This is a genomic window from Streptomyces sp. NPDC007084, from assembly GCF_040703595.1.
Taxonomy (GTDB): Bacteria; Actinomycetota; Actinomycetes; order Streptomycetales; family Streptomycetaceae; genus Streptomyces.
In genome coordinates this window covers 109,951-154,876 of the sequence record NZ_JBEYFY010000015.1, presented here as the reverse complement: position 1 = coordinate 154,876, position 44,926 = coordinate 109,951, and the positions used below count along the sequence as shown (strand labels likewise).

Here is a 44,926-nt window from a genome sequence, read left to right as displayed (position 1 = left end):
GTCGGCGGCCCGGGCCGCCGGTGCCGCGCCGAGCAGCAGCAGGGCCGTCAGACCCAGCACGCGGGCGGCGGGAAGTGCGTGGCGCATGCGGCGGCTCCAGGTCGTCGTGCGGGCGGGTCAGCGGCGTACCGCCTGATGCCTGCGGGTCAGCCACAGCACGCCGGCCGCGCCCGTGAGCAGGACGGTGCCGCCGAGCGTGCCGAGGGCGATCGCGGAGTCCGCGGGACCGGTCTGCGGAAGCCGCCCGCCGGAGTCCGAACCGCTCTGGCTGCCGCCCGAAGCGCCCGACGAACCCGAGCCCGAGCCGGAGGACGAACTCCCGCCCGCCGCCGTCACGTCGAGGGTCAGCGAGGGCTTCGGGCCGTTGGAAGGCGAGCACGTGGTCGTGGTGCCGAGGGCCTTGATGGTGAGCACGCCCGCGGTGAAGGTGACCTTGCCGGACTTCCTCGGCGTGTACGTGCCGCTCAAGTCGCTGATTTTGATGGGGGTGTTGGCCGGGATCGCCGCCGCGTTGGCCGGTCCGGTGACGGCGACGGTGCCGCTGTCGGCGCCGCCGACCGTGATGACGGCGCTCGGCGTCATGGCGCCCTTGCCGAGCTCGACCGGGCTGGAGGAGACGCCCTTCTGCCAGGACATGGTGAGCCGGTAGCCGCCGCCGCTCCGGACGCTCCTGATGTCGATGGGCGACACGGCGCTCTTGTCGCCGATCGGCGTCTTGCACTGGTAGTTGACGTTCACCACGTCGGCCCGCGCCGCCGGGGCGGCCAGCAGCACCGCCGAGCCGGCCAGGGCCGCGGCGCACGCGAGCGCGGCGGTTCGTTTCTGGTACGTCCGGTACGACACGGGCCTGCCCCTCAATCCTGACGTCGCCCCCGACGGGACGCGCGGCGCGATTTCCTGACGGAACATCAGATCGGCCGTCAAGGTACGCCCGGGGACTTGTGGAGGGAAGACAAAGTGCGCGCCGGATCCCTGGGGACCGGGCGCGCACAGTGACGTACGGGAAGAGGGCCGGGCGGAGTACGAGGGGGATGCCCGCGTCAGGCGGGCGCCCCCAGCTCCGCCCAGACGGTCTTGCCGGTGACTCCGGGGGCGCGGACGACCCCCCAGTCCAGACAGAGCCGCTGCACGATGAACATGCCGTGTCCGCCGGGGCGGCCGGCGCGGTGCGGGGTGCGCGGCGAGGGCTGGCCGGCGCCGCGGTCGGAGACCTCGACGCGCAGCACCTTGTTGTCGACGGAGATCCGCAGTTCGTCCGGGCCCTCGGCGTGCAGACAGGCGTTGGTGACCAGCTCGGAGACGACCAGCAGGACGTCCTCGGCGGCGGCCCGCCGGTCGGCGCCCCCGGCGGGCAGCCAGCCCCAGGCGTACAGCGCCTGGCGGGCGAAGTCGCGGGCGAGGGGCACGACACCGCTCTCACCCTCGAAGCTCAGTCTGCGGGCCTGGCGGCCCGGCGGGGCGAGGACCGCGCCGTCCGGAGAGGCGCCGTCGCCGGGCGGTCCGCCGTCCACGGGCGCCGTGTCGTCCACGGACGCCCCGGAAGCGCCGCCGTCGCCCGACTCGGGGCCGCGGTCGCCCGGCGAGTAAGGCCGGGTGGTGCTCATCAGCGCTTCACCTCACCGATTCACCGGTTCACAGTTCAAGACTCAGTACGCAGTACTCAGTACGGATGGATCAACGGCTTTCGCCGCTTGTGGATCGGACGACGTGTGCCGCACCGGAGCCGGCCCACCCGCTGCCGACACATCCAGGATGTCTCCTGCCCGACGGAACCGTCCGAACACCCACGTATTCGGCACGGAAACTGTGACGCGGGTAACGCGGCGCTCACGCCGGGGCGACGGGGACATGACGGCGGCATGCCGGCGCACCGCCCGGTCAGTCGGCGAGAGCCGCTTCGAGTGTGTCGTGCACGGTGAAGACGGCCTCCGCCCCGGTGATCTCGAAGACCCGGGCGACCACCGGCTGCATCGCCGCCAGATGGACACCGCCGCCCGCGGCCTCGGCCTTCAGCCGGGCACCGAGCAGCACGTTCAGTCCGGTGGAGTCACAGAACTCCAGGCGCGAACAGTCAACGACAAGCCGCGAGTACCCCTTTTCGAGGCACCCTTCGAGTGGCTCACGCAACAAATCGGCCGTGTGGTGATCCAACTCACCCGCGGGGGTCACGACGGCACTAGTGCCCTCTTCCCGCACCTCGACAAGAAGCCGGCCAGACTGTGCGCTGCCGACCGTCCCGCGGTCCATGCCGTCTCTCTCCCGAGCGTCGCGACTGCTGATGTACGCACTCGAACACTACGCCTTCTCTACGTCACCTGACACCCGAACAACCGCCCGCAAACGGACATTTCACCACAGAACGCACTTGCGACAAGTTCACAAAAGCGGGTAGGGCTAGTAGCGACACCTATCCGACCCGGCCGGCTTTGGAGGCGCCGCACACCGCAGTGCACGTATTGGCATCGGCGGCCATATGCCGAGAACGATGGAGGACACCATGTCACCCCGGCTCGACGGATCGCAGACCCAGACAGCGACGTCGACAACCAGTCCGGCCGGCCCGGAGCACCCAGGCGACCCCGCGAACGACGGAGTCGACGGGCTCGCGGGACTACCGGCGATCCCCCCGTACAGCGAGGTGGGGCCGGTGGACGCACGGGCCCTGTCCAAGACGCTCTTCGAGCGCCTCGAATCCCTCGAAGAGGGCACGTACGACTACGCGTACGTCCGCAACACCCTGGTCGAACTGAACCTCGCGCTGGTGAAGTTCGCCGCCTCCCGCTTCCGCTCCCGCAGCGAGCCGATGGAGGACATCATCCAGGTCGGCACGATCGGCCTGATCAAGGCGATCGACCGGTTCGAGCTGAGCCGTGGGGTCGAGTTCCCCACCTTCGCCATGCCAACCATCATCGGCGAGATCAAGCGGTTCTTCCGTGACACCTCCTGGTCGGTGCGGGTACCCCGCCGGCTCCAGGAGCTGCGCCTCGACCTGGCCAAGGCGGGCGACGAACTCGCGCAGAAGCTGGACCGCGCTCCGACAGTGGGAGAGCTGGCGGAACGTCTCGGCATCGGCACCGACGAGGTCGTCGAGGGCATGGCCGCGTCCAACGCGTACACGGCCAGCTCGCTGGACGCCCAGCCCGAGGAGGACGACTCCGAGGGCGCGCTCGCGGACCGCATCGGCTACGAGGACAACGGCCTCGAGGGCATCGAGTACGTGGAGTCGCTCAAGCCGCTGATCGCGGAACTCCCGCAGCGCGACCGGCAGATCCTCTCGCTGCGCTTCGTGGCGAACATGACCCAGTCCGAGATCGGCGACGAACTCGGCATCTCCCAGATGCATGTCTCCCGGCTCCTGTCGCGCACCCTCGTGCGACTCCGGAAGGGACTGACCGTCGAGGAGTAGCAGGGCTTCGCGGCCCGTGAGGCCGCGCGCGGAAAAGCGGTCCGGCGCCATCGGTGCCGGACCGCTCCCGTTTCCCGTGGCCCGGATCTCTCCCGGGGCCGCCTCAGACCACGCGGGTGCCGCGCCGCCACACGCCGGTGACCAGCGGGACGCCGGGGCGGTAGGCGAGGTGGACGTGGCTGGGTGCGTCCAGCAGGGTCAGGTCGGCGTATGCGCCGGGGGTGAGCCGGCCCACGTCGTCGCGGCGCAGGGCCCGCGCGCCGCCGGCCGTCGCCGACCACACCGCCTCGTCCGGCGTCATCCCCATGTCACGCACCGCGAGCGCGACGCAGAAGGGCACGGACGAGGTGAACGAGGAGCCCGGGTTGCAGTCGGTGGACAGCGCGACCGTGACGCCCGCGTCGATCAGCCGGCGGGCGTTCGGCCACTCGGCGCGGGTGGAGAACTCGGCGCCCGGCAGCAGCGTCGCCACGGTGTTGCCGCCGGCGAGGGCGTCGACGTCGGCGTCCGTCAGATGCGTGCAGTGGTCGGCGCTCGCCGCGTCCAGCTCGACGGCGAGCCGCACGCCGGGGCCGAAGGTGAGCTGGTTGGCGTGGACGCGCGGGTGCAGGCCCTTGGCGCGGCCCGCCGTGAGGATCGCGCGCGCCTGGTCGCCGTCGAAGGCGCCCTTCTCGCAGAAGACGTCGACCCAACGGGCGTACGGGGCGCAGGCGTCGAGCATCTCGCCGGTCACCAGGGCGACATAGGCCGCCGGGTCGTCGGCGTGGTCCGGGGAGACGATGTGCGCGCCGAGGTAGGTGACCTCGTCGGTGTGCGCGGCGGCGATCCGCAGCGCGCGGGCCTCGTCGTTCACGGTCAGGCCGTAGCCCGACTTGGTCTCCATGGTGGTGGTGCCCTGGCGGAGCGCCTCGTGGAGGTAGCGGGTGAGGTTGCGCTCCAGGTCCTCGTCGGAGGCGGCGCGGGTGGCGGCGACGGTGGTGCGGATGCCGCCCGCGCTGTAGGCCCGGCCGGACATGCGGGCGTTGAACTCCTGGGTGCGGTCGCCGGCGAAGACCAGGTGCGAGTGGGAGTCCACGAAGCCGGGGAGCACCGCCCGGCCACCCGCGTCGACCCGGTTGTCAGTGGCGGGTGCTTTGCTGGTCTCACCGGTCCACGCGATCCGGTCGCCGTCGATGACGACGGCCGCGTCCTGGATCAGACCGAGCGGAGAGCCGTCGCCTTGGGAGGGATCGTTGGTGACCAGACTGGCGATGTTGGTGATGACGGTCGTGCTGCTCATGGCGTCCTCGGGGGTGGCGGGACTGGGAATGGCCGGGCTGGGGGCGGCCGGGCCGAGGGTGGCCGGATTCCGGCCGGGGGGCCGGGAGTTGCGTCCGGCTGACGGGTCCGGGTCCGGGTCCGGGTCCGGGCGACCGTTGCGGGTCAGGCGCGCAGGGCCGCGACGGCGTCCGCGAGCGCTGCCGGCACGTCCGGTACGAGGGTGTGCGCCCCGTCGCGCACGATGTGCCGGCCCGCGACGACGGTGTGCCGCACATCGGCCGCCGTGGCCGCGAAGACGGCGGTCTCGGCGCCGAGCCGCGGCAGCGGGCCCGCCGTCCTGACCGAGTCGAGGGCGATCGTCGTGAAGTCGGCGAGCGCGCCCGTCTCGATGCTGCCCGCCTCGTCCCAGCCGAGCGCCGCGTGGCCGTCGGCGGAGGCGGCGCGCAGCAGGGCGGCGGCCGTCCAGTGGCCTCGGGTGCGGGTGCGCAGCCGCTCGTTCAGCTCCATCGCGCGGGCCTCTTCGAGGAGGTCGATGACCGCGTGGCTGTCGGAGCCGAGCGACAGGGGCGAGCCGGCGCGCTGGAGGGCGGTGGCGGGGCCGATGCCGTCCGCGAGGTCGCGTTCGGTGGTCGGGCACATGCAGGTGCCGGTGCCGGAGCCGCCGAGGAGGGCGATGTCCTCGTCGGTGAGGTGCGTGTTGTGGACGCCGGTGGTGCGCGGGCCGAGGACGCCGTGGTCCGCGAGGAGCCGGGCGGGCGTGCAGCCGTGGGTGGCGAGGCAGGCCTCGTTCTCGGCGGTCTGCTCGGACAGGTGCACGTGGAGCGGGGCGCGCCGCTCCTCGGCCCAGCGCGCGACCGTGGCGAGTTCTCCGGCGGGCACGGCCCGTACGGAGTGGATGGCCGCGCCGATCCGTGCGTGATCCCGGTCCTTGAGAAGTGAAGAGCGTTCCGCCCAGGCCTCGGCGGTGCCGTCGGAGAACCGCCGCTGGTGCTGGTTGGGCGGCTGTCCGAAGCCGGAGGAGAGGTAGGCCGTGTCGAGCAGGGTGACGCGGATGCCGGCGTCCGCCGCGGCGGCGATGAGGGCCTCGCCCATGGCGTTGGGGTCGGCGTAGGGGGTGCCGCCGTGGGCGTGGTGGACGTAGTGGAACTCGCCGACGGCGGTGACTCCGGCGAGCGCCATCTCCGCGTACACCGCGCGGGCCAGCGCGTGGTAGGTCTCCGGGGTCAGCCGGTCGGCGACGGAGTACATGATCTCGCGCCAGGTCCAGAAGGTGCCGGAGCCGACCTGGACGGTGGAGCGCAGGGCGCGGTGGAAGGCGTGCGAGTGGGCGTTGGCGAGGCCGGGGAGGGTGAGTCCGCGCAGGATCTCGGCGCCGGGCGGCGGGGTGTCGACGCCGGTGCGGACCTCGGTGAAGCGGCCGTCCCGGCCGGCCCCGGAGCCGTCGGCGGACACGGTCACGGCGACGCCCGGCTCGACGTGCGTGTCGAGCCAGGCGTGTTCCAGCCAGTACGTCTGCGTCACCTGCAGGCCAGCCCTTCGAGTACGTCGGCGAGTGCGGTCACCCCGGCCACGCAGTCGTCCTCGGCGGCGAACTCGGCCGGGGAGTGCGAGACGCCGGTGGGGTTGCGTACGAACAGCATGGCGGTCGGGACGGTGCCGGAGAGGATTCCCGCGTCGTGTCCGGCGCCGGTGCCGAGCACGGGCACGGCGAGGGCGTCGTCGCGCTCCTTGCCGAGGATGCGGGCGAGTTGGTCGCGCAGGGCGTGCTCGAACTCGACGACGGGGGTGAACGACTCGCGGACGACGTCGAGTTCGACGCCCTGTTCCTCGGCGTGGGCGCGGGCCGCCTGCTCGATGCCGGTGACGACGGTGTCGAGGGTGGCCTGGTCGGCGGCGCGGGAGTCGAGCCAGCCGCGCACCAGGGAGGGGATGGCGTTCACCCCGTTCGGCTCGACGGCGATCTTGCCGAAGGTGGCGACGGCGCCGGCGAGCCGGGCCTCCCGGCGCGCGCTGAGCACGGTCTCGGCGTACGACAGCATCGGGTCGCGGCGGTCCACGAGGCGGGTGGTGCCGGCGTGGTTGGCCTCGCCGCGGAAGTCGAAGCGCCAGCGGCCGTGCGGCCAGATGGCGCTGGCGATGCCGATCCGGTCGCCGCTGATGTCGAGGGCGCGGCCCTGCTCGACGTGGAGTTCCACGAAGGCGCCGATGCGGCCGAGGCGCTCGGGGTCGGGGCCGATGGCCTCGGGGTCGTGTCCGGCGCGCTCCATGGCCCGCGGGAGGGTGATGCCGTCGGCGTCGGTCAGGCGGTGGGCCTGCTCGACGGTGAGCTGTCCGGCGGTGAGCCGGGAGCCGACGCAGGCGAGGCCGAACCGGGCGCCCTCCTCGTCGCCGAAGTTGACGATGGCGAGCGGCTTGGTGAACCGGGCGCCGCGGGCGCGGAGTTCGTCCAGGGCGGCGAAGGAGGAGACGACGCCGAGGGGACCGTCGAAGGCGCCGCCGTCGGGGACGGAGTCGAGGTGCGAGCCGGTGACCACGGCGTCGCCCGCGGCGGGGTCGCCGAGCCAGGCCCACTGGTTGCCGTTGCGGTCGAGTTCGTAGGTGAGCCCCCGGGACTCGGCCTGCTGCCGGAACCAGGCGCGGCAGTCGGTGTCGGCGCCGGTCCAGGCGAACCGGCGGTAGCCGCCGGAGGCGGAGCCGCGGCCGATCGGCAGCAGCTCCGCCCACATGCTGTGGAAGGTCACGCGGCGCCGCCCTCGTCGCCCTCGCGCATCGGGATGCGCACCCCGCGCTCGTCGGCGACGGACTCCGCGATGTCGTAGCCGGCGTCGACGTGGCGGATGACGCCCATGCCGGGGTCGTTCGTCAGGACGCGGCGGATCTTCTCGCCGGCCAGCTTGGTGCCGTCGGCGACGGAGACCTGGCCCGCGTGGATGGAGCGGCCCATGCCGACACCGCCGCCGTGGTGGATGGAGACCCAGGAGGCGCCGGAGGCGACGTTGACCATCGCGTTCAGCAGCGGCCAGTCGGCGATCGCGTCGGAGCCGTCGAGCATGGCCTCCGTCTCGCGGTACGGGGAGGCGACGGAGCCGCAGTCGAGGTGGTCGCGGCCGATGGCCAGGGGGGCGGCCAGCTCGCCGGAGGCCACCATGTCGTTGAAGCGCTCGCCGGCCTTGTCGCGCTCGCCGTAGCCGAGCCAGCAGATGCGGGCGGGCAGGCCCTGGAAGTGGACGCGCTCGCCGGCCAGCTTGATCCAGCGGTGCAGCGATTCGTTCTCGGGGAAGAGGTCGAGGATCGCCTTGTCGGTCTTGTGGATGTCGGAGGCCTCGCCGGACAGCGCGGCCCAGCGGAAGGGGCCCTTGCCCTCGGAGAAGAGCGGGCGGATGTAGGCGGGGACGAAGCCGGGGAAGGCGAACGCCCGGTCGTATCCGGCGAGTTGGGCCTCGCCGCGGATGGAGTTGCCGTAGTCGAAGACCTCGGCGCCGGCGTCCATGAAGCCGACCATGGCCTCGACGTGGCGGGCCATGGACTCGCGGGCGCGAGTGGTGAAGCCGGCGGGGTCCTTGGCGGCGGCGTCGGCCATGTCGTCGAAGTCGATGCCGACGGGCAGGTAGGCGAGCGGGTCGTGGGCCGAGGTCTGGTCGGTCACGATGTCGATGGGGGCGCCTTCGGCGAGCATCCGCGGCAGCAGTTCCGCCGCGTTGCCGAGCAGGCCGATGGAGAGCGGCCTGCGCTGGTCGCGGGCCTCGACGGCGAGTTGGAGGGCGTGCTCCAGCGAGTCGGCCCGCACGTCGAGGTAGCGGTGTTCGATACGGCGCTCGATGGCGCGCGGGTCGACGTCGATACAGATCGCCACGCCGTCGTTCATCGTCACGGCCAGCGGCTGGGCGCCGCCCATGCCGCCGAGACCGGCGGTGAGGGTGATGGTCCCGGCGAGGGTGCCGCCGAACTTCTTGGCGGCGACGGCGGCGAAAGTCTCGTAGGTGCCCTGGAGGATGCCCTGGGTGCCGATGTAGATCCAGGAGCCGGCCGTCATCTGGCCGTACATGGTCAGGCCGAGGGCCTCCAGGCGGCGGAACTCCTCCCAGTTCGCCCAGTCGCCGACCAGGTTGGAGTTGGCGATCAGGACGCGCGGGGCCCACTCGTGGGTCTGCATGACGCCGACGGGACGGCCGGACTGGACGAGCATCGTCTCGTCCTGCTTGAGGGTCCGCAGGGTGCGCACCATGGCGTCGAAGGAGCGCCAGTCGCGGGCGGCCTTGCCGGTGCCGCCGTAGACGACGAGCTTGTCGGGGTGCTCGGCGACCTCGGGGTCGAGGTTGTTCTGCAGCATCCGCAGGGCGGCCTCCTGCTGCCATCCCAGGGCGCTCAGTTCCGTACCGCGCGGCGCTCGGACGGGGCGGGGTCCTGACATGGTCTGCCTCCTAGCGGACTGTTGCTGTGGATATTCACATCCTCACCCCATGAATAGGCCTAGTCAATAGCCCCATCGGCGGCTCCTGGCCGCGCCGGAGGTTTGGCCGGGACCCAGGGGCGCAGACATGCACGAGGCGGAAGATCCGCCGTTCGACCGTTCGGCGGGGCGAGTGGGGCTGCGATGACTTCGGCGGAAACATCCGGAACGCCTTCGGACGACGTGAGCGTGACGAGGGGCGGGGCCGTGGTGCCGGAGGACGCCGGGCGCGTGGAGCGGCGGGACCGGGCGGTGCGGGCGGCCGTGGGGCAGGGGCTGCTCACCGCGGAGCGGCCCGTCGTCGCCCTGCTCGACGTCCGGGGCATCCGGCTCTCGGCCGCCGCGCTGCACGCCGCGTTCACCGCGGTGACCGCGCCCGGCACCCGGGTGCTGCACGCCTTCGCCGTGAAGGCGGCGCCCCTGGTGCCCGTGCTGCGGCTGCTCGCCGAGGAGGGCGTGGGCGCCGAGGTGGCGAGCGCCGGCGAACTCGCGCTGGTCCGGGCGGCCGGCCTCGCCCCCGCCCGGACGGTCCTCGACTCCCCCGCCAAGACGCCCGCCGAACTGCGCGAGGCACTGGCCCTCGGCATCGCGGTGAACGCCGACAACCCGCAGGAACTGGACCGTATCGACGCCCTGGTCCGCTCGGCGCCCACCCGCTCACCTATCGGGGTGCGGGTCAATCCGCAGGTCGGCGGGGGTTCCATCGGGGCGCTGTCCACGGCGACGGCGACCTCCAAGTTCGGCGTGGCGCTCCGGGACGAGGGCGCCCGCGACTGGCTCCTGCGGGCGTACGCCGACCGCCCCTGGCTGACCCGGCTGCACGCGCACTCGGGGTCGCAGGGCATGCCGCTCTCGCTGATGGCGCAGGGCGTGGCGGAGACGTACGCGCTGGCGGAGGAGGTCAACCGGCACGTGGGGCGCCGGCAGGTCGACACGATCGACATCGGCGGCGGACTGCCGGTCAACTTCGGCTCCGACGCGACGGCCCCGACGTACGCGCAGTACGCCCGGCTGCTGGCCGAGGTGGTGCCGGGGCTGTTCGACGGGCGGTACGGGCTGGTCACCGAGTTCGGCCGGTCGCTGCTGGCCAAGCACGGGACCGTGCTGGCGCGGGTCGAGTACACCAAGCGGGCCGGGGGCCGCGCGATCGCGGTGACGCACGCCGGGGTGCAGGTGGCGGCCCGCACGGTGTACGCGCCGAGCGCCTGGCCGCTGCGGATCGCCGCGTACGACGCGAAGGGCCGGCCGAAGACGGGGCCGGACGTGGTCCAGGACATCGCGGGCCCCGCCTGTTTCGCGGGCGACCTGCTCGCCGAGGGCCGGGCGCTCCCGCTGCTCGAACAGGGCGACCACGCCGCCGCGCTGGACACCGGCGCCTACTATTTCGCCCACCACTACGCGTACAACTCCCTTGCCCGGCCCGGAATCTACGGCTTCGTGCCGGACGGCGACGGCGCGGGCGACGGCGACAGCGTGGGCGCCCGGGACGGCGCGGACGGCGGCGCCGGTGGGGTGCGGTTCGCGGTCGTACGGGAGCCGCAGACGCTGGAGGAGATCGTCGGGGAGTCCGGCGGCCCGCACGGGACGTCACTCACCTCGCTGTAGGACTCCGCGCGCCCCCGCCGGCCGCTCACTCCAGGACTCCGCGCGGTCGGCTCCGCCAACTCCCCGGCGCGCAAGGAGTCCCGCGCGCCGGGGCTCACTCGTGCGCGCCCCCGTCGCACGCCCCAAGGCCGCACAAACCGCCCACCTGCGGTTTCAAGGGGGACGGAAAATATGGTCAGTTGACCCACCTTAGTCATCCCGGGCATGTTCCACAGGAAAATGCCGGATCACTCACTCATCGCGCACACAGTGCGTAACTTCTGCGTCACTCGGCCGAACCCTTGGCGGGAGGGGAGACACGGTGCCCGGAATCGACGAGTGCCTGCTGGAAGCCATGACACTGCCCGGTGCCCGGGGTGCCTCGGTGGTCGACTGGACCAGTGGGCTGGCCCTGGGCACGGTCGGCGACGCGCCGGGCGGCGACCACGAGACGACGGCGGCGGAGGCGGCCGAACTGGCCCGGCTCGCCGCGGAGAACCGCTCGTTCGCCCCGAAGGACGGTTCCGACTGGTCCGAGTGGTCGGACCAGGAGACCCCCATCGAGGACCTGATCATCAGCAACCGCGACAGCTACCACGTCCTGCGGTTCGTACGGACCAGCTTCGACAGCAGCGTGTTCCTGCACCTGTGGCTGGGCCGCTCGGACGGCAACCTCGCGCTGGCCCGCATCCGGCTCGGCGAGATGGCCGGACGGCTGGTGCTCGTATGACCACGGTCAGAACCCCTCCCCCGCCCCGGCTCCCGGTGCGCGACAAGGCGCACAGCGCCACAGGTTCAACCGGGGCCACCGGCTCCCCCGGGACCACTGGTTCAACCGGGACCACCGGGGCCACTGGTTCAACCGGGACCACCGGGACCACCGACACCCCCGAACCGGGCGGCGTCTCGCCCATGCTCAGCCGGCTCGCCGCCGAGCGGGCCACCGGCGTCCTCATCCGCGAGCGCGGCACCCTCTACCTCGCCGACGGCGAGGTGGTGCACGCCGAGAGCCCCGCGACCCCCGGCATCGACGTGCTGTTCTCCGCCCGCGGGGTGCTGGAGCCCGAGGTGTGGCGCGAGGCCGTCGCGCTGGCCGGCGCCCGCCGCCGGGTGGGCCGGTATCTGATCGACAGCGGCCGTATCGCGGAGGGCGCGCTCCAGTTGTGCCACCTCGGCTCGCTGTACGACGCCGCCTACTTCGTGCTCGGCCCGAGCAGCACCCCCACCCGCTTCCGCTATGGCGCCGCGCACTGGCTCGGCCCGCTGCGGCCCGTACCCGTGGCCGCCCTGGAGCGCGAGACGGTGCGCCGCCGGGCGCTGCTGCACCGCATATGGCCCGACACGGCCACCGACACCGCGCCGCTGCGGCGCGCCCGGCTCGCGGCCGGACCCTCGGTGCCGCTGCGCCAGGAGGCCGTCCTCGACCGGGTGGACGGCGTCCGCACGGCGGCCGACGTGTCCGCGGCGCTCGGCCGGCCCGCCTTCCACACGCTGGTCGACCTGCGCCGCCTCGCCGCCGCCGGACTCGTGACGGCCGCGCCCGCACCGCAGCCGCCCGCCGTGCCGAGCCTGCTCACCCAGTCCTCCGCCGATCCCGACGTCGCCCTGCTGCGACGCCTCAGAGCCGCGCTGGAGGCCCTGTGAGCACCGACCCGCGGGAGGCCCTGTGATCCGCGCGCTACGACAGCGTGCCGAGAGGAGACTGCTGATGGCGGCGGAACCCGAAGTCCTCGACGAACTGCACCGGTTACGGGCCCGGGTGCCCCAGCTGACCGGAGCGCTCGCGGCCAGCGCCGACGGACTCGTCCTCGCCCACGACACCCCCGGCGTCGAGCCGGAAGGCCTGGCCGCGCTCACCGCGGCGGCCCTCGGGGTCGCCATCCGGATGGCGGACGCCACCGGCCAGGGCGACCTGCGCGAGCTGCTGGTCCGCGGGGTGAACGGCTATGTGGCGACCTACGCGGCGGGCGGCTCCGCGGTCCTGACCCTGCTGGCCCAGGACCGCGTCAACGTCGGCCGGCTGCACCTGGAGGGGCGGCGCTCCGGCACCCGGATCGGGGAACTGGTCGACGCCGCCACCGCGCGCGGCGAACCGGCCGCGGCTCCCGCCCGGCCGGCCGCGAAACCCTCGCCGGGCATGCCCCGCCGCGTTCCGCGCGGTACGGCGCCCGCCCGGCCCACGACCACTCCCGTCACCAACCACCCCAGTACATCCGAGAGTTGAGAAGGAGCACCACATCATGGCGAACACCGAGACAGCCCTCAAAGAGGCTCTGGCGTCCATCGAGGGCGCGACCGGAGCGGCACTCGTCGACTACACCAGCGGTATGGCGCTGGGCACCATCGGCGGCAGCAAGAGCTTCGACCTCACCGTCGCGGCGGCCGGCAACACCGACGTGGTCCGCGCCAAGCTGCGCACCATGGAGCACCTGGGTCTCAAGGGCGAGATCGAGGACATCCTGATCACGCTGACCGACCAGTACCACCTGATCCGGCTGATGCAGGGCCGCGGCGGGAACGGACTGTTCCTGTACCTCGTCCTCGACCAGAAGCGGGCCAACCTGGCGATGGCCCGCCACCAGCTCAAGCGCATCGAGGCCGACCTGGAGGTCTGAGCGGGACCGGCCACCGGGCGGCGGCCCGCCACCGGGTCAGCGGCACCGGGTCAGCGGCGCCGTGCCCCTCCGGGCGCGGCGTCGCCCGCCGCCGGGCCGGTGGACCGTACGGCCTTGACCGGCTTGCCCGCGGGAGCGCCGGCGCGCGGTCCGAGCCAGTCGACGCGCACCCAGATCAGCTCCTGGGCGGCGCGTTCGACCCGGCCGAGCCGGGCGGCCTTCAGCCACAGTCCGACGCCCGCCCCGGCGAGCAGCATGCCGCCGGCGGCGGGCACGGCGAAGGAGCTGCCGAGCGCCGCGGCGAAGGCGAGCAGCAGCCACCAGCGGTGTCCCCGGCGCCAGTTGCGGATCGTCACGGCACGGTCCTGGAGGACGTCGTGCTTGCCCGCGCGGGCGGCCGACCGGACCAGGGCGGCATACCGCTTCCGGCGCCAGGCGGCCACGACGGACGCCGCGAGCAGGAACAGCGCGGCCCCCGCGAGGACCCCGATCCGGCGTCCGGTCAGCCCGGGGACGAGGACCCCGACGCCGGCCGCGAACACCCCGCCCCACCACAGCGGTGCGGCTCCGGCCCGCACCACGACGGCCATCCTGGCCAGCCCCTGTCCTCCACGCGCCACGATCCGCCTCCGTCCCCGCTCTTCCGCGTAGCGGGACGCGCCACCGGCCGGGGGCGCGCCCGTTGTGTCTTCGGGTGTGTTTTCAGGTGTGTCTTCAGGTATGTCTTCGGGCGCGCAGGCTAGCGGCGGAACCTGAGACGAATCTGAGAAGGCCCGCTCGACCCCGGGCAGATCCGCTCGGCTCCGAGCGGGCCCCTCGACCCCGGGCAGATCCGCTCGGCTCCGAGCAGCCCTACTCCACGAACAGTCCGCGCGCGGCGGCCCGCGCGTCGAACTGTTCCAGCCGGGCCTGCGCGTCCGGCAGGTCGTCGCACATGGCCTCCAGCAGGACCCGGCCCAGCAGCATCGGCGCGCACGCCGTGTCGAAGGCGAGGCCGGTGCCGACGGCGGCGGGGATCAGCAGGTCGGACACCTTGGCCACGGGGGCGAACGCCGAGTCCGCGACGGTGACGACGGTCAGTCCGGCCGCCTTGGCGTGGCCGAGGGCGTCGACGACCTCGCGCGGATGCCGGGGCAGCGCGAAGCACAGCAGGGCGGTGGCCCCGGCCCGGACGGCCGCGTCGATACGGTCCTGGAGCATGGTGCCGCCCTCGTGCAGCAGCCGTACGTCGGGGTGGACCTTTGCGGCGAAGTAGGCGAAGCCGTAGGCCTGGGAGGCGGCGGCGCGCAGGCCGAGGACGGGCAGCGGGCGGGAGGCGGCGAGCAGCCGGCCGGCCCGGGCGACGGGACGCGGGTCGGCGAGCGCCTCGGCGAGATGGCGCAGGTTCTCGATCTCGGCCTCGACGGCCTGCTGGTACTCGTTGTAGGCGGTGGTGTCGGTGGCCGGTTCGACCGGCGCGACCTCGCGCAGGTGGCGGCGCAGCGCCGGGTAGCCGTCGAAGCCGAGGGCGACGGCGAAACGGGTGACGGAGGGCTGGCTGACGCCGGCGAGTTCGGCGAGTTCGACGCTGGAGAGGAAGGGCACGTCGGCCGCGCTGCGCACCATGCTGTGGGCGATGCGCCGCTGGGTGGGGGTGAGCCGGCGCCCCTCGAAGAGGCCGTGGAGCCGCCCGGCGGGACTGTCCCCGGCCCGCGCCCCGCTGTCCTCCCCGGCACCCGTGCCCGAGCGCTCGTCTTCGGCCCGTCCCCCGCCCGTCTCCGGACCGGCACTGTCGCGCACGCCCTGGCCCGCGCCCTCGCGCACGCCCTGGCCCGCGCCCTCGCGCACGCCCAGGCCCGCACCCTCGCGCACGCCCAGGCCCGCACCCTCGCGCACGCCCTCGCCCGCACCCTCGCGCACGCGCGCGCCCCTGTCCTCCGCCTCGCCGGCGTCGTTGTCGGCGTCCTTGCCGGCGTTCATGGCGTGCTCCCCCTCCAGATGTCCGTGAACCGGTCGAGCAGTGCGGCGGCGGCCGTCACGTCGTCCGTGAGCGGCCGATCGGCCTGCTCGGCGTCGAGCACCGATTCGGCCAGTTCCAGCGCCACGCCGGCCGGCAGCTCCGGCTCGGGCCGCAGCCCGCGCTGGCGCAACGCCCGTACCGCGGCGACCAGTTCACAGCCGACGACGAGACGGTACGCGGCGCAGGCCCGCAGCGTCTGGCGTGCGGCGAGCGAGGCGAAGCTGGCCTGTTCCTCGACGCCCCGGGAGAGGACGGCGTGGCCGAGCGAGGCGGGCGCGGAGAAGGCGCGCAGGTCACCGAGTGCGGCACCGGCGGCGTACTCCAGGATCATCACGCCGGAGGACGCCGCCTCCTGGTCGGCGAGGAAGGGGCGCAGCCGGGTGTAGGCGGGCTCGTTGAGCGTGGACAGGCGTGAGGTGGACAGCCGGGCGACCTGGGTGACGGAGAGCCGGAAGTGGTCGAGGGCGAGGGCCAGTTGGGCCTGGTAGAAGCCACCGTGGTGGTAGGCGGCCATGTCCTCGGGGGAGATGAGGGGGTTCTCGGCCGCGGCGTTGATCTCCACGGTGAGCACCGCCTCCAGCGCGTCCGCCGCGTCCTGCGCGGGGCCGTGTATCTGGGGCAGGCAGCGGAAGCCGTACGGGTCCTGGATGCGGCCGAGCGGCGGGGTGGGCCGGTCTGCCGAACCGATCAACTCCCGCATGCGGCGGGCCACTTCGACGGACCCCCGGTGCGGGCGGGCGGCGTGCACGGGAGCCGCGTAGGCCTCGTGGGAGCCGTCGACGGCGAGCAGTGAGAGGGCGGCGACGACCTGGGTGGCGCCGATCAGCCCGCGCAGTTCGCGCAGCGCGAGGGCGGCCTGCCCGAGGGTGAGCGCGTTGCTGCTGATGAGGGCGAGCGCGTCGTTGTTGTCGAGGGGCTGCGGGGCGGGGGCGAGGGCGCCGGGGGCCGAGCCGTCGGGGCCCCGCCAGGGGTGTTCGCCGGCGAGGGCGAGGCCGACCTGGGCGAGGGCGGCGATGTCCCCGGTGCCGACGGAGCCGAACTCGTTGACGGCCGGGTACGCGCCGGACTCCAGGGCCTCGCACAGCGCGGTGACGACGCTGGGGCGCAGTCCGGCGCCGCCGGCCAGGAGCTGGTTGGCGCGGACGGCGAGCATCGCGCGGACCTGGCGGGCGGGGAGTTCCGCGCCGATGGCGCCGGCGTGGCTGCGCAGCAGGCGCAGGCCGTGGTCGGCGGCGGCCTCGGTGGGCACGTCCTCGTTGCGGTTCGCGCCGACGCCGGTGGAGCGGCCGTAGACGCGGCCGGTGGCGGCGATCTGCCGGGCCGCGTCCCAGGACTCCTCGGCGCGCTTCATGCCGTCGGTGCCGGGCACGGGGCGCGCGGCGCCGTCGGCGAGCCGGACGATGTCGTCCACGCCGGTGCCGCGGCCGTCCAGGACGACGATCGGGACGCTCGCCGGGAGTGTCACCGCACTCGCCGCGTCCATGGTCCGAGACGACATCACGCGCACCCTCCTCGACCCGTCGAGCCGTCGGCCCCTTGCCCTATCGCCAACCTATTCAGATAGGGAGAACTCTGCATGACGGTATGCAGGCCGGGCAAGGGAATCCGGGAGTTCCCCCGCCCCGACAGGGGGGTTAGCCCCAGTGCCATGGCGCCCGCGGCTGCCTACCGTGATGGGTATGACCGGTATGGATGCCCGCCACGACGACGCGGAGCTGAAGAAGGAACTCGACGCCACCCTGCACGCGCGCAGGGACCTCGGCGAGGAGTACGACGCCGCGCTGGTCGACTCGTTCCTGGAGAAGGTCGAGCAGCGTCTCGACGGCGCGGTCGACCGGGGCGTGCGGCGCCGGCTCGCCGAGCAGCAGATGGTGGCGGCGCGCGGGGCGCGGTCGCCCCGGTCGGCGGACTCCTGGGGCGAGCGGTTCGGCTTCGGGATCGTCTCGCTGGTGCTGGCCATCCCGCTGTCCGCGATCGGCGGCGGGGTCGGGGGCCGGCCCGGACTGCTCATCGCCTGGATCGGCATCGTCGGGGTGAACGCGGTGCAGGCCTTCCGCCTGTCCCCGGACTTCTTCCGCCGCCGTAGGCCGGGGCGGGACTCGGACTGGGAGGACTGACCCCCGAACGCCCGGCAGGGGGAGGGCCGGACATGCGCGGGGGCCGGACATACGCGAGGGCCCGCATACGCGAGGGCCCGGTACCCGGATCGCTTCCGGGTACCGGGCCCTCGTGACGTGTTGCGCGGGGACCGCCGCACCCCCGTTGCCGGGGGGCGGGACGACGGCGGTCCCCGCGAGGGACGCGGGCCGGGTCAGGGCCGGGCTTGCGCGTCCTTGGCGTCCATGGAGGTCCGGGAGCCGCTCCGGAGGTCCTTGGCGCCGTTTTCGCGTCGGCCTGGGCGGGGAGCCGCTCCCGCCCTGCCGACACCCACCAATGTGCCGGACCCGTGTTAAGCGGGTGCTGCGCGGACGTGACGCGCTCGTACCACTTCCGCGAAGTTCGCCCCGCCGCCGCCCCGGAGCCCGCCGCGGCCGGACCTCGCGCCCCGGTCACTGCCGGGCGCCGCCCTCGGCCAGGCCCCGATCACTGCCGGGCGCCGCCCTCCGCCGGGCCCCCGGTTACTGCCGGGCGCCGCCCTTGGCCAGGAAGGACAGCAGGTCCTGGCGGCTGACGACGCCGGTGGGCTTGCCCTCGACCAGCACGATCGCGGCGTCGGCGGTGCCGAGCACGGACATCAGGTCGCCGACCGGCTCGCCGGAACCGACCTGCGGCAGCGGGGCCGACATGTGCTTCTCCAGCGGGTCGTCCAGGGAGGCCCGCTGGGTGAACAGCGCGTCCAGCAGCTCGCGCTCCACGACCGACCCGATGACCTCGGCGGCCATCACGTCCGGGTGACCGGCGCCCGGCTTGACGATCGGCATCTGCGAGACGCCGTACTCGCGCAGCACCTCGATGGCCTCGCCGACGCTCTCCTCCGGGTGCATGTGCACGAGGGAGGGGATGGAGCCGTGCGCCTTGTCCTTCAGCACGTCGGCGACGCGCGCGTTCGGGCCGGTGTCCTCCAGGAAGCCGTAGTCGGCCATCCACTCGTCGTTGAAGATCTTGCTGAGGTAGCCGCGCCCGCTGTCCGGGAGCAGCACCACGACGACGTCGTCCGGGCCGAGGCGCTCGGCGACGCGCAGCGCGGCGACCACGGCCATGCCGCAGGAGCCGCCGACGAGCAGGCCCTCCTCCTTGGCGAGGCGGCGGGTCATCTGGAAGGAGTCCTTGTCGGACACGGGGACGATCTCGTCGGCGACCGTACGGTCGTACGCGCTCGGCCAGAAGTCCTCGCCGACGCCCTCGACCAGGTACGGCCGGCCGGAGCCGCCGGAGTACACGGAGCCCTCGGGGTCGGCGCCGATGACCTGGACCCTGCCGTCGCTGGCGTCCTTCAGATAGCGGCCGGTGCCGGAGATGGTGCCGCCGGTGCCCACGCCCGCGACGAAGTGGGTGATCTTCCCCTCCGTCTGCTCCCACAGCTCGGGGCCGGTCGAGTGATAGTGCGACAGGGGGTTGTTCGGGTTGGAGTACTGGTCGGGCTTCCAGGCGCCCGGCGTCTCCCGGACCAGCCGGTCGGAGACGTTGTAGTACGAGTCCGGGTGCTCCGGGTCGACGGCGGTGGGGCAGACCACGACCTCTGCACCGTAGGCGCGCAGCACGTTGATCTTGTCGGTGGAGACCTTGTCGGGGCACACGAAGACGCACTTGTACCCCTTCTGCTGCGCCACGATGGCGAGGCCCACGCCCGTGTTGCCGCTGGTCGGCTCGACGATCGTGCCGCCCGGCTTGAGGGCGCCGCTCTCCTCCGCGGCCTCGATCATGCGCAGGGCGATGCGGTCCTTCACGGAACCGCCGGGGTTGAAGTACTCGACCTTCGCCAGGACGGTCGCCTGGATGCCCGCGGTCACGTTGTTGAGCCTGAGCAGCGGGGTGTTGCCGACGAGGCTGATCATCGAGTCGTGGAATTGCACCGTTGTCTCCGGAGCTGCGTTTTTTACAGGAATGGTCCTGTCAGCCTACGGCCCTGGACAGCCGTTCACGCCCCGTTGAGATTGGCCGACCCGCTCTACGGGGCAAGCAGTGGTTGTACGGCTACGAGGAGGTGGCGGCGACGGATGTCGAGCTTGTCGAGGGCGAGGGTGGCCCGGCGGATCGCTGCGGGAGCGGCGTACGGCGGGGGCGGGGTCGGGCTGGTGGGCGCGGCGGCCGTCGGTCTGGTGCTGGCGGAGGTGCAGCTGGCGAAGCGGCACGTGGGCAACGGGCACGCTCCGTACGCCCCGCGCGCGGACGGTCTGTACGGGTACGACTACGCGGGCGCCTCCCCTGACGAGCCGCCGTTGCGGCTGATGATGCTGGGCGACTCGACGGCGGCGGGCCAGGGCGTGCGGCGGGCCCGTCAGACGCCGGGGGCGCTGCTGGCCTCGGGGCTCGCGGCGGTGGCGGAGCGGCCGGTGGAGCTGTCCAACGTGGCGCTGCCCGGGGCCCAGTCGGACGACTTGGACCGGCAGGTCGCGCTGGCCCTGGCGGACGGCTCCCGGGTGCCGGACATCTGCGTGATCATGGTCGGGGCGAACGACGTGACGCACCGGATGCCGCCGACGCGTTCCGTACGGCATCTGTCGGCCGCGGTACGGCGGCTGCGCACGGCCGGTGCGGAGGTGGTCGTCGGGACGTGTCCCGACCTCGGCACGGTCGAGCAGGTCCAGCAGCCGCTGCGCTGGCTGGCCCGGCGGGCGTCCCGTCAGCTCGCGGCGGCGCAGACGATCGGCACGGTCGAGCAGGGCGGGCGGACGGTGTCGCTGGGCGACCTGCTCGGGCCGGAGTTCGCGGCGAATCCGCGCGAGCTGTTCGGGCCCGATCACTATCACCCCTCGGCGGAGGGGTACGCGACGGCGGCGATGGCTCTGCTGCCGACGGTGTGCGCGGCGCTGAGCCTGTGGCCGGCCGAGGAGGAGCGGCCGGACGCCTCGCGCAACGAGGGGTTCCTGCCGGTGGCCCGGGCGGCGGCGGAGGCGGTGGCCGAGCCCGGTACGGAGGTGGCGGCGGCGATGCCCACGGGGCCTCGCGGTCCCTGGGCCCTCCTGAAACGCCGCCGCCGCCGACGCCTCCCGGCCACAGACCCGACCCCGGCCCCATCGGCCTGACCCGGCCGAGGACCACTCCACTCCGGTCCACTCCGGCCTGCGGGCGCGGGGGGCTGATCGCGCAGTTCCCCGCGCCCCTAGGCATCTCACCCCGGCCGGCAGCAAACAACGCACCCCGAGGACCCGCACCGTTTGCGCAGTTCCCCGCGCCCCTAGGCATCCCACCCCGGCCGGCAGCAAGCAACGCACCCCAGGGACCCGCACCCCTCGCGCAGTTCCCCGCGCCCCTGGGGTATCTCACCCCGGCCGACAGCAAACAACACACCCCGAGGACCCGCACCGTTTGCGCAGTTCCCCGCGCCCCTGGGTGTCTCACCCCGGCCGGCAGCAAGCAACGCACCCCGAGGACCCGCACCCCTCGCGCAGTTCCCCGCGCCCCTGGGGTGTTTCACCCGGGGCGGCAGTAAGCGCTGCGGGCGCTCGGGGACTCTCCCGGGTGCCGGCGGGGTATCTGATCGGCGGCGGGGAAAAAAATCAGCCCCTCCGGCGTTTGAGGAGCGGGGTCTGGGGCGGAGCCCCAGGGGGAGCACACCGACCCCGGGTGACCAGGTGACCGGGGTGAGCAAAACGCCCCCCCCAAGGCGCCCCCGCCAGAAAAAAGCAAGCGCTTGTTAAAGTGCGGCCCGTGTCACACGCCCAGACCGGTGACCCCGACCGTACGTACAGGTAACTTCCCAAGCAGCCCCGCACACATCCCAGAGCGCCCATGGAGCCGTGATGCCCGAAGCCGTGATCGTCTCAGCCGCCCGCTCCCCGATCGGCCGCGCCTTCAAGGGCTCCCTGAAGGACGTGCGTCCCGACGACCTGACCGCCACGATCATCGAGGCCGCCCTCGCCAAGGTCCCCGGCCTCGACCCGAAGGACATCGACGACCTGATGCTCGGCTGCGGCCTCCCCGGCGGCGAGCAGGGCCACAACCTCGGCCGCATCGTGGCCGTGCAGATGGCCATGGACCACCTCCCCGGCTGCACGATCACCCGTTACTGTTCCTCCTCGCTGCAGACCTCCCGCATGGCCCTGCACGCCATCAAGGCGGGCGAGGGCGACGTCTTCATCTCGGCGGGCGTCGAGATGGTGTCGCGCTCGGTCAAGGGCACCTCGGACGGCATGCCGGACACCCACAACCCGCTGTTCGCCGAGGCCGAGGCACGCACGGTCGAGGTCGCGCAGTCGGAGGGCTCGACCTGGCACGACCCGCGCGAGGACGGCCTGATCCCGGACGCGTACATCGCGATGGGCCAGACCGCCGAGAACCTGGCCCGCCTCAAGGGCGTCACCCGCCAGGACATGGACGAGTTCGGCGTCCGCTCGCAGAACCTCGCCGAGGAAGCCATCAAGAACGGCTTCTGGGAGCGGGAGATCACCCCGGTCACCACCCCGGACGGCACGGTCGTGAGCAAGGACGACGGCCCGCGCGCGGGTGTGACCCTGGAGGGCGTGCAGGGCCTCAAGCCGGTCTTCCGCCCCGACGGCATGGTCACCGCCGGCAACTGCTGCCCGCTCAACGACGGCGCCGCCGCCCTCGTGATCATGTCCGACACCAAGGCCCGCGAGCTGGGCCTGACCCCGCTCGCCCGCATCGTGTCGACCGGCGTCACCGGCCTGTCCCCCGAGATCATGGGCCTCGGCCCGGTGGAGGCCAGCAAGCAGGCGCTGCGCCGCGCCGGCCTGACCGTGGGCGACATCGACCTGTTCGAGATCAACGAGGCCTTCGCCGCCCAGGTGATCCCGAGCTACCGCGACCTGGAGATCCCGCTGGAGAAGCTGAACGTGAACGGCGGCGCCATCGCCGTCGGCCACCCCTTCGGCATGACCGGCGCCCGTATCACCGGCACGCTCATCAACAGCCTCCAGTTCCACGACAAGCAGTTCGGCCTGGAGACGATGTGCGTCGGCGGCGGCCAGGGCATGGCGATGGTCATCGAGCGCCTCAGCTAGGACAGCCACGAACTCGCGTCGCCTTACGGGTGACGGGAGTTGAACACACGGTGACCGAAACGGCCCAGAACCCCGTAACCACCGGGGCTCTGGGCCGATTTGTGATCCAATCCCATCCAAGATGTGACCTATGTCCCTCCCGAGAGGCGTTCGCGCAGGTCAGAGTGGTTACGTGGGTAAACCTCGGACCCAAAGTCCTGTCCCATTTGTGACGTTACGCACTGACAGTTTGATGGTTCGCCCTTCAAGCTGATGTAGGAAGTCGGGGGCCGACTTTGAACCGGGAGTACGTAGTGAGCGCCATGCCGATTGCTTTGCTGCTCACCACCGCCGCGACCGCGGCCGTGGGCGTCGCCGCTCTGCGCACCCTGCGGGGTCTGCGCCGGCAGGTCGCGGCCCTGCACACCGAACTGGCGCGGAGCCGTGCCGTGGACACGCGCGGCCTGGTGCCCGCCGCGCGCGAGGCGACCGACGCGGACCAGATACGCACAGCCGTGGCCGAGGCACTCGCCGAGGAGCGGGAGCGTGAACTCGCCGAGGCGCGCGCCTTCTGGGCCGCCCAGGAAGCACGGGACGCCTCGGACGCGCCCTCGCTGCTGGGGCTGCCCGACAGCGAGCTGTTCCTGCCGCGGCACTCGGACTTCGCGGGCCTGGAGCACCTGGAGCCGGTCGCCGAGGCCGGCCCGGACGTCGAGGACTACCTCCAGGGCGGCACGTCGGGCGACTCGCCCGAACTCGCCGCGGCCCGCCGCCGGCACCCCTCGCACCCGGACTTCGTCCCCGTGCAGTCACCGGTGGTCAACGACCACGAACGCACGGTGGCCTGCCTGGAGGAGCTGGCGGAGTCCCGTACGGAGCTGGCGGACGTCCGTCCCGGCCCGCTCGGCACGCTCGACGTCTACGTGTTCGCCGACGGCACCACGCTGTGCATGACGCCGGGCCACCGCGAGACCGCCGAGCAGCTCGCCGCCGCGCTGGACGCGGGCGAGGCGCCGGTCCTGCTGGGCGGCTCCGGGGTCTCGGGCGCGTACGCGCTGACCTTCGCCTACGGCGAGGAGAACGTCTACATCCTGGCGGACCGCGTCATAGCCTCGCTCTGACACCCGCGCCGCCCAGACACTCCAGCCCGAGCGCCGCAGCCCCGAACAAGGCAGCCCCGAACACCCCAGCCCCGAGCACCCGCCGCGCGCCGGAGTCGATCCCGAGACCGGGGACCCGACCCGGCGCGTTTCCGCGCCTCCGCCGTACCGGGCGGCCTCCATACCGGCCGGGCCCTCCGCGGTACCGCGCCCCCGCCTTGTCGGCCAGGCCCTCCGCCATGCTGGGCCCCCCGCCGTACTGAGAGCCCCCGCCGGTCAGACGCCGGCGCGTTTCTGGGCCTCGGCGACGAGGGTGACCGCCTCCGCGAGTTCGTCCTCGTCCTTCAGCACGAGCGCCAAGTCGTGCGCGGCGACGGTGATTTGGTCGGCGGCGGCGAACATCCCCGCGTCGGGCATCTCGCGGGGCTCCCCCGACGGGTCCTCGACCCGCTGGGCGCGCAGCGCGAACTCCCTGGCCAGGCCCAGGGCCTCGGCGGCGGCGCCGCGTTGCAGGCGGCTCTGCGGAGCGGCGCGCAGCCGGTCGGCGAAGTGGTCCACGGCTCGGGTCAACGGCGTCGTATCCAGCACGCCGCGAGACTACGCGCAGCGACGGGACTGTTGCCAACAACCCAACCCTCAGGCACGGTGGCGTGAAGGACCGGCTCACATCCCCTTTGCGTTCGGAGGCGCCGATGTCCCAAGTGTTCTCCCAGGAGATCCACCGCAACATGCTCGCCCGTATCCCCCATTGCACCGGTCGTGAGATCTCCGACTGGATCCGCACCGTCGACGAAGGCCCCGCCCTCTCCCGTTTCGAGGAGAAGGTGAGCTGGCTCCGCGCCGAGCACGACCTCGCGTACGGCCACGCGAAGGCGATCATCCACGAGTACGACCTGAGGAGGGCGGCGCGCAAGCTGCTGTGAGCGCGCACCACCGAGACGACGGCACCCGACGACGCGGAAGGGCCCGCGCACCGGTGAGGTGCGCGGGCCCTTCCTGTCGCTCGACGGCCGCCCGGGCCGTCGGCGTGACCAGATCCCTGGTCTCTGTCGCTAGTCCCTGCCGCTGAAGATGGCGACCAGCCGCAGCATCTCGACGTAGATCCAGACGAGCGTCATGGTCAGGCCGAACGCGGCCAGCCAGGCCTCTTCCTTCGGGGCACCGTAGGTGATGCCGTCCTCGATCTGCTTGAAGTCGAGGGTCAGGAAGAAGGCGCCGATCAGGATCGCGAGGATGCCGACGGCCACGCCGAGCGGGCCGCTGCTGCGCAGACCGCCGTCCGGGGCGACACCGAAGGCGACCAGCAGCAGGTTCACCGCCATGACGACGACGAACGCGATGGCGATGGTCAGACCGATGCGCGCGTACCGCGCGGTGACCCGGATCCAGCCCGCCTTGTAGACGAGGAGGGTGGCGCCGGTGACCGCCATGGTGCCGAGCACGGCCTGGAAGGGCGCGCCGGACCACCGCGAGTTGTACATCTCGCTGATGACCCCGAGGAAGACGCCCTCGAAGGCGGCGTACCCGATGATCAGGGCCGGGGTGGCCTTGCGCTTGAAGGACTGCACCATCGCCAGCACGAAGGCGACGAGCGCCGAGCCGATGGCCAGGCCGTAGCTGGTGGTGGAGACCGGCAGCAGCGCCCAGGCCAGGACGGCACCCACGACGACGGTGCCGAGGGTCATCGCCGAGCGCATGACGACGTCGTCCATCGTCATACGGCCGGTGGAGACCGGGGCCTGCGGCGGAGCGCCGTGCTGAAGGTCCTGCTGTGCGTACGGGTTCTGCGCGTAGGGGTTGCCGCCCTGCTGGGCGTAGGGGTTCCCCTGCGTGCCGACAGCGGGTCCCCCGGCCTGCGGCGCCGCGTTGAAGCCCGCGTAGCCGTTGTCGCGGCTGAACCCCCGTCGCGAGAAGACCGGGTTGCTGCTCCTCATTTCACTCCTCCATGGCCACCCTGCGTGGCCTTGGCTCAAGAGTAATAGGTAGGCAAAGGACTGACCCTAATGCTTGGGGAGGATCTTTCCCTTGTGCTGCCACCGTACGCGTGTGCCACCGGGCCCGCCCGCACTGGTACGAACCCGTGACCACCGGCTTCCGGAGGCTTCTGCCCGCTCAACGGATCTACCCCCCTCCTTGTTCCTGCGCCCCCCTCCCCCACCCGTGCAACCCCCACCACCACCAAGCCCACCCCAAAGGGCGACCTGGCGCCGCCCAGGGAACCACCATGAGACGGGCCGGAACCGAAAGGGACGGGGAGGGAAGGGGAGGGAAGGGGAGGGACTGGAGGGGGCCGGGAGGTTCAGGCGGCATCGAGGACGGCCTAAGGCGGGCCGGACGGAGTTCCCGATCCGCTGGAGGCACTCGGGGCGGCCCCGGTGGGGTCGATGCCGCGAGACGATTGGGCGGCCGAGTGCTCGGCGAACGTCGTGTGCAAGGAGAGGTGCCCGGAGCCGGACTTGAACCCGAGCCGGTTACCCCTCTGACCTGCGGCGTTCCTCTGACCTGCGAGCGAGAGACCCGTTTCGCCTCGCGGAGACCCGCTCCAGTCCGCTTAAGCCCGCCGCCGTGTTCCCGCGGGAACACGGCGGCTGCTCCGCAATGACCAGCACGCTACCTCCGCAAACGGGGCCCAAGTCAGGGCGCACAAGCGGCGCTCGGGTGCGCGCCCGAGAGCAAAGGGTCATGGCCGAAACTGGCGCATCTGCGCGTCGGCAACCGGGGGGGGTGAACACTGCTGGGCCCGGCCGCGCGCACGCGCTGCCGGGCCCAGCCGCGACCCCTCCGGGGCTTTGCGGAGCACTTGGAGGGACCGCCCTGCCACCCCATACGGAGCGACAAGTATGCGAGGTTTTCAACATTCAAGCAGGTATGCGCCCGGCTGAGAAGTGCCCAATTGGGCACTGACGAATGATCTTCCTGCCGCAACGGTGGTGGGGTGCCAGAAAAACTGCCGGATTGGGTGGTCGCACGCTGCCGCGTCATCGGTGAGCGCATCCGAACCGCGCGGCGCCATCGCGAACTCTCCCAGGAGCAGCTCGCCAACCTCATCGCCGTTGACCGCCGTACGATTCATCGCTACGAAACAATGCAGCGACAACCGGCCTTGTCGATGCTGGTCCTGATCGCGGACGCCCTGGAGATCTCACTGGCCGAACTGATGGCGGCGTCGAACGAGCTGGACATGCGCGAGGCACGTGCCGACGAACGCCCCTCGTCCTGATACGCAGGACTCAGGTCTTGCGTACGAACACGCGCTGCCCGTTGTAAAAGCGCACGGTCAGGCCGAAGTGATCTTTCGCGGGGTTCTCCCGGGCCGACCAGATATCGACCTGCTCGATCTGCGGTGACTCCCCTGCACCCAGAACGCCGGCGAGCCACACATCGGGCGCCGCCCTCGTGCCCACTGCGACGTATGGCGCGGGCCGCCCGTCGACCGGTGCCGCCGGGGCGTCGTGCTTCTCACCGTCGGCGAGCTGCCCCATGACCTGCCAGCGGACCTCACGGCCGTCGACGGTGACTGCCACGCCGAAGGAAACGCTCGCCTCACCAGCCCCGACGAGCGACTGGACGCGCTGAACCCCTGGACTGTTCGTAACGAGGCCGGTGAGGTACTCAGCGAAGAAGTCGGGGCGCATGTGTGTTCCTTTCCTGACGGCTCGGCAACTCTAAGCCCGGCCATCGGGCCGCGAATCGCGAGGCCGCCAGGGCGCGCCGGAGGCGTACACCCTGGTCGCATTCCGCCTCGGTCCAGCAGGGGGCGCACTCGCGCCGGTGGCCTTGCCAGGCATGCTCAAGAGCGAACTGCTGGACGGTCGTGCTGGGCGGAGCCGGAGTGGTCACCGGATCTCGGCCGGGTCCTCGATGGCGAGCGCGCCCCGCGCCACGAGGTCGCCCACGGCCGCCGGGTGGCAGAGGTGCCCTTCGTGGCGGGGCGGTACAGCCCAGTAAGGGCCGGGCGGCTGCCTCCGGCGAAGAGCCGGCACTCCCAGATACACGCCGTCGCCGAGGTACGGCGCCAGGCAGCTGCCCTCCCACGCGAGGCCGGCGCGCGAGTCGAGGAGAGGGTAGTAGACGTCGAGGCGCGGGTCGTGGATGACCGCGCCATCGAGCCGGGCCTTCAGCACTGCCACGACCGCGCGCGGCTGCTGCATATCAGTGGCGGCGCGGACCAGCTTGCCGGACAGCCGCACAGCGACAAACCGGCTGCCCAGCGACAGGATGGCCATACCGGTCTCCTCCCAGTCCCTGAGCGCGTCCTTCGGTACGTGGTGAGAGCGGGACAACCAGGTCGTGATCAGGTGATCCGGGGTAGTCATGCTGCCCTCCGTGTCGCGCCCTGCTGCACCGTCGGCTGGTTCGTACGTCGGCACCCAGCCTTGTGGACAGTCACGGTCACGGGCGGCCCCGACCCCCGGTCCACGAGGAGCGTCTCAACGGCGGTGACCTGGCGGATGGGCTGGTCGCAGCGTGCGCACATCGTCATCGGTGTCCGCCCTTCTCGGCCGCGCGCGACCTGGTGGCACCGCCGTGACACGAACAGCCGCATCGGATCGTCAGCACCGGCGCCTCCCACGCGGGCGCTCCCGGGCACCGCACCTCTCTGGGGCCGTCACACATCGCGTGCTCCGCGAGGGCGCACTCGGGGGTGAGCGGGGCCGTCGCCGTCATGACAACTCGGACAGCGGGACGAGGCCGCGCTGTTCCCGGCAGGGGGCGCACGCGTACAGGGCGATGGGCGGTGCGCTGTTCCGCTCGATCGCGTCGACCAGGACCGCGGTCTCCGAAGGGCCCTTGTGCCAGTCACACCAGCGAGCCCGATCCCGGGAGGTGGGCTCCCGGGAGGTGGGCGCCGTGCCTTGCGTCTGCGTATCGTCGTCCATGTCGACTCCAGCCCAGTCGGCCAGGCCCCGGGGCCGTGCGACCGGCCGCCGGGGTACGCCGTTTCGATCCCGGCGTTGGCTCCTGACGAGTAGCGTTGTGCACACGGACAGCGATCTCCAGAGCTGTCCTGTCCTCACCAGTCCACACCTCGGTGGACAGTGGACACGGAGGCACGATGGCCGAGACCTTCGGTGACGCACTACGCCGCTGGCGCGGAAAGCGGAGCCTGCGCAACGTCGCCACGCTGGCTCAAATGAGCAAGACGTACATCGCCTACCTAGAGCAGGGTTTGCGCCAAGCACCCCCAGAAACCGCGCGTGCTCTCGACCATGCGCTCGGGGCCGGCGGCGAGCTGATAGCTCTTGCCGCCGCGCAGACCGGACGCGGCGCCCTCGCGCAGGCCGACGCACTCCAAGCAGGACTGCACGACGTCCTCGCGGCCGGGCCCCTCGCCGACAGCAGCCTCGACGAGATCGAGTGGACCGTGGACCGCCACGGACGCGCCACCCGCTACCGCCCCGAAGGCGAGCACTTCCCCGAACTCCTCGCCGACTTTCAGGACTTACGCGTCCTCCTCACCCATCGGCAGCCCGCACCCGCACGTCGGCGTCTCCTCGTCGCAGCGGCCCGCATGTCCGGACTCACCGCACTCACGCTCCTCAAGCTCGGCGACAGCCGGTCCCTGTCCTGGTGGCGGACCGCCCGCACGGCGGCAGCCGCAGCGAACGACCGGGCCACCCTCTCCTGGACGTACGCGCACGAGTCCTACCAGGCGTACTACGGAGGGGACGTGTACGGGGCGGTCGAACTCGCCGCCCGTGCACGGCATCTCGCTGGCGGCCTGCCGTGCGTGGGTCCTGCCCTGGCCGCGCCGCTGGAGGCCCGCGCGCAGGCCCGCCTCGGGGACGCGGACGCCGTGCGGCGGGCCTTGGCCGAGGCGGAGACCGCGCTCAGCAGGCTGCCAGCGGCCGAGCAGATCGGTAGCGCGTTCGGCTACAGCGAGAGTCAGCTCCGATTCCACGCGGGGAACGCGCTCACTCACCTCGGCGCCAGTGCCCGAGCCCGTGAGGAGCTGGCACGCGCGGCCGATCTGTACCCGGCGTCGGAGCACATGGACCGGGCGCTCGTCGCTCTCGACACCGCGATGTGTGCCGTCCTCGACGGCGACCCCGCCGGAGCTGCGGACCAGGCCGCGCGCACGATCGTCGGGCTGCGGCCGGAGCACCGCACCGCACTGATCATCTACCGGGCGAATGATGTTGTGACTAGGGTTCCGCCCGAGGCACGAGAGGTGCACGAGGTGCGGGCGCTGCGCGAGATTCTCGCGCTGCCCCCTGGTGACATGGAGCGCGGACGTGGTGGAGATCAGCAAGGCGACAGAGGCTGACGTCGAGGTCATCTCGGTGATCCTCGGCGAGATCGAGGAGTACTACGGCGGGGAGAACATCCCCGGCGACCTGGGCCAGATCCGTACCGCTCTGTTCTCCGAGCAGCCTGCCGCGACCGTCCTCCTCGCCCGCGACGGTGAGACGGTTCTCGGGCTGGCCTCGTACTCACGGCTCTGGCCCGCCGCTGGCGCTGACACATCGCTGTACCTGAAGGAGTTGTACGTGCGCGAGGCCGCCAGGCGCCGCGGTGTGGCCCGCGCGCTCATGGCTGAGTTGCGGAAAGCGGCCGGGCGGCTGGGCTGCTCCCGCCTGGAGTGGACCGCCGACACGGACAACCCAACCGCGCTGGCCCTGTACGAGGCGCTCGGTGTGACGCCGCACCAAGGCAAAATTTTCTATCGAGCATGAGGAAACGACTTCTAGACGACACGACGAAATGGCCCCCGCCCTCCCGAAGGAGAGCGGGGGCCGTGCTCAGCGGGAGTCCCTCGCGGCGACCAGCTCGGGCAGCATCGGCACGAGCGGCATTCCGGCCGCGCGGAGTTGGGCGTCCTGCTGGCTGATGTGGTCGAGGGCCAGGCCGAGGAGCCGCTCCGTCCGATCGGCGCGCGATCGGGATGCCTGCTCGAGCTCTTCGACGGCCCGCATCCGTTGGTGGAGGCCGGACATCTGCTCTTCGAACCATTTGTACATCTCGGGGCTGACAGTCCAGGTGCCCTCTGGCTGGGCCGGTGCGGCTGGCAGAGCGTCCGCCGGTACTTCCTGCACCGTTGTGCGGGTGCGTCCCAGCCATGCGCCGTACGAGGCGCCGCCCGTGGTGATGAGGACGGCGAGGAGGCCCAGCCAGTTAGTCGGCTCCACGGGCCACCACCGTCAGAACGGTCACGCGGGGGCTCGTCAGGAACGCGATGATCTGGATCAGCAAGGCGTGCCCGGCCCAGGGTGCGATCGCCCCCCACGCCGTCGCGGACGTCCCCGTGATCGCCCCGAGCGCGTAGGCGACCGCCCACAGCAGTGGGGGTGCCATCGCGGCACCCACGCCGATCAGGTCCCGTCCCGGCCGAACTAGGGCGTACCCGCTCGCGATCCCTCCGGCCACGATCCAGATGACGCCCCAGCCCGTCATTGGCAGCAGGTGCAGGAGCACGCTGATGCCGCGGACGGTCCCGTAGCGGGGCTGGATCGCGATGGACGCGCCGTAGCTGATCCAGGACAGGCCCGAGCTGAGGAGGGCGGTGCCCCGCCAGCCGAGTCGCGCCCACAGAGGGCACAGCACTGACGCCGCTGCTCTGCGGGCACGCCCTCCGGGCCGACGGCGCTCCACTACACGGCCCGGGGCGGAGTGCCGGCGCCGGTGCTTCCGCCCGTCGAGGTGGCGGCCTCGATCGCCGGCGCGATCCCCGACGGCCGCCACAGCGTGTGGTAGGCGACGCCGATCACGACGACCGCGGTGAGCATGCACGTCACGATGGACCTGCCTTCGAACTCGTGGTTGACGTACGCGGTGCCGATACCGTCGCCGGCCGCGATCAAGAGGGCGAAGATCCCCTTGAGCGGGCCGCCCCAGCGCGGCTGGATGACGAACGCCATGACGGGCGGCAGGACGAACGCAAGGCCGGCTGCCCAGAGCTGTGCGTCGGTCGGAGTCATCGTGGTCTCCCTCAGGTTGTCGGGTCAGGCCTTCGGAACTTCGAGCGCGTCCCAGGTCTCGCGGCCGGGCGGCCACCGCAGCGCGGAGCCGCTCCATCCCTTGTGGTGGGCCGCGTTGTACTCGCGCTGCCAGGCCTCGTAACTGTCGACGTCGGCCTGGCCGAGGACCGGGCCCGGCCCGACGCGATACCGGCCGCAGCCGCGGGCGACGAGCCGCTCGCCCATGCGCGTGAAGACGGACGACCGCCGCCCGAAGGCGGGCGCCGCCCCGTTCATGAAGAAGTTCTCGCCCGGGTACGGCTCCAGGCACTTGGTGGCGGCCGGGGGCTTGGCGATAGTGAAAGCGGGCCACGTCAGCGGGTCGTCGTGGTCGTTCTCCGGGACAGCCTTGTGCGGGTACCAGCCGGCCTGGGTCTCCCAGGTGCCCTCGTCGCGGCTGCAGCTCTCTGGCCGGCCGTTTGGCCACCGGTCCGGCACGCCCCAGCTACGGACCCAGTCCAGGATCTCCGGCCAGCCCGTACACGGGGTGTCGACGAGCCGGGGGTAGACCTCCTTGCCCACCCGGGCGTATGGGAAGAACAGGGCCTCGATCTGCAGCACGACCGAGCCCGCGCGGTTGGTTCTCGTCCCGCCGGGCTTGTCCGCCAACGACTTGCTCCTGGACGTCGCCGGGACGAACTGGGTCACGGCGCCGGTGAAAGGGTTCCAGAGCAGGTGCGGGGCGAGGCCCTTGCCCACGCCCGTGAAAAACCGGCGGAGGTTTTCGTACGGGACGAGGTCCTGCGGCGTCGCGGCTGTCGCGTTGAGATCCCAGGTGATGTGCGGCACGCACTTCGCCGGCCCTCCGTCGCAAGGGGCGTGGTCGCCGATGTCGAGCCGGGTGGCGCCCGGCATCCACAGGTCGGCCATCACGCTTCACCGGACCCGGTGACGCGGAGCTGGACGGCGTGAGCCGCCGCCCCCCAGGCGGTCTGAATCGTCTCGCTGAGGTGGTGCCAAGCGGGCAGCGGCCCGCCTCGGACGTCCTTGTGGCCGACCGCGTCGCTGTACACGGTGTACGCGAGGTGGCCGAGGTCGTGTGGGTCGGATGCCATGGGGGCCTCCAGAATGCAGAAAAGCCCGGACCGTGACGGCCGGGCGATCGGGGTGGAGCGGGTCAGCCGGCGATCCAGAACACTCCGAGTGCGGAGGCGACGTCGGTAGCCGCGCTGGTGTTGAGGGCGGCGCCGGCGGTGTGCAGGCCGAGGACCTCGACGTAGTCGCCGACGGCGAGGACGGCCTGGGCGTGGGTGGCGATCGCGCTGGAGTGGGACGCGGTCGCGGCGAGGGTCTTGACGAAACTGCCGGGGATGGCGGTCCCGTTGACGTTGATGCGGGCAGCCCTGTTTCCGGTCGCGTTCGCGGCGAAGGCGGCGTGCCCGACGATGCTGTACGTGCCGGCGACTTGGACGACGTACCGCGAGGTGTTCGTGCTGGTGCTGTGTCCGTTGTCGCTGTCGAGGGTTTCGGTGTCGAGGTTGAGGGGCGTCCAGGTGTTGTCGGAGAGGGCCTGGACGCTGGTCTGGTAGCCGCGGAAGCGCGGGACCCCGTTGGCGCCGGAGCCGATGGAGAAGTTGGCGATGGCGGCGACCTGGGCCATCCACAGGGCGGCAGTGATGTAGTAGCCGGGGCTCTCGGTGGCGACCGCCGGCACAGTGCGGGGCACGGGCGGCTCCTCTCAGTAGGCGAACGCGACCTGGTCGAAGCGGTTCGCGTCCCAGGTCGTCGGGTCCGTGTAGCCGGCCGGCAGCAGTTCGCAGACGGTGATCCCGGCCGTGTGGGCCTTGGTCGTGGCTGCGGAGAGGGAGATGGTGGCGGTGGTCCAGCCGCTGCTGGTGGCGCCGACGGCGGCCACGGTGACGTTCTCCGCGTTCGCTCCGCCCGGATCGAGCGTGAGCTGCTGCCCGATCGCCAACTGGGCGCCGAGCGGATTCACGTTGTCCGCCGATGCGTTGACAGTGATCGTCGTGACGCCGGAGCTGATGGTGGTGGCGAGGGTGGTGTGCCAGGCGGCGAACATCGCGTAGGGGGTGATGTCGGCCGGTGAGCACTGGACCGTCAGCCACGCTTCGTTCTCGTCGTCGAACTCCCAGTCGATCTTCTCCAGGAAGGTCTCGGCCTGGATGGGGGGTGCGCCGTTGGGTCTGCGCATGACCCGGGCCCTGGCCCCCAGTTCGAGGGCGAGGAGCTGCGGCCACATGGCGGGAAGCGCCGAGGCGTGGATTTTGAGCGAGCTGATGCGGACGGCCGGGTTGCGGTACCGCGACACGAAATAGCTCGCGGCGTCCTGGACTTCCAGGCTGGAGGCTGAGTTCACCGTGCGAGTAAGGGGCCGCGTGTAGTAGTTGGCGATGCTCGCGGCGTCCTGAGCATAGAAGAGCTGGCCGGTGGACGGCTGGGTGACTTCGGCCCTGTTGCCGATCCGGGTGGGGTCGAAGTCGGGCCTCATGTCCTCGTACGGGCACTCGCCGAGGTCTGTGCGCTCCCCGAAGGTGATCTGCGGGGTGGTGGCGTTGTAGCGGGCAGAGCGGCTGCGGAAACAGATGCGTCCGTCCGACGCGACGAAATGTTCGCCGGCCTCCGTCTCCACCACCTCGTTGAGCGCCGTCACCGGGTCCTGGCCGTCGAGGCTCGCCGGCCCCATCGATCTGGTGAGACCGCTCTGGATAGTCCTCGGTCCGCGGTAGCCGGCGTACCTGAGGATCCGCGTGTACCGGGCGTCGGTGGACTCTCCGGCGCACGCTGATTTCCAGGCCGAGTACAGGTTCGCGACCTGGGTCGAGGTGAGCAGGGTGGGAAACTCAGCCGCGAACGCGAGGTCGCCCTTGTAGTTGAAAGCGGTGCCATTGCCGACGGTAACGTCGACGTATGCGCCTAGGTTGTCGGCGATGAGGCCGGTGGGGGTAACGTCGCTGGTGTAGCCGGCATTGATGCCAAGGGCCCCGTCTTGCGAGGCCAGCACGGTGCCGGTGGCCTCGCTGTAGCCGAAGACCAACAAGTGCCAGTTCCCGTCAGTGACGGGGTTCCCCAGGCTCCCGCCGAAGTAGATGTTGACGGGAGCGACGGCGCCGCCTGGTCCCTTCATATGGAGGAAGGGTCTGCCATCGGTGTAGATGGCGACGTGGATGTGCGACCCGGACGGGTTGCCGGCTGCGCGCTGGCCGTCCATGGAGGTCCACAGGATGCACTGGACGGTCGGAACCGGCCCCGTGTACCGCAGGGCAATGGCACGGGTCCACAGGGTCGGATCGGCGGGGCCCTTGACGCCGCTGTTCGTGAGCTTGAGGAACGTGGCGGGCCCGACCGTGTTGGTGCCGGGGAACGCGTTGTTGAGGGTCATGACCGGGCCGTCCGAGCCGGTGAAGATGCCGTTCACGGGATCGGTGGCCGTGACGTCGGTCCCGAAAACGAGTGAGCCTGCTCCGTACTTGCTGATCCCCATCTGGAGTGGTGGGCAGTGACCCGTCCAGTCGGCGGCGCTGGTGCTCCCGCTCGGGTCGTCCAATTTGTAGAGAAAACGAGGGTTGAGGTCATTGATCTCTTCGGTGAGCGGGTCTTTCAGTTCGTCCTGGGACAGGAGGGCGAACGCGTCGACGGCGGTGATGCCGATACGCCCGTACGTACCGTCGTCCCCCCAGTCCGGCGGATAGCGCTCCGCGAATCCGCCGAAAACGGGATACCAGGTGCCGGGGCAGGTCCACGGAGTGGCGGTGGGGCCGGTCTCCAACTGCCAGCCGTCCACCTGGATGCTGCACGTGGCTGCCGCGGTGGCGGCGACGCGAACACCGGTGACGAGGTAGGCGGCATCCAGGCCGAGCGTGGCGGTCAGGGTGAGCGTCGTCCAGGGCGCCGTCGCGGATCCGGTCAACGTCACGGAGCCGCCGGCGGAGGCGGTGCCGGTTGTGTCGGCCCGGACGCTGTAGATGAAAGGGGCGACGGTGAGGCTCGTCGACGGCGTGATGTTCCGGACGCGGAGCTGCACGGTGTACGTCCCGCCCAACTCGGCGGCGGGCTGCGGCGTCCAGGCGATGAGGCCGGGCGTGGAGGTGCCGGTGGCGGCCGCGGTGCCGGAGGGGACAACGAACTGCAGGACGCGGCTGCCCCGCCACGCCGTGGCGGAGGAGACGATGCTGCCGCCGCTGGTGTCCGTGCTGGAGAACGTGCTGACGCCGCTGCTGCCCTGGGGGATGGTGCCGAGGGCGTACCCGCCGACGTCGCCGCCGGAGGCCTGGATCTGGGTGAGGAGGTTCCGGGTGCGCGGCCAGCATGCTCGCATTCGGTAGGGCTGGAACGGCTGGACGTGCCCGTAGAACGGGCCCGCGGTGTTCTGCGGGTCGAACAGGCCGTCGGGGTTGGCGAGCTGGCCCTGCATCTCGCCGGCCTGGACCTGGTCGAACTCGTACTGCCGTCCCCTGCCCACGGAGAACGTTCCGCGGGTGCGTTTGCTCATGTCCGCGTACCGGTCGAGCGGGAAACTGGCGCCGTTCACGTTCCACCGGGCGCCGAACCCGTGCTCCATCTGCGGCCAGTTCAGGTTGAAGGGCGTGCCCAAGGTGCTGTTGATGTTCGCGATGGTGGCGACTTGGCCCGCGAGTTCGGTCGCGCTCGCGCTGGTCTGGAACTGGAACTGGAGGGCAGCCGCCGACCAGGTGTAGGCCGTGGAGCCGAGGATCGTCCAGTTGAACGGGTCCTGAGAGGCCTCCGCGTACCAGGTGCCGCTCTGCTCGCGCAGCCTCCACCACCGGTGGGCGTCCGGATCGTAGGCCGGGAGCGTGGTGACGACCGTCGTTCCGGCGGTCTGCCGGGCAAGCTCGAACACGCCGGCCCGTACCCGCATGGCGATGCTGTTGTTGGCGTCCACGAGGAGCTTGACGATCGTGGCGGTGGCGCCGTTGCCGTTGGGGACGGCGCCGATCTGGGCGTAGACCGAGGACGAGGTGCCGGTCCAGGTGGATGTCGTCCCGAAGGTGTTGGTGCCGGACGTCGGCTGGGCCAGGGTCAGGATGCCGGCGGCCGGGTTCAGGGTGGCAGCGCCGGCGCTGACGTTGTTCCAGAGGGTGGTGTTGAGGGTGGGGCCGGTGAACGGCTCCTGCAGGCCGGCCAGCGAGGGCACGGGCGGTCACCTCCTGTAGCTGGGATAGGTGGAGGGGTTGCGGGCACCGACCTGGCCCATGCCCTCTTGGACGAGCGCGATGAGTTTCCGCTCGGTCAGGACGTGGCCCTCGACGGTCATGTGGAGGTGCTGGTGGATGACGGACCTGGCGGTCAGGCCGCTGGCAGGCAGGGTGCGGAGCGCGCCGACTCCCGGCGTGCCCGGGATGCCGGCCTGGGTGACGTTGGCGGCCATCCGGCGGGCGGCCGTGATCGCGCGGTGTGTCTCGCCGCCGATGCCGGCGGCCAGGCCCTGCGGGATGAATTCGCCGATGTCGGAGAAGACCCGCGACGGCGACTTGATCTTGAGAGCCGCCCTGATCGCGGCTGCCATCTTCTTCGCGATCGAGACCATCTGCTTCTCGATCGACTTCTCTTGCTTCTGCAGGCCCTTGACCAGGCCCTTCGCTGCCTGGATACCCGACTTGTACATCGCGTCGGCGACAACCGTGCCGGTGGCCTTGGCCTTGGCCTTCATCCCCGACTGCAGGGAGTCAATGTCCTTGATCTGACCAGCCGTTGCGGCCGCGAGGGCGCGCGCGGTGTCTCCCCCGCCGGCCGTGCCCTTCGAGGCGATCTCGTCGATGAGGTCGGCGCGAAGGCCCTTCTTCTTCAGGGCCGCAAGGTTCTTCGTGAATTCGGCGGCGGCCTGGTACTGCGCCCGCATGTTCGCGACGATGTCGAAGCTGTTGACGGAGCGGCCCTCGTCCGGAGAGTCGGTGACCACCGACATCCCCTGCATGATCGACGAGGCGATTTCGTCCCGCTTCGTCGTCCACGACTTCTGCAGGTCCGCCAGCTTCTTCTGAACGTCCTTCAGCCTCTTGGCGGTGGCATCCCGCTTCGCGGCGAGACGCCGCATGACCGCGTCCTCGCGCTTCACATACCGCTCTACCCCAGCGAGGGCACGCAGTTTCTGCGCCACCCAGGCGTTCGTGCGGCGGCCGGCACTCGTCCGGCCCGTGGTGCGCGCGTCGTTGAGCTTGTTCCGGGTCTGGATGAGCAGGGTCTCGATCCGCCGGGTGGCAGCCTTGACGCGTGCTGTCGATGCGGTCAGTCCGTCGACCAGGCCCTGGCCGACGTAGATGCCCAGGGACCGGAAGACCGTCGAGGGCGAGTGGATGCCCATCGCGCTCTTGAAGCTGCTCACCGCACCGTGCGCGATGTTGCTCATCACGCTGGACACGCTGATCGACTTGATGCCGTTGATCAGGCCCTGGAGCAGAGAGCGGCCCGCGCCGTAGAGCAGCGATCCCAGTTTGCCCAGTGCCACGACGGTGCGGTGCGGGATGCCCTGGATGTACGTGACGATCCCGATGACCGCCTTGACCATGGCGTTCTTGAAGCTCTGCCAGGCGCCTGAGGCGTTGTGGGACAGGCGGCTGGCCAGCGTGGCCAGGCCGTGGGCGATCATGAGCGGGAGGCCCTTGACCCACGCGACCAGGTTTCGGCCGGTGTTCACGGTCGTGTGGTAGGCGGACATGAAGCCGCTGGAAATTTTCTTCCAGTACTTCATGATCAGCAGGACTGCGATGCCGATCGGGCCGGTCAGGATGGCGAGCAGCAACGGCCAGTGGGCCTTCACCCAGCCGACGAGCCACCCGACCACCGCGGCGATGCCCTTGAACGCACCGTCGACGAACGACCGGAACCAACCGACCTTGTTGTAGGCCCAGATGAGCCCGGCCACCAGGGCGGCGATGGCCAGGACGACGAGCATGATCGGCATCGCGGACATCGCGGCGTTCAGGAGCCATTGCGCGATCGCCGCTGTCCGCTCGGCGACGGCCGCCGCGAGCACTTTGATCTTCTGCGCGGCCCAGGCGAGGCCTGAGCGGACCGCGGCGGCCGTCGTGACGGCCATGCGGCGGCCCAGGGTCAGTGCCGCCGTACTTGCCGTGCGCATGGCCCCGGCCGCCCCGCGGATACCGGCCGTGACACCTGTCCAGGCAGCCCGGCCGCCCTTGGCGGCGAGCCCGCCCAAGGTCTTGCCGAACGTGGCGACACCGCGGCCAGCAGCCCGGGCCCCGCTGATGGAGCCGTTCCACATCTTCCGCAGGACGCCGCCGAAGGTGCCCGCCCTGCCGGAGAACGCGGACTGGGCCACCTGCGCGGAGCGGAAGCCCTGGACAACGCGCGCGCCGGCCTTGGCCCCGGCCACGCCGACCTTCGCGAGGGCGCCGATGGGCTTCAGCGCGCTCGTGGCCAGCTTCGCCGCGTAGGCGACGACGGACAGCGCGAGAACGCCGCCGAATACGCCCGCCAGCCCGGTCGCGACGTTCTTGTGCCGTGTGAACCAGTCGACCGCGCTGGTGACAATCGGGATCAGTTTGGTACCGATCTCGATCCCCAGGACCGCGAAGACCTGCTTCGCCTTCGCTAGGCGGACGTTGAAAAGTTTCTGGGTCGCATCCCAGCCCTCGACGTCCTTAGTGGCGTGGTGATAGGACTCGCGAACCTTCTTGACGCGCTCGTTGTACGACTCAGTGTTCTCTCCGGTGAGTTGCAGCGAAGTGTTCAGACCGATGGCACCACCGAGCATTTTTTTCATTGCTTCGGTGTAGGTCTGCGCGGCCGGCCCGCCGCGCTTCAATTCCGCCGAGAATCCGTTCGTCTTGTTTTTCAGGGTGGCGTACTGGGAAAGGAGATTGGCCTGCTCCGGAGGAAGGCCTTTGAGCTTCTCACGCCAGTCAGCGAGGCTGATCTTTCCGGTGTCGTACGATTTTGCGAGGCCCTGAATGCTCTTGGGCATCGCCTTGACCATCTCGTTGGCGTCGTGCGCCGCCTGCTTGGTCTTGTTGAAGGAACTCAGGAGGAGTGTGCCCGAGGGGCCCATCTTCCCGAGGACCGTCCGCGACAGCATGTCGAACGTCCCGGACAGGCCCCGGCCGCCCTGGTCGACGTCTTTCAGCCCCTTGGCCACGTCCGTCGACGACAGCCCGAGACGCTGCATCTCCTGCACCGCCACGTTGTTGGGCGACGCCAGCGCCCGGATCGTGGCGTTCAGTTCCTGGGTGCCCTCCCGGGCGCTCGTGCCGTGCTGTGTGAGTGTCGCGAGAGCACCAGAGACCTCGGCAAAGGAAATCTTGTTGGCCGACGCGATAGGCAGGACGGTCGACAGGGAGGAAGCGAATTCCTCCATCGTCATCTTGCCCTCACCAGCGGCGGTTTTCATGGCGTTCATCACCTGAACGCTGTCTTTCGCCTTCAGGTGATACGACGCCATAACCGAAGTCATCGCGTTGGTGACGGACTCCAGCGAAGCGTTTTCTTCCCTGGCACCCTGGGCTGCCGCCTTCAAAACTTTAAGGCCGTCCGCCCCGCGAATACCGGCCTTTTCGACCTGGTACATTCCCTCGGTCAGATTGTGCCAGTCAGTTCCGGTGCCCTTAGCGATACCCAGGATTCCGGAGCGCACCGTCTTCAGGCCGGACAGGGTCTCTCCGGCTGCCGTGTGCAGCACCATGGTCTGCGCCTGGAAGTCGCCGGCCATCTTCATGGAGGCGACGCCGACGCCGACGCCGAGCATGGAGACGGACTTCCCCATGCGAGCCATGCCCGCATACGCGGTGGCGCCTGCCGCGCGCATACCCGCGGCGGTGCCGTTGACCTGCGTCCGCGCCTCGCGCATCGTGGCGCGGAGCTGGGTGATGTCACCCAGCATCCGTACGACCACAGGAGGCATGAAGCCTCCGCCGCCGCCACCGCCTCCGCTCATGCCGGCTCACCGCCTTCCGGCATCAGCGGGCAGCCCCCGGTCCCGAGCGAACGGGCGAGGGCTGCCGGGTTGATCAGTGGGTGAGCGCGGTACGCCAGGCCAGGTGATAGGCGCGAGAGATGGTGCCGCTGGCGACCAGCTGCTCGTAGGCGGGCTGTACGTACGGTCTGGGCGGCAGCTCAGAGCCGCGCCCGGCCGTGCCGCCGAGTTCCTGGATGCGGCCGTAGACGGCCGTGGGGCCGATCTCCGCGACCCAGCGCCCTCGTCCGGCCGGTACGGGCCCCGTCACCTTGATGGAGCGGCGCAGCGTGCCGGTCACGAGGGAGGGCGGGTCCCCGGGATTCGAGGGCGTGGGCGTGCCCTTGGGATGGCTCGAGGTCGTGAGCATCCGCTTGATCGCTGCTTCGGCGAGGTGCGCGGCGTGCGCGGTGGCGATCCGGGTGGCGCGATGCAGGTCCCGCTCCAGCGCGACCATGGCGCCCTCAAGTTGGGCGAGCCCGGTGATCTGCACTGCTCCGCTCACCGGGCTCACCCCCTGTCAGCGCGCGGACTGGCGCTCGGCGTCCCGCTCGGCCTTCTCACGGGCCTCGGCGCGGAGCTCGTCCCACAGCTCGGCGACCTTGGGGATGGCTGTGTCCAGCCATGCGGGGAGGTCGTCGACGACGCTGGGCGGCCAGCGGTAGCGCTCGGCGTACCAGACGTAGTCGGCGGCTTGGTCCCAGATCGTCGGCGGGTAGTAGCCAGGGTCGTGTCCCTCCAGCCGGGCTTTTACTCGGCGGAGGGCTCGGTAGGGGACATCGGGTCCTTGACCTGCTCTTCGGTCTTCTGCGGCGCCTGCGGGAAGAGCAGCCTCTTGGCCTCGCCGACGGCATCGAGGCCTTCGAGCGCGTTGCCGTCGGCGAGCGAGAGGAGTGCCAGGGAGGCCGCGGTGACCGGCAAGGGCAAATCGAAGGACCAGCCGGTGATGAGCACGGCGAGGACGCCGTCTGTCATCTCGGTTTCCGTGCCGAGGGTGAGGTCCATGTCCTCGCTGATCGGCACCATCTGCAGGGCCCGCTTCTTGTCGCCGCGGCGAAGCTCGCTGGGGTCGCGGAGTTCGACCCAGGCTCCGGAGGGGAGGGAAATGCGCTCGGACACGGTGTTCTCCTGGTGAGGGGTGTGAGGGTTGGGAGGTGCAGGGCCGGGGCCCGGACTAGTCAGTACGTGCCGGGGGTGACGTTGCAGGTGACGCTGATCTTGCAGGGGCTGTAGGAGCCGCTGCCGCCGGCGTTCGTCGTGTTGAGGACGGCCTTGAAGGTGTCGCTGTACTCCACGGCCGTCTTGCTGCCGTCGGGCTCGGACTCGGTGAAGGCGGCCTTGGCGAAGTCGAACTGGATGGCCCCGTAGGCGAGCCCGGCGAGGCCGTTGGAGATCGCCAACTGCAGTTGCGGCTGCGTGTTGTTGATCATGTAGAGGTATGGCGACTCGGAGTCCGCGACGAAGCTCAGCTTGCCTTCGACGGTGAGGCCAGCTCGCTGGATCACGTACGGCGCTTGAGCGCCGTTGCCGGTGTAGTAGGGGTTGATCTCCCGCTTGAGGTTGATCTCGCCGTCCATGACGGTCGGGATGAGCGTGCCGCCGGACGCGGGCCCCCCGATGCCCACGGACATCCGCCAGGAGGCCATGGGAGCGATGGACCCGGGGTTGGAGACCGGCGGCGAGCCGAGGATCACGGACGGCCAGGAGGTGGCCTTCGCGTCCCAGGTGAAAAGCTCACTCTCGGCGTTCCACTTGAAACCGACTTCGGAGAAGCAGGCGCCCGGGTACTGGCGGGCGCCGGACGTCGCGGTCGGCCCGAGCATGTGGGTCAGCGTGTGGGAAATCGGCTGCCCGGTACCCGAGTTGAGGAGACTCCAGGCGTACGTGTACGGGCCGGTCACAGGCTGCACGGCCTGCGCGGATGCGTGGGCGTAGACGAGGCCGCCGGTGGGTGACGTGAGCGGGATCGTGTAGGGGCCCGAGCCGGTTGGTGCTCCGGTCGTGAAAACCTCGGCCGTGGCCCCGGAGCCGATCTGGATGACGGTGCCGTTGGGGATGGTCGCGGCGGTGGAGATCGTCGTGGCGCCGGCTGCTGCGCTGGCCGCCAGGGTGGTGCCGCCGGTGCCGGTTGACGTGCCGGTGGTGGCGAGGTCTCCCATGATATTGCGGAGGATGTAGCCCAGGCCGTCGAGGAAGACCGGCCCGCCGAGGTCCAGTTCAGCGCTCTGAGTCCCGGGAATCTGCGCGAAGGCGTCGGTCGCCATCGCGCCGCGCCATGCCTTGTCCTCCAGGAACTTGGGCGAGTCCTTCGGCTTGAAGTTGTCGACCAGCATGGTCGCCGTCATTCCGACCGGCGTGCCCTGGCTCACTTCGTTGGCGATGCCGACGAACTGCTTCGCGGGCGCGTAGGTGTTGGGCGTGGGCACCGGCTTACTCCTTGCCGCTCAGGAGGCCGCCGGCGTTGTCCGCGGCCTGGTTGGGCTTGCGTCGGGTCTTCGCCCAGCGGCCGTCGTCCGGCGGTCCGTCCGGCCACTCGAAGATCGTGGCGGGCTGTTCGGGGATTGCCGGGCTGGTCTCGGTCTCGTCCACGGCCGGGTGGTAGGCGTGGCAGGTGAGCGGAACGTGGGGGTACACGCAGCCGATGCCGTAGACGTACTCGTAGACCCCGGGCGGGAGCTGATCCGAGGGCCCCTCCTCGGCGGAGTCCTCTGCAGTGGCCGCCGGGGGCTCCGGCTGCTCGTCGACGGCCGGGGCGTCGGTCGGGGCGGGTGCCTCGTCCGTCGCGTCGGTGTCGGTGTCCTTGGCCGCCTTGCTGCTGGCGGTGGTCTTGGCCATGAGGCCCCTCCGGTCCGGGAGATACGGAAACCCCCGGCGATGGCCTCCCGGGGGTTACTGCGGTCAGGCTTCGACGAACTCCACGGCGGCGAAGCGCATGGTCATGTAGCCCTTGGTGACACCGGCCTTGGTGGCCGGCTGCTGGTACTCGAAGTCGATGCCGTCGCCTCCGCTGCCGTCGGTGACGTGCTCGCCTGCCTGAAACACGCAGCCGCCGAGGGTGCGCTCACGGCGCATGTACTCGACGAGCTCGTCACGCAGGGCGTGCGCGTCGTCCTGGGCGTCCTCGGCGTACGCGGTCCGGGACCGGAGGTAGCAGTGGAGGATGACCTCGTAGACGATCTGCTTGACCCCGGAGTGTTCGCCGCCGACGGCGCGCCTGAACTCGTGCTGGCGTGGGATGTGGACGACGATCTGGCATCCGGTCCGGGCGTCGGCTGGCATGCCGAGGAAGTAGTCCTCTTTAGGGTCGTCGGTGGGCCAGGCCCGGCGGACGACTCCGACGCCGGTGATCGGTGACGTGCGGTAGGTGCGGGAGATGGCGTCGTACTCGCCTCCGAAGTAGCGGCAGATGCCGTCGAGGACGGCGGCAATCGGCATCGGTCACCTGACCCGGGCGTAGCTGGCGAGCGTGCGGCGGGCCGCAGCGAGGAGCCCGACGCCCTTGGGGCGGGAGTCGTCGGTGCGGGTCGTCGAGGTCGCGTTGTCGGGGTACTCGTCCTCGGCCGGCGAGTCCGGTTTCAGGAGCTGGCTCATCGTGTGCTGGACGATCGCCAGGCGGACGTCGCCGGGCATCCCGGAGAACTCCTCATCCGGCTCGTGGTCGTAGCGCAGCGGCTGCTGCAAGACGACGGTGGCCGGGAGAGGGCTGGTGCTCGGTACGGGAGGAATCCAGGCTGGGTCGACGACGACGGTCTCGTCCCTTCCGCCGTAGAGGCGGTACCGCTCGCCCGGCACGATGCCGGTCGGATCGAGGACGGTCAGGGTTGTGTCCGCGGCCTCTGCCCCGAACTGCAGGACCGTTGCCGGGTGTCCGGCGACGTACAAGGCCTGCGCGAAGATGCGGCCGGCGAGGACGGGCGAGCCGAACTGCAGGCTGCCCGACCACGGGGTGGTGCCCTGCGTGCTGAGCGAGATGACCATGTTGACGTCGCCCTCGATCCACGCTGTGGGGCTGTCCAGCGTGGTGAGGGCGCCGCTCGTGTAGCCGTATCCGACCGACGTCACCTGGAGGACGGGCCGGTGCTCGGCGTGGATGGTCAGGGTTCCGTCCCGGCCGCAGTCGACTCGCTCACGCTGGACGTGCAACTGCGCGCCGAGGGTGTAGTCGACTTCGCTGTCCGCCCACTCCGACGCCGCCAGGAGGCGGTTGGTGAGCTCGCCGCTCTGCATGGCGGGGTCGTCGAGGCTGGGCAGGTTGAGGCCGTCGGTGTCCATGTACGACGGGTACGCCCGGAACGATGCCGCGGACACGTAGGGCACGCTGAGCACGGCTCACCTCCAAGGGGTTGGGGGCCGCGCGCAGCGGTCGGTCAGGAGTGGTCAGCGGTGCGCTGGTAGTTGCCGTGTTCGCAGCCGACGGCCGTCACCGTGGGCTGCCAGCCGCCGGGGAAGCAGCGCGTGCAGATCTTGGCGCTCGACTCGGGGTCCGGTGTGTCGTCCTCGTCGGGGTCATCTCCCGGGGGCGTGGATGCCTCGGGGTCGGGGGCGGCCGCCACGTTCGGCGAGT

Annotated in this window: 45 protein-coding genes (1 of these 45 cut by a window edge); 14 read left to right on the top strand and 31 right to left on the bottom strand. The window is 71.3% G+C overall.

Annotated elements, in window-relative coordinates; genetic code table 11:
- Positions 1–117: 117 nt before the first annotated feature.
- The 3 genes from AB0912_RS15935 to AB0912_RS15925 form a co-directional block, all read right to left on the bottom strand.
- A complete protein-coding gene (locus tag AB0912_RS15935; protein WP_366699885.1) occupies positions 118–843 on the bottom strand; it encodes an LPXTG cell wall anchor domain-containing protein in 726 nt (241 codons plus the stop codon).
- Between the two features lie 197 nt (positions 844–1,040).
- Positions 1,041–1,604 carry an ATP-binding protein gene (locus AB0912_RS15930; protein ID WP_366699883.1) on the bottom strand — a complete coding sequence of 188 codons (564 nt, stop codon included), beginning with the start codon at positions 1,602–1,604 and terminating at the stop codon, positions 1,041–1,043.
- Between the two features lie 274 nt (positions 1,605–1,878).
- Positions 1,879–2,247: an STAS domain-containing protein gene (locus AB0912_RS15925; protein ID WP_164373056.1), complete on the bottom strand. Its 369-nt coding sequence runs from the start codon at positions 2,245–2,247 to the stop codon at positions 1,879–1,881.
- A 238-nt stretch (positions 2,248–2,485) separates the two neighbouring features.
- On the opposite strand from AB0912_RS15925, the gene AB0912_RS15920 reads away from it, so the two are divergent.
- Positions 2,486–3,406, top strand: a complete 921-nt coding sequence (locus tag AB0912_RS15920; protein ID WP_366699881.1) for an RNA polymerase sigma factor SigF — start codon at positions 2,486–2,488, stop codon at positions 3,404–3,406.
- Between the two features lie 103 nt (positions 3,407–3,509).
- Here the strand turns inward: AB0912_RS15920 and hutI are convergent, their stop codons facing one another.
- From hutI to hutU, 4 genes are all read right to left on the bottom strand, one after another.
- The gene (gene hutI, locus AB0912_RS15915; RefSeq protein WP_366699879.1) at positions 3,510–4,685 is read right to left on the bottom strand and encodes an imidazolonepropionase; all 1,176 of its coding nucleotides are present in this window, start codon (positions 4,683–4,685) and stop codon (positions 3,510–3,512) included.
- A gap of 143 nt (positions 4,686–4,828) precedes the next feature.
- Positions 4,829–6,187: a formimidoylglutamate deiminase gene (locus tag AB0912_RS15910; RefSeq protein ID WP_366699877.1), complete on the bottom strand. Its 1,359-nt coding sequence runs from the start codon at positions 6,185–6,187 to the stop codon at positions 4,829–4,831.
- The gene (locus AB0912_RS15905; protein ID WP_366699875.1) at positions 6,184–7,407 is read right to left on the bottom strand and encodes an allantoate amidohydrolase; all 1,224 of its coding nucleotides are present in this window, start codon (positions 7,405–7,407) and stop codon (positions 6,184–6,186) included. The genes AB0912_RS15910 and AB0912_RS15905 overlap by 4 nt, the downstream gene beginning before the upstream one ends.
- Complete coding sequence (gene hutU, locus AB0912_RS15900; RefSeq protein ID WP_366699873.1) at positions 7,404–9,077, bottom strand: urocanate hydratase; 1,674 nt, start codon at positions 9,075–9,077, stop codon at positions 7,404–7,406. Before hutU ends, AB0912_RS15905 begins: the two co-directional genes overlap by 4 nt.
- A gap of 183 nt (positions 9,078–9,260) precedes the next feature.
- On the opposite strand from hutU, the gene AB0912_RS15895 reads away from it, so the two are divergent.
- The 5 genes from AB0912_RS15895 to AB0912_RS15875 all read left to right on the top strand — a co-directional run bounded on the left by AB0912_RS15895 (position 9,261) and on the right by AB0912_RS15875 (position 13,315).
- The gene (locus tag AB0912_RS15895; RefSeq protein WP_366699871.1) at positions 9,261–10,721 is read left to right on the top strand and encodes a diaminopimelate decarboxylase; all 1,461 of its coding nucleotides are present in this window, start codon (positions 9,261–9,263) and stop codon (positions 10,719–10,721) included.
- Positions 10,722–11,022: 301 nt separating this feature from the next.
- Positions 11,023–11,430, top strand: coding sequence for a hypothetical protein (locus AB0912_RS15890; RefSeq protein WP_366699869.1), 408 nt, complete (start codon positions 11,023–11,025; stop codon positions 11,428–11,430).
- Between the two features lie 182 nt (positions 11,431–11,612).
- Positions 11,613–12,344, top strand: a complete 732-nt coding sequence (locus AB0912_RS15885) for a transcriptional regulator (protein ID WP_366699867.1) — start codon at positions 11,613–11,615, stop codon at positions 12,342–12,344.
- Between the two features lie 64 nt (positions 12,345–12,408).
- Positions 12,409–12,924, top strand: coding sequence for a roadblock/LC7 domain-containing protein (locus AB0912_RS15880; protein WP_366699865.1), 516 nt, complete (start codon positions 12,409–12,411; stop codon positions 12,922–12,924).
- Between the two features lie 16 nt (positions 12,925–12,940).
- Complete coding sequence (locus AB0912_RS15875; RefSeq protein ID WP_366699863.1) at positions 12,941–13,315, top strand: hypothetical protein; 375 nt, start codon at positions 12,941–12,943, stop codon at positions 13,313–13,315.
- 50 nt (positions 13,316–13,365) lie between these two features.
- Here AB0912_RS15875 and AB0912_RS15870 read toward each other — a convergent pair whose 3' ends face one another.
- From AB0912_RS15870 to AB0912_RS15860, 3 genes are all read right to left on the bottom strand, one after another.
- Positions 13,366–13,935, bottom strand: coding sequence for a hypothetical protein (locus AB0912_RS15870; RefSeq protein ID WP_366699861.1), 570 nt, complete (start codon positions 13,933–13,935; stop codon positions 13,366–13,368).
- Between the two features lie 232 nt (positions 13,936–14,167).
- Complete coding sequence (locus tag AB0912_RS15865) at positions 14,168–15,094, bottom strand: MurR/RpiR family transcriptional regulator (protein WP_366699901.1); 927 nt, start codon at positions 15,092–15,094, stop codon at positions 14,168–14,170.
- A gap of 176 nt (positions 15,095–15,270) precedes the next feature.
- Positions 15,271–16,812: an aromatic amino acid ammonia-lyase gene (locus AB0912_RS15860; protein WP_366699859.1), complete on the bottom strand. Its 1,542-nt coding sequence runs from the start codon at positions 16,810–16,812 to the stop codon at positions 15,271–15,273.
- A gap of 190 nt (positions 16,813–17,002) precedes the next feature.
- On the opposite strand from AB0912_RS15860, the gene AB0912_RS15855 reads away from it, so the two are divergent.
- The gene (locus AB0912_RS15855; RefSeq protein ID WP_366699899.1) at positions 17,003–17,431 is read left to right on the top strand and encodes a hypothetical protein; all 429 of its coding nucleotides are present in this window, start codon (positions 17,003–17,005) and stop codon (positions 17,429–17,431) included.
- 501 nt (positions 17,432–17,932) lie between these two features.
- On the opposite strand, the gene AB0912_RS15850 is transcribed toward AB0912_RS15855, so the two are convergent.
- Positions 17,933–19,327, bottom strand: coding sequence for a cystathionine beta-synthase (locus AB0912_RS15850; RefSeq protein WP_366699857.1), 1,395 nt, complete (start codon positions 19,325–19,327; stop codon positions 17,933–17,935).
- 144 nt (positions 19,328–19,471) lie between these two features.
- Between AB0912_RS15850 and AB0912_RS15845 the strand changes: the two genes are divergently transcribed.
- From AB0912_RS15845 to AB0912_RS15835, 3 genes are all read left to right on the top strand, one after another.
- Entirely contained in the window at positions 19,472–20,500 is a 1,029-nt protein-coding gene (locus AB0912_RS15845; RefSeq protein ID WP_366699855.1) for an SGNH/GDSL hydrolase family protein, read from the top strand.
- 717 nt (positions 20,501–21,217) lie between these two features.
- A complete protein-coding gene (locus AB0912_RS15840) occupies positions 21,218–22,438 on the top strand; it encodes an acetyl-CoA C-acetyltransferase (protein ID WP_366699853.1) in 1,221 nt (406 codons plus the stop codon).
- Between the two features lie 302 nt (positions 22,439–22,740).
- Positions 22,741–23,538: a hypothetical protein gene (locus AB0912_RS15835; RefSeq protein WP_366699851.1), complete on the top strand. Its 798-nt coding sequence runs from the start codon at positions 22,741–22,743 to the stop codon at positions 23,536–23,538.
- A gap of 255 nt (positions 23,539–23,793) precedes the next feature.
- Here the strand turns inward: AB0912_RS15835 and AB0912_RS15830 are convergent, their stop codons facing one another.
- On the bottom strand, positions 23,794–24,105 hold the full coding sequence (locus AB0912_RS15830; protein ID WP_366699848.1) for a hypothetical protein: 312 nt from the start codon (positions 24,103–24,105) through the stop codon (positions 23,794–23,796).
- A gap of 104 nt (positions 24,106–24,209) precedes the next feature.
- Between AB0912_RS15830 and AB0912_RS15825 the strand changes: the two genes are divergently transcribed.
- Entirely contained in the window at positions 24,210–24,440 is a 231-nt protein-coding gene (locus tag AB0912_RS15825; protein ID WP_366699846.1) for a DUF4287 domain-containing protein, read from the top strand.
- 129 nt (positions 24,441–24,569) lie between these two features.
- Here the strand turns inward: AB0912_RS15825 and AB0912_RS15820 are convergent, their stop codons facing one another.
- Positions 24,570–25,451, bottom strand: coding sequence for a Bax inhibitor-1/YccA family protein (locus AB0912_RS15820; protein WP_366699844.1), 882 nt, complete (start codon positions 25,449–25,451; stop codon positions 24,570–24,572).
- Between the two features lie 1,001 nt (positions 25,452–26,452).
- Between AB0912_RS15820 and AB0912_RS15815 the strand changes: the two genes are divergently transcribed.
- Complete coding sequence (locus AB0912_RS15815; RefSeq protein ID WP_366699842.1) at positions 26,453–26,737, top strand: helix-turn-helix transcriptional regulator; 285 nt, start codon at positions 26,453–26,455, stop codon at positions 26,735–26,737.
- Between the two features lie 10 nt (positions 26,738–26,747).
- Here the strand turns inward: AB0912_RS15815 and AB0912_RS15810 are convergent, their stop codons facing one another.
- From AB0912_RS15810 to AB0912_RS15800, 3 genes are all read right to left on the bottom strand, one after another.
- Positions 26,748–27,152, bottom strand: coding sequence for a hypothetical protein (locus AB0912_RS15810; RefSeq protein ID WP_366699840.1), 405 nt, complete (start codon positions 27,150–27,152; stop codon positions 26,748–26,750).
- 201 nt (positions 27,153–27,353) lie between these two features.
- Complete coding sequence (locus tag AB0912_RS15805; RefSeq protein WP_366699838.1) at positions 27,354–27,833, bottom strand: hypothetical protein; 480 nt, start codon at positions 27,831–27,833, stop codon at positions 27,354–27,356.
- 348 nt (positions 27,834–28,181) lie between these two features.
- Positions 28,182–28,397: a hypothetical protein gene (locus AB0912_RS15800; RefSeq protein WP_366699836.1), complete on the bottom strand. Its 216-nt coding sequence runs from the start codon at positions 28,395–28,397 to the stop codon at positions 28,182–28,184.
- Between the two features lie 176 nt (positions 28,398–28,573).
- On the opposite strand from AB0912_RS15800, the gene AB0912_RS15795 reads away from it, so the two are divergent.
- Positions 28,574–29,785 (top strand): helix-turn-helix transcriptional regulator, encoded by a 1,212-nt coding sequence (locus tag AB0912_RS15795; RefSeq protein WP_366699834.1) that lies wholly within the window; start codon positions 28,574–28,576, stop codon positions 29,783–29,785.
- Complete coding sequence (locus AB0912_RS15790) at positions 29,754–30,194, top strand: GNAT family N-acetyltransferase (RefSeq protein ID WP_366699832.1); 441 nt, start codon at positions 29,754–29,756, stop codon at positions 30,192–30,194. The genes AB0912_RS15795 and AB0912_RS15790 overlap by 32 nt, the downstream gene beginning before the upstream one ends.
- Before the next feature lie 66 nt (positions 30,195–30,260).
- Here the strand turns inward: AB0912_RS15790 and AB0912_RS15785 are convergent, their stop codons facing one another.
- From AB0912_RS15785 to AB0912_RS15715, 15 genes are all read right to left on the bottom strand, one after another.
- Positions 30,261–30,647: a hypothetical protein gene (locus tag AB0912_RS15785; protein ID WP_366699830.1), complete on the bottom strand. Its 387-nt coding sequence runs from the start codon at positions 30,645–30,647 to the stop codon at positions 30,261–30,263.
- Complete coding sequence (locus AB0912_RS15780; RefSeq protein ID WP_366699828.1) at positions 30,634–31,062, bottom strand: hypothetical protein; 429 nt, start codon at positions 31,060–31,062, stop codon at positions 30,634–30,636. The genes AB0912_RS15785 and AB0912_RS15780 overlap by 14 nt, the downstream gene beginning before the upstream one ends.
- A gap of 47 nt (positions 31,063–31,109) precedes the next feature.
- Positions 31,110–31,436, bottom strand: coding sequence for a hypothetical protein (locus tag AB0912_RS15775; RefSeq protein WP_366699826.1), 327 nt, complete (start codon positions 31,434–31,436; stop codon positions 31,110–31,112).
- 24 nt (positions 31,437–31,460) lie between these two features.
- Entirely contained in the window at positions 31,461–32,345 is an 885-nt protein-coding gene (locus AB0912_RS15770; protein WP_366699824.1) for a peptidoglycan-binding protein, read from the bottom strand.
- The gene (locus tag AB0912_RS15765) at positions 32,345–32,530 is read right to left on the bottom strand and encodes a hypothetical protein (RefSeq protein ID WP_366699822.1); all 186 of its coding nucleotides are present in this window, start codon (positions 32,528–32,530) and stop codon (positions 32,345–32,347) included. The genes AB0912_RS15770 and AB0912_RS15765 overlap by 1 nt, the downstream gene beginning before the upstream one ends.
- A gap of 62 nt (positions 32,531–32,592) precedes the next feature.
- The gene (locus AB0912_RS15760; protein WP_366699820.1) at positions 32,593–33,141 is read right to left on the bottom strand and encodes a hypothetical protein; all 549 of its coding nucleotides are present in this window, start codon (positions 33,139–33,141) and stop codon (positions 32,593–32,595) included.
- A gap of 12 nt (positions 33,142–33,153) precedes the next feature.
- On the bottom strand, positions 33,154–36,588 hold the full coding sequence (locus AB0912_RS15755) for a hypothetical protein (RefSeq protein WP_366699818.1): 3,435 nt from the start codon (positions 36,586–36,588) through the stop codon (positions 33,154–33,156).
- Positions 36,589–36,594: 6 nt separating this feature from the next.
- Positions 36,595–40,290: a phage tail tape measure protein gene (locus tag AB0912_RS15750; RefSeq protein ID WP_366699816.1), complete on the bottom strand. Its 3,696-nt coding sequence runs from the start codon at positions 40,288–40,290 to the stop codon at positions 36,595–36,597.
- 127 nt (positions 40,291–40,417) lie between these two features.
- Entirely contained in the window at positions 40,418–40,867 is a 450-nt protein-coding gene (locus AB0912_RS15745; protein ID WP_366699814.1) for an HK97 gp10 family phage protein, read from the bottom strand.
- A gap of 245 nt (positions 40,868–41,112) precedes the next feature.
- Positions 41,113–41,481, bottom strand: coding sequence for a hypothetical protein (locus AB0912_RS15740; RefSeq protein ID WP_366699812.1), 369 nt, complete (start codon positions 41,479–41,481; stop codon positions 41,113–41,115).
- Positions 41,482–41,540: 59 nt separating this feature from the next.
- Positions 41,541–42,788, bottom strand: coding sequence for a hypothetical protein (locus tag AB0912_RS15735; RefSeq protein ID WP_366699810.1), 1,248 nt, complete (start codon positions 42,786–42,788; stop codon positions 41,541–41,543).
- Positions 42,789–42,792: 4 nt separating this feature from the next.
- Entirely contained in the window at positions 42,793–43,197 is a 405-nt protein-coding gene (locus tag AB0912_RS15730) for a hypothetical protein (protein ID WP_366699808.1), read from the bottom strand.
- A 63-nt stretch (positions 43,198–43,260) separates the two neighbouring features.
- The gene (locus AB0912_RS15725) at positions 43,261–43,797 is read right to left on the bottom strand and encodes a hypothetical protein (RefSeq protein ID WP_366699806.1); all 537 of its coding nucleotides are present in this window, start codon (positions 43,795–43,797) and stop codon (positions 43,261–43,263) included.
- 3 nt (positions 43,798–43,800) lie between these two features.
- Complete coding sequence (locus AB0912_RS15720) at positions 43,801–44,688, bottom strand: hypothetical protein (protein ID WP_366699804.1); 888 nt, start codon at positions 44,686–44,688, stop codon at positions 43,801–43,803.
- A gap of 41 nt (positions 44,689–44,729) precedes the next feature.
- On the bottom strand, positions 44,730–44,926 hold the 3' portion of the coding sequence (locus AB0912_RS15715; RefSeq protein WP_366699802.1) for a hypothetical protein. It continues 166 nt past the right edge of the window; the window shows 197 of its 363 coding nt (coding positions 167–363); its start codon lies beyond the right edge, outside the window — the gene reads right to left on this strand; its stop codon occupies positions 44,730–44,732.

Bases quoted from the DNA above. Each gene is read 5' to 3' on its own strand.
- AB0912_RS15930 (WP_366699883.1), bottom strand. From the start codon at position 1,604: ATGAGCACCACCCGGCCTTACTCGCCGGGCGACCGCGGCCCCGAGTCG.
- AB0912_RS15925 (WP_164373056.1), bottom strand. From the start codon at position 2,247: ATGGACCGCGGGACGGTCGGCAGCGCACAGTCTGGCCGGCTTCTTGTC.
- AB0912_RS15920 (WP_366699881.1), top strand. From the start codon at position 2,486: ATGGAGGACACCATGTCACCCCGGCTCGACGGATCGCAGACCCAGACA.
- hutI (WP_366699879.1), bottom strand. From the start codon at position 4,685: ATGAGCAGCACGACCGTCATCACCAACATCGCCAGTCTGGTCACCAAC.
- hutU (WP_366699873.1), bottom strand. From the start codon at position 9,077: ATGTCAGGACCCCGCCCCGTCCGAGCGCCGCGCGGTACGGAACTGAGC.
- AB0912_RS15895 (WP_366699871.1), top strand. From the start codon at position 9,261: ATGACTTCGGCGGAAACATCCGGAACGCCTTCGGACGACGTGAGCGTG.
- AB0912_RS15885 (WP_366699867.1), top strand. From the start codon at position 11,613: ATGCTCAGCCGGCTCGCCGCCGAGCGGGCCACCGGCGTCCTCATCCGC.
- AB0912_RS15880 (WP_366699865.1), top strand. From the start codon at position 12,409: ATGGCGGCGGAACCCGAAGTCCTCGACGAACTGCACCGGTTACGGGCC.
- AB0912_RS15875 (WP_366699863.1), top strand. From the start codon at position 12,941: ATGGCGAACACCGAGACAGCCCTCAAAGAGGCTCTGGCGTCCATCGAG.
- AB0912_RS15860 (WP_366699859.1), bottom strand. From the start codon at position 16,812: ATGTCGTCTCGGACCATGGACGCGGCGAGTGCGGTGACACTCCCGGCG.
- AB0912_RS15855 (WP_366699899.1), top strand. From the start codon at position 17,003: ATGGATGCCCGCCACGACGACGCGGAGCTGAAGAAGGAACTCGACGCC.
- AB0912_RS15845 (WP_366699855.1), top strand. From the start codon at position 19,472: ATGTCGAGCTTGTCGAGGGCGAGGGTGGCCCGGCGGATCGCTGCGGGA.
- AB0912_RS15840 (WP_366699853.1), top strand. From the start codon at position 21,218: ATGCCCGAAGCCGTGATCGTCTCAGCCGCCCGCTCCCCGATCGGCCGC.
- AB0912_RS15835 (WP_366699851.1), top strand. From the start codon at position 22,741: ATGCCGATTGCTTTGCTGCTCACCACCGCCGCGACCGCGGCCGTGGGC.
- AB0912_RS15825 (WP_366699846.1), top strand. From the start codon at position 24,210: ATGTCCCAAGTGTTCTCCCAGGAGATCCACCGCAACATGCTCGCCCGT.
- AB0912_RS15820 (WP_366699844.1), bottom strand. From the start codon at position 25,451: ATGAGGAGCAGCAACCCGGTCTTCTCGCGACGGGGGTTCAGCCGCGAC.
- AB0912_RS15810 (WP_366699840.1), bottom strand. From the start codon at position 27,152: ATGCGCCCCGACTTCTTCGCTGAGTACCTCACCGGCCTCGTTACGAAC.
- AB0912_RS15805 (WP_366699838.1), bottom strand. From the start codon at position 27,833: ATGACTACCCCGGATCACCTGATCACGACCTGGTTGTCCCGCTCTCAC.
- AB0912_RS15800 (WP_366699836.1), bottom strand. From the start codon at position 28,397: ATGGACGACGATACGCAGACGCAAGGCACGGCGCCCACCTCCCGGGAG.
- AB0912_RS15795 (WP_366699834.1), top strand. From the start codon at position 28,574: ATGGCCGAGACCTTCGGTGACGCACTACGCCGCTGGCGCGGAAAGCGG.
- AB0912_RS15775 (WP_366699826.1), bottom strand. From the start codon at position 31,436: ATGACTCCGACCGACGCACAGCTCTGGGCAGCCGGCCTTGCGTTCGTC.
- AB0912_RS15770 (WP_366699824.1), bottom strand. From the start codon at position 32,345: ATGGCCGACCTGTGGATGCCGGGCGCCACCCGGCTCGACATCGGCGAC.
- AB0912_RS15765 (WP_366699822.1), bottom strand. From the start codon at position 32,530: ATGGCATCCGACCCACACGACCTCGGCCACCTCGCGTACACCGTGTAC.
- AB0912_RS15750 (WP_366699816.1), bottom strand. From the start codon at position 40,290: ATGCTGGGTGACATCACCCAGCTCCGCGCCACGATGCGCGAGGCGCGG.
- AB0912_RS15730 (WP_366699808.1), bottom strand. From the start codon at position 43,197: ATGGCCAAGACCACCGCCAGCAGCAAGGCGGCCAAGGACACCGACACC.
- AB0912_RS15725 (WP_366699806.1), bottom strand. From the start codon at position 43,797: ATGCCGATTGCCGCCGTCCTCGACGGCATCTGCCGCTACTTCGGAGGC.